The sequence below is a fragment of the Pseudomonas sp. MHK4 genome (genome assembly GCF_054600775.1).
Map to the genome: position 1 here is coordinate 1 of NZ_BAAIAK010000006.1, position 57,671 is coordinate 57,671.

General features: G+C 57.6%; 43 protein-coding genes, 1 tRNA gene and 2 pseudogenes (1 of these 46 running past the window's edge). 30 read left to right on the forward strand and 16 right to left on the reverse strand.

Features of this window, described 5'->3' with window-relative positions; all coding sequences use genetic code 11:
• Positions 1–77: 77 nt before the first annotated feature.
• A complete protein-coding gene (acuI, locus tag ACYP2Q_RS16515; RefSeq protein WP_459731437.1) occupies positions 78–1,061 on the reverse strand; it encodes an acrylyl-CoA reductase (NADPH) in 984 nt (327 codons plus the stop codon).
• Positions 1,062–1,180: 119 nt separating this feature from the next.
• Between acuI and ACYP2Q_RS16520 the strand changes: the two genes are divergently transcribed.
• The 8 genes from ACYP2Q_RS16520 (at position 1,181) to ACYP2Q_RS16555 (ending at position 7,150) form a co-directional block, all read left to right on the forward strand.
• Positions 1,181–2,245 (forward strand): NAD(P)H-dependent flavin oxidoreductase, encoded by a 1,065-nt coding sequence (locus ACYP2Q_RS16520; protein WP_459731438.1) that lies wholly within the window; start codon positions 1,181–1,183, stop codon positions 2,243–2,245.
• Positions 2,246–2,376: 131 nt separating this feature from the next.
• The gene (gene modA, locus ACYP2Q_RS16525; protein WP_459731439.1) at positions 2,377–3,144 is read left to right on the forward strand and encodes a molybdate ABC transporter substrate-binding protein; all 768 of its coding nucleotides are present in this window, start codon (positions 2,377–2,379) and stop codon (positions 3,142–3,144) included.
• Positions 3,145–3,825 carry a molybdate ABC transporter permease subunit gene (modB, locus tag ACYP2Q_RS16530; protein WP_459731440.1) on the forward strand — a complete coding sequence of 227 codons (681 nt, stop codon included), beginning with the start codon at positions 3,145–3,147 and terminating at the stop codon, positions 3,823–3,825. It begins immediately after the preceding gene.
• Between the two features lie 3 nt (positions 3,826–3,828).
• A complete protein-coding gene (modC, locus tag ACYP2Q_RS16535; protein ID WP_459731441.1) occupies positions 3,829–4,908 on the forward strand; it encodes a molybdenum ABC transporter ATP-binding protein in 1,080 nt (359 codons plus the stop codon).
• Positions 4,909–4,983: 75 nt separating this feature from the next.
• Entirely contained in the window at positions 4,984–6,003 is a 1,020-nt protein-coding gene (locus ACYP2Q_RS16540) for a DNA topoisomerase IB (RefSeq protein WP_459731442.1), read from the forward strand.
• 72 nt (positions 6,004–6,075) lie between these two features.
• The gene (locus ACYP2Q_RS16545) at positions 6,076–6,297 is read left to right on the forward strand and encodes a hypothetical protein (RefSeq protein ID WP_459731443.1); all 222 of its coding nucleotides are present in this window, start codon (positions 6,076–6,078) and stop codon (positions 6,295–6,297) included.
• A 136-nt stretch (positions 6,298–6,433) separates the two neighbouring features.
• Entirely contained in the window at positions 6,434–6,664 is a 231-nt protein-coding gene (locus tag ACYP2Q_RS16550) for a hypothetical protein (protein WP_274075992.1), read from the forward strand.
• A gap of 201 nt (positions 6,665–6,865) precedes the next feature.
• Complete coding sequence (locus ACYP2Q_RS16555; protein ID WP_459731445.1) at positions 6,866–7,150, forward strand: hypothetical protein; 285 nt, start codon at positions 6,866–6,868, stop codon at positions 7,148–7,150.
• A 46-nt stretch (positions 7,151–7,196) separates the two neighbouring features.
• On the opposite strand, the pseudogene ACYP2Q_RS16560 reads toward ACYP2Q_RS16555, so the two are convergent.
• Positions 7,197–7,556, reverse strand: a pseudogene (locus tag ACYP2Q_RS16560) (TetR/AcrR family transcriptional regulator); the annotation flags it as partial.
• A 15-nt stretch (positions 7,557–7,571) separates the two neighbouring features.
• On the opposite strand from ACYP2Q_RS16560, the pseudogene ACYP2Q_RS16565 reads away from it, so the two are divergent.
• Both ACYP2Q_RS16565 and ACYP2Q_RS16570 read left to right on the forward strand, forming a co-directional pair.
• Positions 7,572–8,277 (forward strand): annotated as a pseudogene (locus ACYP2Q_RS16565) (Rossmann-fold NAD(P)-binding domain-containing protein); the annotation flags it as partial.
• 92 nt (positions 8,278–8,369) lie between these two features.
• On the forward strand, positions 8,370–8,579 hold the full coding sequence (locus tag ACYP2Q_RS16570; protein ID WP_459731785.1) for a hypothetical protein: 210 nt from the start codon (positions 8,370–8,372) through the stop codon (positions 8,577–8,579).
• Positions 8,580–8,674: 95 nt separating this feature from the next.
• Here the strand turns inward: ACYP2Q_RS16570 and ACYP2Q_RS16575 are convergent, their stop codons facing one another.
• Positions 8,675–9,448 (reverse strand): ParA family protein, encoded by a 774-nt coding sequence (locus tag ACYP2Q_RS16575; protein WP_459731446.1) that lies wholly within the window; start codon positions 9,446–9,448, stop codon positions 8,675–8,677.
• Positions 9,449–9,720: 272 nt separating this feature from the next.
• Here ACYP2Q_RS16575 and ACYP2Q_RS16580 point away from each other — a divergent pair, with 272 nt between their 5' ends.
• Positions 9,721–10,041, forward strand: coding sequence for a YceK/YidQ family lipoprotein (locus ACYP2Q_RS16580; protein WP_459731447.1), 321 nt, complete (start codon positions 9,721–9,723; stop codon positions 10,039–10,041).
• A gap of 11 nt (positions 10,042–10,052) precedes the next feature.
• Here ACYP2Q_RS16580 and ACYP2Q_RS16585 read toward each other — a convergent pair whose 3' ends face one another.
• The gene (locus tag ACYP2Q_RS16585; protein ID WP_459731448.1) at positions 10,053–10,322 is read right to left on the reverse strand and encodes a hypothetical protein; all 270 of its coding nucleotides are present in this window, start codon (positions 10,320–10,322) and stop codon (positions 10,053–10,055) included.
• A gap of 530 nt (positions 10,323–10,852) precedes the next feature.
• Between ACYP2Q_RS16585 and ACYP2Q_RS16590 the strand changes: the two genes are divergently transcribed.
• The 8 genes from ACYP2Q_RS16590 to ACYP2Q_RS16625 all read left to right on the forward strand — a co-directional run bounded on the left by ACYP2Q_RS16590 (position 10,853) and on the right by ACYP2Q_RS16625 (position 32,305).
• Entirely contained in the window at positions 10,853–12,781 is a 1,929-nt protein-coding gene (locus ACYP2Q_RS16590; RefSeq protein WP_459731450.1) for an alkyl/aryl-sulfatase, read from the forward strand.
• 132 nt (positions 12,782–12,913) lie between these two features.
• Complete coding sequence (locus tag ACYP2Q_RS16595; RefSeq protein ID WP_459731451.1) at positions 12,914–13,579, forward strand: DUF3313 domain-containing protein; 666 nt, start codon at positions 12,914–12,916, stop codon at positions 13,577–13,579.
• Positions 13,580–13,741: 162 nt separating this feature from the next.
• On the forward strand, positions 13,742–15,037 hold the full coding sequence (locus ACYP2Q_RS16600) for an OmpP1/FadL family transporter (RefSeq protein WP_459731452.1): 1,296 nt from the start codon (positions 13,742–13,744) through the stop codon (positions 15,035–15,037).
• Between the two features lie 153 nt (positions 15,038–15,190).
• The gene (locus ACYP2Q_RS16605) at positions 15,191–26,503 is read left to right on the forward strand and encodes a VCBS domain-containing protein (RefSeq protein ID WP_459731453.1); all 11,313 of its coding nucleotides are present in this window, start codon (positions 15,191–15,193) and stop codon (positions 26,501–26,503) included.
• Positions 26,504–26,546: 43 nt separating this feature from the next.
• Positions 26,547–28,082, forward strand: a complete 1,536-nt coding sequence (locus ACYP2Q_RS16610; RefSeq protein WP_459731455.1) for a TolC family protein — start codon at positions 26,547–26,549, stop codon at positions 28,080–28,082.
• Complete coding sequence (locus ACYP2Q_RS16615; protein ID WP_459731456.1) at positions 28,063–28,866, forward strand: efflux RND transporter periplasmic adaptor subunit; 804 nt, start codon at positions 28,063–28,065, stop codon at positions 28,864–28,866. The genes ACYP2Q_RS16610 and ACYP2Q_RS16615 overlap by 20 nt, the downstream gene beginning before the upstream one ends.
• Positions 28,863–30,209, forward strand: a complete 1,347-nt coding sequence (locus tag ACYP2Q_RS16620; protein WP_459731457.1) for an efflux RND transporter periplasmic adaptor subunit — start codon at positions 28,863–28,865, stop codon at positions 30,207–30,209. The genes ACYP2Q_RS16615 and ACYP2Q_RS16620 overlap by 4 nt, the downstream gene beginning before the upstream one ends.
• The gene (locus ACYP2Q_RS16625) at positions 30,209–32,305 is read left to right on the forward strand and encodes an HlyD family efflux transporter periplasmic adaptor subunit (protein WP_459731458.1); all 2,097 of its coding nucleotides are present in this window, start codon (positions 30,209–30,211) and stop codon (positions 32,303–32,305) included. Before ACYP2Q_RS16620 ends, ACYP2Q_RS16625 begins: the two co-directional genes overlap by 1 nt.
• Positions 32,306–32,314: 9 nt before the next feature.
• Here the strand turns inward: ACYP2Q_RS16625 and aspT are convergent, their stop codons facing one another.
• Positions 32,315–34,006 carry an aspartate-alanine antiporter gene (gene aspT / locus ACYP2Q_RS16630; RefSeq protein ID WP_459731459.1) on the reverse strand — a complete coding sequence of 564 codons (1,692 nt, stop codon included), beginning with the start codon at positions 34,004–34,006 and terminating at the stop codon, positions 32,315–32,317.
• Between the two features lie 672 nt (positions 34,007–34,678).
• A tRNA-Leu gene (locus ACYP2Q_RS16635) sits at positions 34,679–34,763 on the reverse strand.
• A gap of 246 nt (positions 34,764–35,009) precedes the next feature.
• Here ACYP2Q_RS16635 and tnpA point away from each other — a divergent pair.
• The 4 genes from tnpA to ACYP2Q_RS16655 all read left to right on the forward strand — a co-directional run bounded on the left by tnpA (position 35,010) and on the right by ACYP2Q_RS16655 (position 37,686).
• Entirely contained in the window at positions 35,010–35,342 is a 333-nt protein-coding gene (gene tnpA, locus ACYP2Q_RS16640; protein ID WP_459731460.1) for an IS66-like element accessory protein TnpA, read from the forward strand.
• A complete protein-coding gene (gene tnpB / locus ACYP2Q_RS16645; protein ID WP_459731461.1) occupies positions 35,339–35,674 on the forward strand; it encodes an IS66 family insertion sequence element accessory protein TnpB in 336 nt (111 codons plus the stop codon). The genes tnpA and tnpB overlap by 4 nt, the downstream gene beginning before the upstream one ends.
• Positions 35,675–35,757: 83 nt before the next feature.
• Positions 35,758–37,314, forward strand: coding sequence for an IS66 family transposase (tnpC, locus tag ACYP2Q_RS16650; protein WP_459731786.1), 1,557 nt, complete (start codon positions 35,758–35,760; stop codon positions 37,312–37,314).
• A 24-nt stretch (positions 37,315–37,338) separates the two neighbouring features.
• Positions 37,339–37,686, forward strand: coding sequence for an ASCH domain-containing protein (locus ACYP2Q_RS16655; RefSeq protein ID WP_459731787.1), 348 nt, complete (start codon positions 37,339–37,341; stop codon positions 37,684–37,686).
• A gap of 513 nt (positions 37,687–38,199) precedes the next feature.
• Here ACYP2Q_RS16655 and ACYP2Q_RS16660 read toward each other — a convergent pair.
• The 9 genes from ACYP2Q_RS16660 to ACYP2Q_RS16700 all read right to left on the reverse strand — a co-directional run bounded on the left by ACYP2Q_RS16660 (position 38,200) and on the right by ACYP2Q_RS16700 (position 48,999).
• Positions 38,200–39,213: a GlxA family transcriptional regulator gene (locus ACYP2Q_RS16660; protein ID WP_459731788.1), complete on the reverse strand. Its 1,014-nt coding sequence runs from the start codon at positions 39,211–39,213 to the stop codon at positions 38,200–38,202.
• A gap of 186 nt (positions 39,214–39,399) precedes the next feature.
• Positions 39,400–40,890 (reverse strand): aldehyde dehydrogenase, encoded by a 1,491-nt coding sequence (locus tag ACYP2Q_RS16665; RefSeq protein ID WP_459731462.1) that lies wholly within the window; start codon positions 40,888–40,890, stop codon positions 39,400–39,402.
• A 1-nt stretch (position 40,891) separates the two neighbouring features.
• On the reverse strand, positions 40,892–41,794 hold the full coding sequence (locus ACYP2Q_RS16670; protein ID WP_459731464.1) for a dihydrodipicolinate synthase family protein: 903 nt from the start codon (positions 41,792–41,794) through the stop codon (positions 40,892–40,894).
• Positions 41,795–41,830: 36 nt separating this feature from the next.
• Positions 41,831–43,159 (reverse strand): MFS transporter, encoded by a 1,329-nt coding sequence (locus ACYP2Q_RS16675; protein WP_459731466.1) that lies wholly within the window; start codon positions 43,157–43,159, stop codon positions 41,831–41,833.
• 81 nt (positions 43,160–43,240) lie between these two features.
• Entirely contained in the window at positions 43,241–44,557 is a 1,317-nt protein-coding gene (locus ACYP2Q_RS16680; RefSeq protein ID WP_459731467.1) for an NAD(P)/FAD-dependent oxidoreductase, read from the reverse strand.
• A gap of 180 nt (positions 44,558–44,737) precedes the next feature.
• The gene (locus ACYP2Q_RS16685) at positions 44,738–45,808 is read right to left on the reverse strand and encodes a GlxA family transcriptional regulator (RefSeq protein ID WP_459731468.1); all 1,071 of its coding nucleotides are present in this window, start codon (positions 45,806–45,808) and stop codon (positions 44,738–44,740) included.
• An 89-nt stretch (positions 45,809–45,897) separates the two neighbouring features.
• Positions 45,898–46,923, reverse strand: coding sequence for a glycine betaine/L-proline ABC transporter substrate-binding protein ProX (gene proX / locus ACYP2Q_RS16690; RefSeq protein WP_459731469.1), 1,026 nt, complete (start codon positions 46,921–46,923; stop codon positions 45,898–45,900).
• 41 nt (positions 46,924–46,964) lie between these two features.
• Positions 46,965–47,918 (reverse strand): glycine betaine/L-proline ABC transporter permease ProW, encoded by a 954-nt coding sequence (gene proW / locus ACYP2Q_RS16695; RefSeq protein WP_459731471.1) that lies wholly within the window; start codon positions 47,916–47,918, stop codon positions 46,965–46,967.
• A gap of 46 nt (positions 47,919–47,964) precedes the next feature.
• A complete protein-coding gene (locus ACYP2Q_RS16700) occupies positions 47,965–48,999 on the reverse strand; it encodes a quaternary amine ABC transporter ATP-binding protein (protein WP_459731473.1) in 1,035 nt (344 codons plus the stop codon).
• 365 nt (positions 49,000–49,364) lie between these two features.
• On the opposite strand from ACYP2Q_RS16700, the gene ACYP2Q_RS16705 reads away from it, so the two are divergent.
• From ACYP2Q_RS16705 to ACYP2Q_RS16735, 7 genes are all read left to right on the forward strand, one after another.
• On the forward strand, positions 49,365–50,324 hold the full coding sequence (locus ACYP2Q_RS16705) for a LysR family transcriptional regulator (RefSeq protein ID WP_459731474.1): 960 nt from the start codon (positions 49,365–49,367) through the stop codon (positions 50,322–50,324).
• A gap of 234 nt (positions 50,325–50,558) precedes the next feature.
• A complete protein-coding gene (locus ACYP2Q_RS16710) occupies positions 50,559–51,917 on the forward strand; it encodes an MmgE/PrpD family protein (RefSeq protein ID WP_459731475.1) in 1,359 nt (452 codons plus the stop codon).
• Between the two features lie 285 nt (positions 51,918–52,202).
• Positions 52,203–53,438, forward strand: a complete 1,236-nt coding sequence (locus ACYP2Q_RS16715; RefSeq protein ID WP_459731477.1) for an aromatic ring-hydroxylating oxygenase subunit alpha — start codon at positions 52,203–52,205, stop codon at positions 53,436–53,438.
• A 239-nt stretch (positions 53,439–53,677) separates the two neighbouring features.
• On the forward strand, positions 53,678–54,619 hold the full coding sequence (yddG, locus tag ACYP2Q_RS16720) for an aromatic amino acid DMT transporter YddG (RefSeq protein ID WP_459731479.1): 942 nt from the start codon (positions 53,678–53,680) through the stop codon (positions 54,617–54,619).
• 46 nt (positions 54,620–54,665) lie between these two features.
• The gene (locus ACYP2Q_RS16725; protein ID WP_459731480.1) at positions 54,666–55,391 is read left to right on the forward strand and encodes an AzlC family ABC transporter permease; all 726 of its coding nucleotides are present in this window, start codon (positions 54,666–54,668) and stop codon (positions 55,389–55,391) included.
• Positions 55,392–55,396: 5 nt separating this feature from the next.
• Positions 55,397–55,723, forward strand: a complete 327-nt coding sequence (locus ACYP2Q_RS16730) for an AzlD domain-containing protein (protein WP_459731481.1) — start codon at positions 55,397–55,399, stop codon at positions 55,721–55,723.
• A 274-nt stretch (positions 55,724–55,997) separates the two neighbouring features.
• Positions 55,998–57,149, forward strand: a complete 1,152-nt coding sequence (locus ACYP2Q_RS16735) for an MFS transporter (RefSeq protein WP_459731482.1) — start codon at positions 55,998–56,000, stop codon at positions 57,147–57,149.
• A 261-nt stretch (positions 57,150–57,410) separates the two neighbouring features.
• Here the strand turns inward: ACYP2Q_RS16735 and ACYP2Q_RS16740 are convergent, their stop codons facing one another.
• Positions 57,411–57,671, reverse strand: the end of a protein-coding gene (locus ACYP2Q_RS16740; protein ID WP_459731483.1) for a GntR family transcriptional regulator. It continues 480 nt past the right edge of the window; only the last 261 of its 741 coding nucleotides appear in the window; the start codon falls outside the window, past its right edge — the gene reads right to left on this strand; it ends in the stop codon at positions 57,411–57,413.

Sequence of the window (57,671 nt, forward strand, 5' to 3'; positions counted from 1 at the left end):
CGGACGCCTTCGCCGGCAAGCCGGGCTCCTACAATATTGTGTGTTGGCCATTGAGCCGTGGCCGGCACCGTTTCCGATCAGCGATTTACATCCACCACCACCCGCCCACGCAATTGCCCGGCCAGCAGGCGCGGTGCAGCTTCGATCGCTTCGCTCAAACCGATTTCGTGGCTGATCAGCGGCAACAGATCGAAATCCAGGTCCTTGGCCAAACGCCCCCAGGCTTCCACACGCCGGGCTTTGGGTTGGGTCACACTGTTAATCCCGGCCAAGGTCACGCCGCGCAGGATAAAAGGCGCGACGGAGGCCGGAAAGTCCATGCCCTGGGCCAGGCCGCAGGCAGCCACGGTACCCTCGGACCTGGTACTGGCACAGGCGTTGGCCAGGGTGTGGCTGCCCACGGAATCGATGACCGCCGCCCAACGTTCCTTGGCCAGGGGCTTGCCCGGCTCGGACAAGGTGGCACGGTCGATGATTTCGCTGGCGCCCAGTTGCTTGAGGTATTCGTGCTCCGACAGGCGACCGGTGGAAGCGACCACCCGATAGCCGAGCTTGCTCAGCAACGCGATGGCGAAACTGCCGACACCGCCATTGGCACCGGTAACCAGGACTTCGCCTTGGCCCGGCGTCACTCCATTGCGTTCCAGCGCCATGATGCACAGCATCGCCGTGTAGCCCGCCGTGCCGATGGCCATTGCCTGTGCTTCAGTAAACGCCTCGGGTAGCGCAATCAGCCAATCGCCCTTGAGCCGGGCCTTTTGCGCAAGACCACCCCAATGCCCTTCGCCCACCCCCCAGCCATTGAGCAGGACCTTGTCACCGACCTTGTAGTCCGGATGCCCGCTGGTTTCGACGGTCCCTGCCAGGTCGATCCCCGGCACCATCGGGAATTTTCGCACCACCGGGCTGCTACCGGTGATCGCCAGGCCATCCTTGAAATTCAGCGTGCTGTACGCCACACGCACCGTCACATCGCCCTCGGGCAGCTGGTCTTCATTGATCTGTTGCAGTGTGGCCCGGTAACCGCTGTCGTCTTTGTCGATCAAAATACCTTGGAACATTGCTGCCTCCTGGTGAGATCACCCGTTGTGGTGTGAATTAAATACCACATCGCAAAAAAATACCGTACTCGACTTTAAGCCAATATGATGGACCGCTATCAACGATGGAGTACCCTGAAATGAGCCAGTGGCCAGATACTCGCCTGCTTGACCTGCTCGGGATCGAACTGCCGATCATCCAGGCCCCCATGGCCGGCGCCACCACCGCCGACATGGTCATTGCGGCGAGCAACGCCGGCGGCCTTGGCTCGATGCCTGCCGCCATGCTGAGCGTCGAGCAATTGCGTGAAGAGCTCAAGCGCATTCGCCAACAGTGCCAGCGCCCGATCAACGTCAACTACTTCTGCCATCAACCACCGCCCGTCGACGAGCAACGCGCCCAGGACTGGAAGAACCTGCTGCAACCCTATTATCGCGAACTGGGCGTCGACTTCGATGCGCCGACGCCGGTCTCCAATCGCGCGCCGTTCGATCAGGCCGCCTGCGAAGTGCTCGAAGAGTTGCGCCCCGAAGTCGTGAGTTTCCACTTTGGCCTGCCGGAGAAATCCCTGCTGGATCGGGTGAAAGCCACCGGGGCAAAAGTGCTGTCCTCGGCCACCACGGTCGAAGAAGCCCTCTGGCTCGAACAGCATGGCTGCGACGCCATCATCGCCATGGGTTACGAAGCGGGCGGACACCGGGGCATGTTTCTCACTGATGACCTGAGCAGTCAGGTCGGCACCTTCGCCCTGGTGCCGCAGGTCGTTGATGCGGTGAAAGTACCGGTGATTGCCGCTGGCGGCATAGCCGATGCGCGGGGTGTGGCGGCGGCGTTCATGTTGGGGGCATCGGCGGTGCAAGTGGGCACGGCCTATCTGTTCACCCCGCAGGCCAAGGTCAGTGCCTCCCATCACAAGGCATTGCGCACCGCCAGGGAAAGCGAGACGGCGCTCACCAATATTTTCACCGGTCGCCCGGCGCGCGGGATTCTCAATCGGGTGATGCGCGAGCTCGGACCGATGAGCGCCCAGGCACCGCGCTTCCCGCTCGCGGGCGGCGCGTTGATGCCGTTGCGCGCCAAAGGCGAGGCGGACTTCAGCAATCTCTGGGCCGGCCAGGCGTTTACCCTGGGCGTCGAGTTGAGCAGTGCCGAATTGACCCGGCGCCTGGCCGAGGAAGGCCTGGCGAAATTGCTTCGTCGCTGATGTTCATGGCGAGTGACAACCTCACTCGCCATAACCGCGCTGCAATGCATTCCGTTTGAAGGCATTTCGCTATATATTCAGCTATATAACGAATCACCCCCTCGCAACACTGCCTGTAACGGAGCCGTTTCATGACCCTTCGCGCCTCACGTTTTGCCCCTACGAGCCTCGCGAGCCTGCTCGCCGTGTTCGCCTTCGGCTCTGCCCAGGCGGACGAGGTGCAGGTCGCTGTCGCTGCCAACTTCACCGCGCCGATCCAGGCCATCGCCGCCGATTTCGAGAAGGACACCGGGCACAAGTTGGTCACGGCCTTCGGCGCCACCGGCCAGTTCTACACCCAGATCAAGAATGGCGCGCCGTTCGAAGTGTTCCTCTCGGCAGACGACACCACCGCGCAAAAACTTGAAGCCGAGGGCGACGCCGTCAAGGGCTCGCGCTTCACTTACGCTGTCGGAACGCTGGCGCTGTGGTCGGCCAAGGAAGGCTACGTCGATGACAAGGGCAAAGTGCTGGCCGACAACAAGTACCAGCATCTGTCGATCGCCAACCCGAAAGCCGCACCTTATGGCCTGGCAGCGACCCAGGTATTGGCCAAGCAGGGCCTGACCGACAAGGTCAAGGACAAGATCGTTGAAGGCCAAAACATTACCCAGGCCTACCAGTTCGTGTCCACCGGCAACGCCGAGCTGGGTTTTGTCGCCCTGTCGCAGATCTTCAAGGACGGCAAGATCACCAGCGGTTCGGCGTGGATCGTTCCGGCCAACCTGCACGACCCGATCAAACAGGACGCGGTCATCCTCAACAAGGGCAAGGACAACGCGGCGGCCAAGGCACTGGTTGACTACCTCAAGGGGCCAAAAGCCGCGGCCATCATCAAGTCCTATGGTTACCAGATCTAAATGTCGCTATCGAGTGCCGACTTTTCCGCCATCTGGCTGACCCTGAAACTGGCGTCCCTGACGACCGTCATCCTGTTGCTGGTTGGCACTCCGCTGGCGCTATGGCTTTCGCGCACCCAATCCTGGTTGCGCGGCCCGGTCGGGGCGATCGTCGCCCTGCCCCTGGTGCTGCCACCCACGGTGATTGGTTTCTATCTGTTGCTGGCGCTCGGCCCTCACGGGTTTGTCGGCCAGTTCACCCAATCCCTGGGCCTGGGCACCCTCACTTTCAGTTTTGCAGGCCTGGTGATCGGTTCGGTGCTGTACTCGATGCCGTTCGTGGTCCAGCCACTGCAAAACGCTTTTTCCGCCATTGGCACCCGCCCGCTGGAAGTGGCCGCGACCTTGCGCGCCAGTCCCTGGGACAGTTTTTTCAGCGTCACCCTGCCCCTGGCCCGCCCCGGTTTCATCACCGCCGCCATCCTCGGCTTCGCCCACACGGTCGGTGAATTCGGCGTGGTGCTGATGATCGGCGGCAACATCCCCGACAAGACCCGAGTGGTCTCGGTGCAGATCTACGATCACGTTGAAGCCATGGAATATGCCCAGGCCCATTGGCTGGCCGGGGTCATGCTGGTGTTCTCTTTTGCGGTGTTGCTGGCGCTGTACTCCAGCCGTAAAACCAAAGCAGGCTGGAGCTGATCGATGATTAACACGCGCCTGAAGTTGAACTATTCGGGGTTCGCCCTCGATGTCGATCTGCAGTTGCCCGGCCGCGGGGTAACAGCGCTATTCGGTCACTCCGGTTCCGGCAAGACCACTTGCCTGCGTTGCATCGCCGGGCTGGAACGGGCCGACCAGGGTTTTATCCAGGTCAACGATGAAGTGTGGCAAGACAGCGACAAGGGGATTTTCGTCGCGCCGCACAAGCGCGCGTTGGGTTACGTTTTTCAGGAAGCCAGCCTGTTTCCACATCTGTCGGTGCTGGCCAACCTGCAGTTCGGCCTCAAGCGCATCCCCCGGCAACAGCGCCGGGTCGACATGGCCCACGCGACCGAACTGTTGGGCATCAGTCACCTGCTCGATCGCCATCCGCAGCACCTGTCCGGCGGCGAACGCCAGCGCGTGGGCATGGCGCGCGCCCTGCTCACCAGCCCCACATTGCTGTTGATGGACGAACCGCTGGCAGCGCTGGACGCGCAACGCAAAAGCGAAATCCTGCCTTACCTGCAACGCCTGCACGATGAGCTGGACATCCCGGTGCTCTATGTCAGCCACTCCCAGGATGAGGTTGCACAACTGGCCGACCATATCGTCCTGCTCAGCGACGGCAAGGCGCTGGCCAGCGGCCCCATCGGCCAGACCCTGGCACGCCTCGACTTGCCGCTGGCGCTGGGTGACGACGCCGGCGTGGTGATCCAGGGCCATGTCGCGGCCTATGACGCCCACTACCAGTTGTTGACGTTGCAGCTGCCCGACACTGACCTGAACATTCGCGTGACTCACACGCCGATGGCCGCAGGCCAGGCATTGCGATGCAAGGTCCAGGCGCGGGATGTCAGCCTGAGCCTGCACGGTGACGAGCAAAGCAGCATCCTCAATCGCCTGCCGGTCACGGTGGTCAGTGAAATGCCCGCCGACAACAGCGCCCATGTGCTGGTACGCCTGGATGCGGCGGGCAGCCCGTTGCTGGCGCGCATCACCCGCTATTCCCGGGACCACTTGAACCTGCAACCCGGCCAACGGCTCTGGGCGCAGATCAAGGCCGTGGCGGTGCTGGCGTAACGCGTGGGCACGACTGGCGCGGCGCGGGGTCAATGGCTGTAACGGCCCCTCGATCCCTCGCCCAGGACAATTGCCATGCCCGATGCACTGCCCCGTGACCTGCATTACGTCGATGACACCCAGCCGGGCATCACCCGCCGGAAACTGCGCGGTCAATTCTGCTATTTCGACCCCTCGGGCCAACGCATCGTCGACCCCCAGGAAATCCAGCGCATCAATGCCCTGGCGGTCCCGCCGGCCTACACCGACGTGTGGATCTGCGCCGACCCGCGCGGCCACCTGCAAGCCACCGGCCGCGACGCCCGTGGACGCAAGCAGTACCGCTATCACCCGCGCTGGCGAGAAGTGCGCGACAGCGACAAATACTCGCGCCTGCGGGATTTCGGCCTGGCCCTGCCGAAATTGCGCAAACAGCTGGAAGCCTTGCTGGAGGCACCGGGTTTCAGTCGCGACAAAGTCATGGCCACGGTCATCACCTTGCTCGACGCGACGCTGATCCGTGTCGGCAATGCCCAATACGCCCGGGACAACCGCTCCTACGGCCTGACTACCCTGCGCGACCGGCATGTGGAGGTCAACGGCAGTGCGATCCTGTTCCAGTTTCGCGGCAAGAGTGGCATCGAACATCAAATTACCGTGAAGGACCGACGACTGGCGCGGATCGTCAAGCGCTGCCAGGAGATTCCCGGGCAGAACCTGTTCCAGTACCTCGATGAAAACGGCGAGCGACACACGATCACTTCCGCCGACGTCAACACTTACCTGCAAACCCTGACCGGCGCCGACTTCACCGCCAAGGATTACCGCACCTGGGCCGGCAGCGCACTGGCCCTGTCGGTCTTGCGCGAGCTTGAGTGGCAACCCGAATCACAGGCCAAGCAGCATGTGGTGGCGATGGTCAAGGACGTCGCCCGGCAGTTGGGCAACACCCCGGCAGTCTGCCGCAAATGCTACATCCACCCGGCGGTGCTCGAGGGTTTCCCCCTCGGCGCCCTGGCGCAACTGCCAAGGCCCAGGGTGCGTAAAGGCCTGCGGGCCGAGGAAGTCGCACTGGCGATGTTGCTGGAGAAACTGGCTTCTGAGGCGACGAACTGACCTGCCTATTTTTTGCACGATTGCAAATGGCTTCTATAGTTGATCTGTACACGAATCAGCTGCGGTGAAGCCATGGAAGACATTTTTGTCGTCAAGCGTTGCAACAAGATCATCATCCATGGACGCCGGGCTGGAGAAACCGTGCATCAACCCGCTGACGCCGCCGTCTGGTACCGCATTGCCGATACTCGCACCAATGGCTTCATCGGCGACGGATACGATCTTGAACACGATGCCCAACACGTATGTCGCCAGCTCAACGCCCGATCACAAATGACGGTCCGGCAAGGCTGACGAACATTCGCGAAGCGGTTACGGGTCTATACTGAAAAGGGCTGAAGGATCAGCGCCCCATCGGTAGAAAGCCCGCTAGCGGCGGGCTTTGCTTTTTTACTGCCAATCTTCAGGTTTCTTAACGGAGGTGTTCCCCATGTCCGAAAAAGAGTCCATCACCACCCTGCTCACCCTGCTCGACTCCCGTCAGGTTCGCCTGGCTGCAGCTTGCAAGGAAATCGCCGACTGGGTCGATCATCAAGGCGGACACCCGACTGCGCTCAGGATCCGTGACCGTCTGAACGACATCGAAAAGGATACGCCGTTGATCCGCAACACCCTGTCGGCACTGCGGCCAGTCGACCCGCCGCTGCCACGGTTCAGATGATTGCGATCCGGATACCGCTGCACAGACACGACCTGACGCGGGACACATGACCGGCGACGCTATCGTCACCGCGTGTATGTGTCTCTCCGATTCTTGCCCACCAACCCAGTCCGGCGCTGGGATTTTTTTGCGCCCCAGAGTGGCGAACGTCAGCAAAGCAGGGTTGTCCAATGTTCACCTCGCCACGAAGGAGGCGTTCAGATGGTTACCCACTTCAAAATCAGCGGGCACCTGGCCTGCGGTCACAAAGGCAACAACCTCACCTCCACCCGAGAACTGAATCGGGTCAAATGCAGAAGCTGTCGCAACACCGACGCTTACAAAGAGGCGCGCAAGAGCGAACGCAACGCCGCCCGCCGCGCCACACGCAAGGCAAGAACCCCTCATGTGCTCATAGACTGGCGCCAGGACTGGATCGAGCGCCTTTCCGCCATGGCAGGCCTGCAACGGCTGCCGCGGGGTTTTCATGGGCAGGGATTTGTCTAGAGGCAACAAGATCGGGGCCGATCCCGTCGACCCCAATCCTTACTGGTCAATGGCGCACCATCCCGAGGATTTCTTGCAGTGACATGCGCTTGAAGGACTCCACCAACCTGCGCCCTTCCTCTGGCCCCGACGATACCGCCAGCCGCATGGTCGCTTCGCCCAGGTGCCAGATCAAAAACGCCGAATCCGCCAGTTGCCGGGCGTCGGCGCCCGGGGTTACCCGCTGCATGGCCTGGGCAAGCATTGCGCCGGCGATTCGACTCTCCTGCAGTTCCAGCTCGAGCAGTTGCTTGTCGGCCTGCATGCCGGACCAGATGTCACGCATTGCTGGTGTCGCCACGACGATGTCGTAATACTGGTCGAGCAACGTCGAATAGGCCGCCTGTAATCCTTGCACATCCAAGACCTCCAATCGAAATCTGACGATCGATCGACCTGGGCCGCGGTGCTCGAAGGCGCCCACTCGGCCTACATCTGCTATCAACCCGACCTTGCGGTGCCAGGCGCCGTGGAGACGATCCAGGCATTCACCGACCAGGCCGTTGAACAGGGCGTGCGCAAGTTGGTGCTGTTGTACGGCCGTGGGGAGATCGAGGCGCAACAGGCGGAAAGCGTGGTGCAGAACAGTGGTGTCGACTGGACCTTGCTGAGGGCCAGCTGGTCCTGCCAGAACTTCAGTGAAGCGCACTTTCTCGAACCGATCCTCCAAGGCGAACTGGCCCTGCCCGTCGGCCCGGTCCCGGAGCCTTTTGTCGACGCAGAAGACATCGCTGACGTCGCGGTCGCGGCCCTGACTCAACCCGGACATACAGCTCAGCTCTACGAACTGACCGGGCCACGCGCGCTGACCTTTGCCGAGGCCGTCGCCGAGATTGCCGGCGCGACAAACCGCGACATCGGCTTCATGTCCGTACCGGCCGAAGAATATCGCCAGGCGCTGGAACAGCAACAACTTCCCCCCGCCCTGATCGACCTGGTCATGTACCTGTTCACCACCGTGCTCGATGGTCGCAATACAGCGGTCGCCGACGGCGTGCAACGGGCGCTGGGCCGGCCGGCCGGCGCGAGACTTCGGTGACTACGTCCGGCGCACCGCTGCGACGGGTGCCTGGGCCCGTCCGATGTGAGGCATTGGCGACAATGGCCTTCCTCGGCTAGGGTCACTTGCGTATCGAACCGAGGCGTCTTGATTGGCGGAAATCAGCCCATGGAGGAAGCGATGTCATCCACTCGTAATGCCGAACAAACCTATCGCCAGTGGTCCAGCCCGATCTTGCTTGAACTCAAGGAGAGAGAACATCAGATGTCTCCGTCAGACCGCGAGGCCCTGCAAACCATTTTGCTGGAAAGAAGACTGATCGATGTCGGCAATCCCAACGGCAGCGATCGTCGCAAGGCCGGCCTGAACGGTGATCAGAAACAGGAGTAATGTCGCAACGCAGAGCAATAGAACATAGCTGAAACAAACAAGGGTTTGCATTAGCTTTCGCCAGCAAACCCTTGATCCTCATGCGAGGAACTTACTTAAGCGGCTCGCTCCAGGGCGTCCAGCAAGTTGGCGAATTCCAGCGAAAGTTTATGTCGTGGGGCGAAATGCACGAGGGGGACCGACATTTCGTGAGACTCGCGCATCTTGACCGAGCTACTCAGGTAAACCGGCAGCACAGGCAACCCTTCCGCCATCAGCTCATCAACCAGCATCTGGTGCAAGCCGGTGTGGCCGGTGAACTGGTTGACCACCACCCCTTCCACTGTCAGTGATTCATTGTGATCAAGACGCAGCTCTTCCACCTGGGCGATGACGCGATACAGCGCCTGGCGGGAAAACCTGTCGCAATCGAACGGAATCAGCAATCGGTCGGCAGCCACCAGCGCGCTGAAGGTGTAGAAATTCAGTGACGGCGGTGTGTCAATATAGATGCGCTCATAGTCCTCGGACAGTGTTACCAGCAGCTTGCGCAGCTTGTTGACCTTGAATTTGCTCTCGAGCTTCGGCTGCAGGTCAGACAGCTCGGCACTGGCCGTCACCAGGTCGAGGTTGGCATAAGGCGTGCCGGTGATATTCACGCGATTCTTCCTGCCTTCGAACCCGCTGGACAACGTCTGTTTGAAAAAATCGGCAATGCCCGCAGGAATGTCCTCATTCAGCAGGCCGGTAAGATAGTGAGTCGAGTTAGCCTGGGGATCGAGATCAACCAGCAGCGTCCGGTAGCCTTCGGCAGCACTGACGGCAGCAAGGTTGCAGGCAATGCTGGATTTTCCGACACCGCCTTTCTGATTGAATACGACACGACGCATGGGACTTGTTCATCCATGAAAAGGCCAGAGGCCGACTGTGGGAAAGTGTAAGAAGTCGTGTCAATTCTATGACTGAATTATGACAGTATTACGACAGTGGTTGGCGCAACCCCTGGATTAGAGCCTTGGGCTGGATCGCTGGCTTGTTTTCGACAAGTTAAGCTCTAGCAGCAGCCCGATGGATCTCTTACCCGGATTGACAGAGTCAGCTCAATGGCGGACGGGTTGAACTACAGGTTATGATTCACGCATCAAAGGAATGGAGGTGACGTATGAAGCTATGGATAGCGGGTTGTTTCGCTGTAGCAATATCAGGTTGTGGCACGATCAAAACGCTGAACGACGAGGAAGGCGCTGCCGACAACCTGGCCAAATGGAAGTCAAATTGCTACTCCATCCCCCGCGTCTACAGTGGCGCTGCCTATCAGTTCTGTAATTTGGATGGCCCTCCCAGGTCGGGTTCGCACTGGGCAGCACCGACAATTGCCATGGACCTGGCAATTTCCGGCATCGCAGACACCATTCTCCTCCCCTACACCGGCTATCTGCAGTATCAGCAAGGCGATATCAAGGTTCGCAGAAAGCAATACTGACCAGAAGCCGTTCAGCCCGGGATTGTTTTCGCAGCAATCAACTCATGCTTCGCAGCCTCGGTACGCGTAATCGCTGGTACCGGGTCTGCCCGAAGCTGGGTCTTCAAGTATTGCCGGGTACGCTCAGTGTCAAAGACTTGCTTTGCTATCGCCATTTCCTCAAGCAGTTGCCGATTGACTGAGTAGTAACCGCAGTTCGGACATTTAAACTCATCAAAACTGCCTACCGGAAAGGCTTTCTCGGCACTCTCGCGACATACGACACAAACAGTGATGCTCATACCTGGCTCCTTGTGGCTGACCTATCAACTGTAGCTGAACCATCCCTACCCTCCAGACGCCCATGTTCAAAGACGAGGCGGCAGCGCGTCTGGACAGCATGTGACCGACACTCGGCAGGGAAAGAGGAAAGGGTTACGCAACCAAGTGAATTGCGGACCAGAAACGAACAAGGGTTTGCATCAGCTTTCGCCCGCAACCCTTGATTCAGGATGGTGCCCAAGCCGGAATCGAACCGGCACGCCCTAAGATGTTCAAGCCAGGCTATTCGTACTACCGATTTAGTCCGTAAATTACCCCACTTTTATTCCGCCCTCGATAGCCTGACTTGACCTGTATCACTCGAAATTTTTTAGATTCCTACTATTTTCAATTGAGCCTGCTAATACCACTTCGGGTACAGCGTATTGCCACTAGAAGGAACTGATCGATGAATCACGAGATACAATCGAAGAGGCACACCCCACTTAAAGGCCAATGGCGCCCCCACAAAGTAGCCGGAACTCTTTGCTCACTCGTTGCAGCCATTGCATTGGCCACTAACGCGATCGCAGCCGATGCAGAGAAAGCGAAACCCGCCTCGCAGGCAACCAAGGCGGCTAACAATGCGTTGCTCAAGGAGCTGCCGTTCAACGATAAAACGTCCTTTGAGCTGGCGCATAAAGGGTTTATCGCACCCCTGCCATCGACTGTCATCAAGGGCGCCTCGGGCAATGTGATCTGGGACCCTGCCAAATACGCCTTCATCAAGGAAGGTGAAGAGGCTCCGGACACCACCAACCCCAGTCTCTGGCGCCAGTCCCAGCTGATCAACATTTCCGGCCTGTTCGAGGTTACCGACGGTATCTATCAGGTCCGCAACTACGATCTGTCAAACATGACCATCGTCGAAGGCAAGGATGGGATCACCATCTTCGACCCGCTAATTTCCGCGGAAACCGCCAAGGCGGCACTCGATCTCTACTATCAGCATCGGCCGAAAAAGCCCGTCGTGGCGGTGATTTACACCCACAGTCACGTTGACCACTACGGTGGTGTGCGCGGCGTAATCAATGAAGAAGATGTGAAAGCCGGCAAGGTGAAGGTTTATGCCCCCCTTGGATTCATTGAGCATGCGGTAGCCGAAAACGTCATGGCTGGCACGGCCATGAGTCGTCGTGCCAGCTACATGTACGGCAACCTGCTACCTCCCGCCCCGACCGGCCAGTTGGGTGCAGGCCTGGGCACCACGACCTCAGCGGGCACGGTGACGCTGATCCCACCGACCGACATCATCAAAGAGACCGGCGAAACCCGTGTCATTGATGGCCTGACCTATCAGTTTCTGTACGCGCCTGGCAGTGAAGCGCCCGCGGAAATGCTCTATTACATCAAGGAAAAGAAAGCGCTCAACACCGCCGAAGACTCCACACATACCCTGCACAACACCTACTCGCTGCGCGGCGCAAAGATCCGCGAACCACTGCCATGGTCGAAATACCTTAACGAGGCGCTCAAGTTGTGGGGCGACGATGTCCAGGTGATGTATGCCATGCACCACTGGCCGGTCTGGGGCAACAAGGAGGTGCGTGAGCAGCTGTCTTCGCAGCGCGACATGTACCGCTACATCAACGACGAAACCCTGCGGATGATCAACAAGGGCTACACCATGGTCGAGATCGCCGAGCAGTTCAAACTGCCCAAGGAGATCGCCAACAAATTCTCCAACCGTGGCTACTACGGTTCGGTGAACCACAACGTCAAGGCCACCTACGTGTTGTACCTGGGCTGGTTTACCGGTAACCCGGCGCAGCTGAATGAACTGCCACCGGAAGAAGGTGGCAAGCATTATGTGGAGATGATGGGCGGCGAAGAAGCTGTGCTCAAGAAAGCCAAGGAGTACTTCGACAAGGGCGAGTTCCGCTGGGTCGCCGAAGTCGTCAACCACGTGGTCTTCGCCAACCCGAGCAACCAGGCGGCGAAGAACCTGCAGGCCGATGCCCTGGAGCAACTGGGCTACCAGGCCGAAAGCGGGCCATGGCGCAACTTCTATCTCACCGGCGCCAAGGAACTGCGCGAAGGCGTGATGAAGCTGCCGACACCCGATACTGCCAGCCCGGATACGGTGCGGGCCATGGACCTGGACTTGTTCTTTGACTTCCTGGCCATGCGCTTGAACGGGCCAAAAGCCGAGGGCAAACGTCTATCGCTCAACTTCGATTTCACCGACCTCAAGCAGAAATACTCGGTGGAGATGGAGAATGGCGTGCTCAACCACACCGAAGGTGTTGAAGCAAAAGATGCCGATGCGAAGGTGACCCTGACCCGCGACACGCTGAACAAGATCGTGCTGAAAGAGACGTCATTGAAAGATGCGCTGGCCTCGGGGGATATCAAGATAGACGGGGCGCAAGGCAAGCTGGAAGAGCTGGTGTCCTATATGGATAACTTCGATTTCTGGTTCAACATCGTGACGCCTTAACGGATCAATTTCTAAGGGATTGTACCGTCCATAGAGCAAGTTCTCAGAAGACGGCAGCGCTTGAAAAGCTGCCGTCATTCTGACTTGCCGACGACGCTTCTTATGGCCTTCACAGATCCCTCCGGAGCTTTTATGCAGATGAAATCTTTCGCAGCATGTGTAATGACGCTGGCGCTAGCTGGTTGTGCTAGTCCCTACGTCGATCCTGAGCAGTACTCAGGCTTTTTGAAGGACTACAGCGTTCTGAAAGAGGAGAAATCACCATCCGGTGCGGACGTCATGCGCTGGATTGACCCGAAAGTGGACGTGAGTCGCTTTACCAGCGTTTACGTCGAACGTAGCCAGTTGTACCCCCAACCACAAGCGACCGAGAAAATCCCGCAGAGCAGCCTTAATGGCATTACGCAGTATTACGATCAGGCCTTGAAAAATGCGTTTGCCAGGGAGCTTCCGCTGGCTACTGGCCCGGGGCCGGGAGTATTGGTTGTGCGTCCGGCCATTACAGCCGTCAGCGCCAAGACCAAGGGGCTGCGTCCCTACGAGATTATCCCGATCGCCTTGGTCGCTGCCGGCGTCAGTGCGGCGACCGGCATCCGCGACCAGGACACCAGCCTGGCCACTGAAGCCGCGTTTCTCGATGGTGGCGACAACAAGGTAGTTGCCAAGATGGTTCGCAAAGGCGCAGGTGCCGATCTGGAAAACTCCTCGGAAGTCGTGCAAGCCAAAGACTTCAAGGCGGTGCTCGATATCTGGGCGCAAGACATCGTCAATTCCTACAAACAGCTTAAAACCAAGTAGTGCTTGATTCGGCCAACAGGTTTGTCTTGCGAAACTGCCCACTACCTTTGAGGCGGTCAGATCAAGCAAGTGCAGCACTGTTGGTCGTTTCCCGCCAGGAGCTTTATGAGTTCGGCAATGAATCTTCCCCTCATTGCCTGACGGTTTTGCAGAGGACGCGCAATGCATCAAAACAACCAGACACGCCGGTCTCATTTATCTGCCTTGGCTCTCGGATTGAGTCTGCTCGCTGGCAATGCCTGGGCCGGTGGCATCCTGATCTACGAGGCGGGACAGGAAGGTAACGGCCTGGCCAACGCGGGTGCCGCTGCGCTGGCGACAGACCCCAGCGTACTGATGAGTAACCCGGCGGGTCTTACGGAATTGGCTGGCACCCAGATCAGCGCCAATGCGCAGGTCATTCTTGGCGATCTGGGTTTCTCTCGCGACAATAACAACCAGTTTGACGGCAATGAAGGCGGCAATGCCTTGCAATATCTGCCGGGCGCCAGCTTATTTATCAGCCATCAGATTGATGAACGCTCGGCGATCGGCTTCGGCATGTACGGTAACTTCGGTCTGGCCTTGGATTACGACGATGACTGGGCTGGCCGCTATTTCAACCAGGAGGCCGCAATCATCGGTGTGTCCTTCCAGCCAACATTCGCGCACAAGTTCACCGACGACCTCTCGATCGGCATCGGTCCACGCATCATGTACGCCTATTACCGAAACGAGACCGCGATCAACAACAATCTGCTCGGGCTACGCGATAGCCCTGATGGGCAACTGGAATACAAGGACACCGATGTCGGCACCGGGGTTAGCCTCGGCCTGCTCTATCGGCTGAATGAACGCACCCGGATAGGCCTAGCCTATACCAGCAAGATCGACCTGGAGTTCAAAGACAGCCCCAGCGTGCGCAAGGTCGACAACCCGATCATCAACGCCGCGTTGCGTCGCCTGGATGTCGACTCCCTGGAACTGGACATGTCGGTGCCACAGACAGTACTGCTCAGCATCGCGCACGATCTCGACCCGCAATGGAAGTTGCTGGGCAGTCTCGGCTGGCAGGACTGGAGCGAGTTCGGCGACATTGGTGTAGAGGTCGACGCCAATGCCGCCGACGTCAGCCGTACCGCCGACCGCCAATACAAAGACACCTGGCATGCCTCGCTCGGAGCGCAATACCAGGCGACCTCAAAGCTGCGCTGGAGCATGGGCGTTGGTTACGACAGCTCGGCGGTGGACGACAAGGATCGCACCGTCGACAACCCCATGGGGGAAGCCTGGCGCCTGGCCACCGGGGTCAACTACAAAGTTGATGAGGGGCTGGACCTGCACGCGGCCTACACATTGGTCTGGATGGGTGACATGGACGTCGAACAAACCAAATCACGCTCGGGAGAAACCCTTTCGGGCTCCTATCGCAATTCGGCCCTGCACATCATTGGCGGCGGAGCCACCTGGCGCTTTTGACCCGGGCGCCCTAACCCGGGGCTAGGGCGTGGCACATCGTCCGATCATCGCTGAAAAATCTGGAAATACCGAGGAAAAGTCCTACGCTGAACCTGTCCCCAATAGTGGGGAGGGTGTCAAAGGATGAGTTCACCCTGTCTTGAGGGATTCAGTATGCAAGAGTCGCAGCGTGGTTTTTCCAGCTCTCATTTGCGTCCGCAAAGCCAGGCGCTCGCACTGGAGCCCCGAATTCTGTTCGACGGCGCAGCGGCTTCTGCCGCCGTGGATCAGCATCAGAATGATCCGGCCGGTACCCTGCCTGCCCCGGCCACAGTCGATGTTCCCCATGCGACGCCAAACGAGGGCCATCCGGCCACTGAACAGGCGCCGTCAGCCGCTCGAACGCTACTGGTGCTCGACAGCCGCCTCGAAAACCGTGAGCAGTTGGTCGCCCAGTTGCCTGGTAACGTCACCGCCATCGTGGTCAATCCCGGCGAAGACGGCCTGGCAGCGATCTCTGCGGCGCTGGCGCAACTGGGCAAGGTCGATTCGATCCAGGTCATGTCCCACGGTAGCGCCGGGCAATTCACCCTCGGCAACCGCACCGTCAATGCCGATAACGTCGACCAGCTCGGCCAGACCCTCGATCAATGGCGCAACAACCTGACCCAGGGCGCGGATATCCAGCTCTATGGCTGCGATGTCGGTGCCGGGGCGGCCGGTAAAACCCTGGTCGCCGAACTGGCGCGCTGGACCGGTGCCGACGTGGCCGCTTCCAGCAATGACACCGGCAGCACCCGCGCCGGTGGCGACTGGACCCTGGAAACCCGGGTCGGCGACATCGACAAGAGCATCGCCATCAGCAGCTTCGCCATGGCCGGCTTCGACGGCCTGCTCGCCGACGCGGCGCCTACCACCAACCTGCCCACCGCTGGCAGCGACGTACTGCTGGGCGATAACTTCAGCTTCACCGTGGATTTCAGCAACACCTCCACCCAGGCCGGTTTCGCGCCCTTCATCAACCTGGCGATCCCGACCACCGGCAAGGACGGCGACGATGGGGTGAACTTCATCTCCGCCACTTACCTTGGCCAGAACCTGATCTCCCACCTGGTGACCTTCGATGCCTCCGGCAACGCCACCCATCCCCTGGCAAAGGACGCCAACGGCAACTTCCTGATCATCAACGCCTCGACCTACGGCATGCGCCCTGGCGATCAACTGGTGGTCATTGAACTGCCGTTCGCCAGCGTCACCAACCAGCAACCGGTGATTTCGGTGCAGATCAACGCCAGCCTGAGCAACCTGGCCGACACCAGTTTCTCCGACGGCAGCCCCGACCTGACCCTGCGCGCCAGCGGCGGCTTCCAGTTCGGCAACGATGCCCTGGACAACCCGCTCAACGACCCCAGCCTGATCCAGGCCGGCACCGCTGCGTTTGTGGTGCACCCGACCATCATTACCTTCGATGAAACCCTCAACACTCCCGAGGGCGAAACCGCGACCGGCCCCAACTTTGGCCGCACCCTGACGCTGAGCGCGACGCCGGCCCCGGGCCAGACACTGTCGAACGTGGTGATTACCCAGCCGCTGCCGGACAACGTGCAAGTCACCGCGATTACCCCCGCCGCCGGCGGACGCTTGACCTCGATCACCCTGCACGACGGCAGGGTAGTGACCAACGCGACGGAAATCGCCGCGCTGATTGCCGCCGACAACGTCTACATCAATTCCTTCACTGTGGAATACGCCAGCCTGACCGGCAAGACCGATACCCTGGTGGCGTTCTATGTACCGGAAGTCGATGCCAATGGTGCACCGGTCATCAACCCGGTCACCGGCGACGCGGTCAACATCACCCTCGGCGCCCCGACCGGCAGCGGTCAATGGGTGCCGCTGGACTCCCGGGACGTCACGGCACCAAACACCACCATCGACTTCAGCGGCACAGGGCGCCCCACCGAGTTCATCGCCAAATCCATCACCCTGCTCAAGACCGCGACCCTGCAGACCGACATCGGCCACACCGGCATCACCCCCGGCGATACGTTGCAGTACAACCTCGACCTGGCAATTTCCGACTACTTCGCCTTCGGCAAGGACTTCTTCAACGAAGGCCAGCTGATCGTGCGCGACCAGCTCAGCGACGGCCAGGCCCTGGCTGGCACGCCGACCATGACCGTCACCATCAACGGTGTGGCGCAAACCATCACCCTCGTCACCACCGTGGTCAACAATGCCGACGGCAGCACCTCAATGGCCTTCGATATCGGCCAGTCCCTGCGCAATGCCTTTTTCAATGTGCGCGGCTGGCTCAACGGCGACCTGGCCTTCGATGACCGCATCGAAGGCGCGGTGCTGGCGGTGCTCAGTTATTCGGCCATCGTTGGCCAGACCTACAAGCCGCCATCGGGCAACCCGCAGCCGGACATCAACGAAGGCGACGAATTGGGTAACTCGGCGGTGGTCGACGGCACCCTGCTGCAGGATATTTTCAACCTCACCGGCCAAAGCGAAACAGACACCTCCGCCACCACCAGCGTGATTCCCACCAGCAACGTCGACATCAACCTGGTCGAAGTGAACAACGGCACGCCGCCGGCCACCGGGGAACTGCGCCCCGGCGATGAAGTGACCTTCGAGCTCAGCTATGACCTGGTCACCGGCGACTACGAGCAGTTCAAGCTCACCGCTTACCTGCCGCTGCCGCTGTTCGACGTCACCGGCATTACCTGGACCGTGGGCAGTGACGTCGGCCAATGGCAGATCGGCCCCGGCAATACCAATGCCGGCGGTGTGATCAGTGTGACCAGCGGCGTCGGCAACTCGCTGGTGTTCGACTTCGGCAGCTTTGCCACCCCGGACACCGCGGGCAGCCGCATCGTCATCCGTTTCAGCGTGCGAGTGGGCGATCAGCCGTTCGCCGACCAGCGCTCCCTCGACGTGCTGGCGCAATCGACCCAGCAAACCACCCTCACCGACCGCACGCTGATTTCCTCGGACGTGGTGGCCATTGTGTCGGTGGCCGAGCCTGTGCTGAACATCAAGCACGGCGTGGTCTCCGGTACCAATGGCAGCGTCAGCAACACCACCGGCAGCTGGAACCCGCCGGGCAGCACCGGGGTGCCCTTCAATGGTAGCGTCACTGATCTTGCGGCCGTCGACGGCAATATCGTCAACATCGACGGTGGCGATAGCCTGCGCCTGGTCACTGCGCTGGAAAACACCGGCGGCGGCGGCGCGTACGACGTCATCACCAGCATCACCCTGCCCTCCGGACTGAGCTTTGTCGGCGGTAACTTGGCGGCGGCCAACCTGCAGATTTACCGGGGCGACGGCACCGCCCTGGTGCCAGGCGTCGATTACAGCGTCAGCGGCAACCAGATCACCTTCCTCGACGCGGGCGGCCAGGCCACCCTGCTCGCCGGGCGCAGCGGCACCGCGGCCGATATCAGCGGCGCCAATCTGGTGGTGATCAGCTATGACGTGCTGGTCAGCAGCACCATTGAAGCCAGCCGTACCCTGCAATCGAGCGCGACCCTGAGCAACTACGCCAGCGTCAACGAAGGCAGCGACTTCACCCCCACCGACCTCAGCGACCTGGCCAACCAGCAAGTCGCGGCGCCGGTCATCAGCAAGGTCTTCGCCGACGGCAGCCTGGACAACGGCGATTCCAGTGCCAGCCACACCACCGGCAGCGACCTGGTGATCGGCGAAAGCATGCGCTACGACATCGTCGTGACACTGCCCGAAGGCAGCACGCAGAACCTGCGCATCGATGACCTGATTCCACCGGGCATGCGCCTGGACACCAGCTTCAACGGCGGCCTGGGTTACCAGATCATCACCACCCGCGCCGGCAGCGGCGCCCTGGGTGCCGACTTTGCCGGCAGCGTGGTGATCGGCGCGTTCAACGGCACCGCAGTCGATGGCGCCGATGCGCGCTGGACCTTCAGTGTTTCCAGTGTGTCGGCGGACAACCAGACCGGTAACAACACCTTCGTGATCCGCCTGCAGCTGGTAGCCGACAACGTCATCGGCAACCAGGCCAACCTGTCTCTGCAAAACAACGCGCAGCTCGTCTTCAGCGACCCCGACAGCGACACGCCCAATGGCGCCGTTGCCGTGGACCGCACTGTCGCCATCAGCGGCGGCCAGCCCACCGTGATCATCCGTGAGCCGACGCTGCAGGTCTCCCAGGTATTGACGTCCACTGCCGGCGTCGGCGGCTACGACCAGGGTGACACGGTCAGTTTTACCATCACCATCAGCAACGGTGCCGGTGGCAGCGACTTCAGCGCCTTCGACATCAGTTTCCTCGACAATCTGCCGACCCAGCTCGACAACGTGACCCTGGTCGGCGTGTTCTATCAGAACGGTGCAACCAATAACGGTGGCGTCGACTTCGAACTGGTCGGTGGCCAGTTGCGCACCGTCAACGGTGCCAACATCGACATCGCCAAGGGTGGCAGCATCGTGCTGAGCCTGACCGGGGTGGTGAATGCCTCGGCGGCCGCGCAGTCGAACTTCGCCAACGTCGCCACCGTGCAATGGACCAGCCTCGACGGCCCGCAGGCCGGCGAGCGTACCGGGGTCGATGGTCCGCTCAACGGCGGCACGCTCAATGACTATCGCAACATTTCCACGCTGATCGTCCCCGTGGCCCAGGCCATCGAGATCTCCCGGGTCGGCGGCCTGCCCGACACCGCCGCGCCGGCGCCGACCACGGCCCCGACCGAGCAGGTGACCATCGGCGAAGTGATCCGCTACCGCGTGGTGGTGCTGGTGCCAGAGGGCAACAACCCCAACTACCAGATCCAGATCACCCTGGCCAACGGCCTGGAGTTCATCTCCCCCGATGCGCTGGTCAACGCCTTGCGCATTGCCTTCATTTCCAACGGCGGCCTGGTCAGCGATGCCAACCTGATCGTAGGTGGTACCCTCGACATCAATGGCAACGAGAACAGCCCCGAAGCGCTGCCGATTACCCCCGACCTCTCGGGCCTGGCGCCGCAAGGCATTTTTGACCCGAGCCGTCTGACGGTCGTCACCAATGCCGATGGCAGCCAGGTGGTGACCTTCAACTTCGGCAACGTGGTCAACGGCAACGGCGACGACGCCGACTTGGAAGGCATCTCCATCGAGTTCAACGTGCGGGTGACCAACGTCGCCAGCAATGTCGCGGGTGCCCAACTGGCCGTCTCGGCCCATGAAATCGTCAACGGCGCAGGCCGTGCCAATAGCGACACGGTAATCGAGCGCATCGTCGAACCGAGCTTCAGCGGCCTGGACAAACAGATCGTCGCCTTCGATCCCAACCCCGCTGGCACCAGCGGCAGCGCCACAGTGCAACTGAGTTTCACCCAGAACGGCGGCCTGCCGGCCTTCGATGCGCAAGTCAGCGACAGTTTCGCCGGCGGCAGCAACTACACCCTGGTCAGTGTCACCATCAACGGCACCACCTTTGGCCCGGGCAACCTGCCCGCTGGCGTGACGTTCAGCACCACGGGCGGTGTGAGCGTGAACTTCGATCAACTGGACGTCGGCGCACAGATTCAGGTGCGCTACCAGGTCACCCTGCCCAATGCCGCCATCGTCGCCAGCAGCAATGCGACCCTGACCTGGAGCAGCCTGCCCGAAGACTTCACCAGCTGGGGCGGCAACTTTGTCGGCATCGACGGTACCGTCAATGGCGAGCGTACCGGCAGCACCGCAGGCCCAAACCAGTACATCCTGCGCGACAACGCCGGGCTCGGCGTCATCACCGGGACCCTGTGGAACGACACCGCTTCACCCACCGCCAGCGCCACCCCCGACGGCGCCGGCCTGGCCGGGCAGACCGTGACCCTGACCTGGGCCGGGCTCGACGGCAACCTGGCCACCACGGCCGACAACCTGCAGTTCAGCACCGTCACCGACGCCAACGGCCAATACCACTTTGGCGTGCTGCCCCTGGGCGTATTCCGCATCGACGTGCCGGCCGGCCTGGTCAGCTACCCGCAGCCCCTGGGCGACTTGCGTGTGCGGGTCGACACCGATGCCGGCACCCTCGGCCAGATCACCATCAGCCTGGGCGATGCCGCCACGCAAAGTGCCGACGCCGGTTATGTCGAACAGAACGATGCGCCGGTCAATACCCTTCCCGACACCCGCAACGGCCAGGAAGATGTGGCGCTGGCCATCGCCGGCATCAGCGTCGCGGACATCGACGTCGACCGCGATCCCAACGTCAACGACCGCAACATCACGGTGACGCTGCAAGTGACCAGAGGCACACTGTTGCTCGGCGCCGCAGTACCCGGCGTCACCGTCGGCGGCGCCAATTCCGCGACCCTGACTCTCACCGGCACCCTCGCCAACGTCAACACGGCCCTGGCCGGCCTGTTTTACCTGGGCAACGCCAACTTCAACGGCACCGACACCCTGACCGTCACCAGCAACGACCAGGGCAACTATGGCGATGCCAACGGCGACGGCCTGCCAGGCGGCGCCGGTGATGCCTTGACCGATGTTGATAGCCTGCAAATCATCCTCGCCGCGGTCAACGACGCCCCGGTTGCGGCCAACGACGCCGCCACCGCCCTCGAAGCCGGTGGCACCAACAACTCGGTGATCGGGATCGACCCGCGCGGCAACCTGCTGAGCAACGACACCGACGTCGACATCGCCACCAATGCTGATCAAATTCGGGTGCTATCGGCCGGACCGCAAGGCGGCGCCCAGACATCCATCGCTGACGTGACGGTGATCAATGGCGTTTACGGCCAGTTGCTGGTGAGCAGCAACGGTGCCTACCAGTACGTGGTCGACAACAATAATGCCGCCGTGCAGGCCTTGCGCCTGTCGGGGCAGACCTTGCTCGACCGCTTCGACTACGTGCTCGCCGACCTCGCGGATGCCACTTCGACAGCCACCCTGACGGTGACCATCCAGGGCGCCAACGACACCCCGGTCGGCGTCAATGACGACGGTGTCGCTGTCGAAGCCGGTGGAATAGCCAATGCCTCTGGCGGCAGCCCTGCCACCGGCAACGTACTGACCAACGATACCGACGTGGACAGCGTCGCCAATGGTGAAACCCGTACCGTGACGGGCATCCGTGCGGTGGCGGAGGCAGGAGCGGGAGATTTTAAAACAATCGACCAGCCGATCGATGGGCTATACGGGACCCTGACCATCAATGCCAATGGCTCGTACACTTACGTGATCGCCGACAACAACCTCACGGTGCAGCGCCTGAGCCCGGGCGAGCAACTGGTGGAGTTTTTCAGCTACCGGGTCACGGATGCCGGCGACCTCGACGACGTGGCGCAGTTGCGCATCGTGATCCAGGGCAGCAACGACAACCCCGTGGCCAGCGACGACGCCGCCGAGGCCCAGGCAGCCCCGACCAACGGCATAGCGCCGGAAAGCAACCCGACCGGCAACGTCATTCTGTTCCCGAGCCGGCCGGGCACCATCGACCAGGCCGGCGGCAACGGCATCGACCAGGACGTCGACTCAGTCGACCGACCCAATACCCAGCTGCGGGTCGATGGCGTCATCAACAAAACCGAAGCCACCTACAACCCGGCCGTCGATGCCTTGAGCGGCGTCCTTGCGAACACCACTCAGGCCAATGGCACCCTGGTGGCCGGCCAGTTCGGCAACTTGCGCATCGGTGCCGACGGTTCGTTTTTCTATGATGTCGACAGCACCAACGCCTTGGTCCAGGGGCTGCAGCAGGGACAGACCCTGAGCGATGTCTTCACCTATCGCATCACCGATATCAACGGCCTGACTGACACCGCGCAACTGGTCATCACCGTGCACGGGGTCAACGATCCACCCGTGGGTCAACTGGTGGTGGGCCTGGCCGTCGAAGCCGGTGGCCTCAACAACACGACACCGGGGGTCGACCCTTCCGGAGATGCCCTGGTCAATGCCACCGATCCGGACGGCGACCCGTTGACGGTCACCCTGATTCAGCCTGAATTCGGTGCAGTAGCCGTGGTGAACGTCGGTGGCACTACTGTCGTCGGTTTATACGGGACGCTGACGATTGCCCCGGATGGCAGCTACAGCTATGCAGTGAACAATGACAACGTCGACGTTCAGGCACTGCGTACCAATAGCGACCTGTTGTTCGAGCGCTTCATCTTCACCATCAGCGACAATGTCCCAGGGGCAACGGAAACCGACACGGCGCAAATCATCGTGCTGATCCGCGGCCGCAACGATACGCCGGTCGCCGCCAATGACACCGCCGACGCCATCGAAGCCGGTGGCTTGAACAACAACCGTCCCGGCCAGGACCCGACCGGCAATGTGCTGGACAACGACACCGACGTCGACGGCGGCGAAGTGCCCGGCGACCTGCCGGCCCATGACTACGGTGAAACCAGGGCAGTGTCCAGCGTTCGCACCGGCGACGAGCTCGCCACCGGCACTGCCGGCACCCTGGGCAGCGAACTGCGCGGCACCTATGGCTGGCTGACCCTGAACGCCGACGGCAGCTACAGCTATCGCCTCGACAACAACATGGCCGAGGTCCAGGCCTTGCGCTTCGGCGACACCCTGAACGACCTGTTTAACTATTCGGTGATCGATGCCAGCGGCGCCGAAGACCGGGCCAACCTGAACATTACGATCACCGGGCGCGACGACACGCCCAATACCCGCAACGACTTCAACCTGGCCAGCGAAGCCGGCGGCCTCAACAACGACCGGCCGGGCTTGAACCCCAGCGGCAACGTGCTCAACAACGACAGCGATGTCGACGGCAACGGCGAAACCCTGAGCGTCATCGAGTTCAACCAGGGCAACTCCTTCGGCACCTTCAGCAACGGCCTCAAGGGTCAATTCGGCACACTGCTGCTCAACGCCGACGGCACCTATACCTACGTGGTCGACAACAGCAATCTGCGGGTCCAGGCCCTGCGCACCCCGCTCAATACGCTGACGGAAACCTTCACCTACCGCACCCGCGACCTCTTCGGTGCCACCAACAACGCCACCCTGACCATCGTCATCGTCGGCGCCAATGACAACCCACTGGCCCAGGACGACAGCACGGTGGCCGTCGAGGCTGGCGGGACGTTCAATGGCACGCCTGGCGTCAATCCGTCGGGCAACGTCCTGACCAACGACCGCGACATCGATTCCGGCGACACCAAGACCGTCACCGACGTTCGCGGCGGCACTGAAGCCGCGGGCGGCACCTTCACCGCGTTTGCCGGCAGCCAAAGCCTCAATGGCCTGTACGGCACCCTGACGATCAATGCCGACGGCACCTACAGCTATGTGATCAACAACACGCTGGCGGCGATCCAGGCCCTCAAGGTCGGCGACTCGCTGGTGGAAACCTTCACCTACCGGATGCGCGACACCGCCGGTGCCACCGACATCGCCCAGTTGAGCATCCGCATCGACGGCGCCTGGGATGCGCCCGTGGCGGCCAACGATATAGCGCTGGCGGTAGCCGATAACGGCAAAGGCAACGCCATCAACCCGACCGGCAACGTCCTGCCCAACGACACCGACGTCGACCAAGGCGACAGCCTGATCGTCACCGGCATCCGCGCCGGCACCGAAGCCGCCGGCGGCAGCCTGGCGCTGGTCAACGCGGCGACCGACAGCAGCAACGGCACCCTGGTCAACGGCCTGTTCGGCCAGTTGATCATCGGCGCCGATGGCAGCTACACCTACATCGTTGACTCTAACAACCCCACCGTCCTGGCGCTTGGACCGCTGCAGTTCCTCAATGAGCGCTTCACCTACCAGATCACCGACCGTGGCGGACAAACCGATCTGGCGGAGATTCAGATCATCATCCGCGGGCGCAACTCGGCCCCCGTGGCCAACGGCGATGAAGGCACGGCGGTGGAAGCCGGCGGCCTCAACAACAGCCAGCCCGGCATCGACCCCAGCGGCAATGTCATCAGCAACGATACCGACGTTGAAGACGATGTCCTCACGGTGACCGCGATTCACACCGGCGGCCTCGCCGAGACCGGCACCAGCGGTACCGTCGGCACCACCTTGCGCGGCCTCTACGGCGACCTGCTGCTCAACGCCGATGGCAGCTGGCATTACACGGTGGACAACAACCTCGCGGTGGTGCAGGCATTGCGCCAGAGCGGCCAGACCCTGACCGACGTGTTCAGCTACACCTTGTCCGACTTCTTCGGCGCCACCAGCGTCGCCGAACTGCGCATCACCGTCGACGGCAGCAATGACACGCCCATCGCCCAGGACGACCTGTCCACCGCCATCGAGGCCGGCGGCGTGGCCAACGGCACGCCGGGCAGCAACGCCACGGGCAATGTGCTGGGTAACGACAGCGACGTCGACAGCGTGGCCAATGGCGAGAGCAAACAGGTGCAGTCCGTCACCGGCGAAAACGGCCAATCCGCAAGCGCAGGGCAAATCCTCACCGGTCGCTACGGGCAACTGATCCTCAATGCCGACGGCAGCTACACCTACCTGATTGACAACAGCAATCCTACTGTCCAGGCCTTGCGCACGGCGGGTGAAACCCTCAGCGAAACCTTCACCTACCGCATGCGCGACACCGCCGGCGCCACCTCGGATGCGCGCCTGACCGTGGTCATCCAGGGCGCCAACGACAACCCGGTGGCGCAAAACGACAGCGCCACCGCCAGCGACCAGGTCCCCGCGCCACAGGTCACCGGCAACGTATTGCCCAATGACAGCGACGTGGATGGCAATGACCACCTGCATGTGGTCGGCATCCGCACCGGCGCCGAGGACGACAGCGGTACGGCGGGCGTGATCGGTCAGCCGATCCGTGGCCTCTACGGCACCCTGGTGCTCAATGCCGATGGCAGCTACACCTACACCATCGACCAGAGCAATCCGCAGGTGCTCGCCGCCGCGGGCCTGGGCCAGGTGCTGCGGGATGTATTCACCTACACCATCAGTGACATCAACGGCGCCACCGACCAGGCCGAACTGGTGATCCTTCTGGATGTCGCCACGCCGTTCATTCCGGCACCCCAGGGTAATTTCTTCGACCGTGATACGGGCAACCGCAACGGCAGCCTGCTGCTGCCTGACCCTGTGCCGGCGGTCTTCGTCACCCCGGTGGTCGAACGCGCCGCGCTGGCCCTTGAACTTTCCACCTGGAACGCCGACGGCAGCAATTTGCGCCTGGCGTCCAACGGCGAATTCCTCAGCGAGTCCCTGGGCAATGGCCTGGGCCTGGTGCCGGGCCAGTACGTTGCCGATGCGGTGCGCCAGAGCAGGCTCGATGCCGAAACGGAAATGACCTGGATACTCGGCCGCCACGGCCGCATTGGCCTGAGTGCCGACGGCCTGCTCAGCGATCCGTCGCTGTTCGCCATTGATCCGGCGGAACTGACCCGTGGCCCGGCGCAAACGGAGCAGCATCAGGAGCCGCGTCAGGAGCAACGCCCGGCCCGTGGATTCAGTGCACAGCTGCGCAACGCCGCCCAACGCCTGCGTCCCGACAGCCGGGGTAATTGAAGTGTTCGAACAGAATCGATACGAAGAGCATAAAGGATTGAACATGCCAACAAATGCGACCCGGTTTCTCAGTACCGCCATCGCCTCTGCCCTGCTGCTCAGTGCCTGTTCGTCGCTGGAGCCCAAGCCCGCCACTGACGAAGAGAACCGCCAGCGGATCATCGCCGACCAGACGCGCATGTATTCCGGCCAGGAACCGGTGACCGCACCGATCACCTTCTACGAAGCGGCAGCCCGGGCGTTGAAATACAACCTCGACTACCGCCTCAAGCTGATGGAAAGCGCCCTGGCGTCGGACCTGCGCGACGTCTCCAGCCATGAAATGCTGCCGCGCCTGGTGGCCTCGGCCGGTTATGCCGGACGCAACAATGACTCCGGCGGTACCTCGATCGGCATCGAAGACCGTCAGGTCAGCTTGCGCGCATCCACCTCCGAAGAGCGCTATCGCGAGTTGTATGGCCTTGGCATGAGCTGGAGCCTGCTGGACTTCGGCGTGGCCTACTACCGCACCCAGCAGAAGTCCGACCAGATCCTCATGGCCGAAGAGCGCCGGCGCAAAGTCGCGCAGAACGTCCTGCAGGATGTGCGCAACGCCTATTGGCGCGCCCTGGGCGCCCAGCGCCTGCTGCCGGAAGTGGACAAGCTGCTGATGCGCACTCACACCGCCCTGACCTCGGCCCGGGAAGCCGAGACCCGTGGCCTGTTGCCGCGCCAGGAAATCCTCGCCTATCAGCGTGCCCTGCTGGACTCGATCTACCTGTTGACCGTGCGCCGCCAGGACCTGGAGTTCGCCCAGGCCGAGCTGTCCGCGCTGATGTCGCTGCCACCGGGGGCGAAAATGGTCCTCGCCGACATGCCGGACCCGCCATTGCCGCAAGTGCGCCAGAGCATGGCGCAGCTGGAGCAGCTGTCGCTCGAGCATCGCCCGGAAATCATGGAAGAGTGGTACCGCAAGCGGGTCAACCAGAAAGACCTGGACATCGCCAAGGCGCAGCTGTGGCCCAACGTCAGTGTCGACTTCGGCTACCGCTACGACTCCAACAAGTACCTGTACAACAACGACTGGAACGCCACCGGCCTGCAAGTCTCGATGAACCTGCTGCGCCTGTTGCAACTGCCGTCGCTCAATGCCGCCCAGAAGTCCCAGAGCGAAACCGACGATACCCGCCGCGTGGCGCTGTCCATGGCGATCCTCACCCAGGTGCGGGTCGGCACCCTGCGTTATCAACTGGCGCGCCAGGAAGTCGAGTTCACCGAAGAAAGCCTGCGGGTCGATCGCAGCCTGCTCGACTATGCCACTGCGGCCAAGACCGGCGCGCTGGGTTCCGAGCTTGAAGTGATTCGCTCCGAAGGTCGTTACCTGCTCTCGCGTTATCAGCGCGAAGCGGCGTTCTCCAGTGCCCAGGCGGCATGGGGTCGCTTGTACAACTCGGTCGGCCTGGACGTGCTGCCCACGGAAATCGAAAAACACGACGTCAAGACCCTGGCCCGGGAAATCCAGCGCACCTTGAACGAACAAGAACAGCAACGCCTGCTCATCTCTCAGCAAGGAACGCCGAATGCGCAAAACCGCCCTTGAGTCCCGTTGCGGGGCCCTGTTGTTGGCCTGCCTGATCCTGCCCGTCAACGCCGACGACACACCGTCGGCCCCTTCAATGGCCCCCTCAATGGAAGGTGCCAGTGCCATTCGCGTGCTGTTGGCCGCGGAACTGGAAACCACCCTGTCGAGCCAGATGGCCGGCACCCTCGGCGAGCTGAAGACCGGCTTCGCCGAACATGTCGGCAAAAACGCGGTGCTGGCGCGCTTCAACTGCAACGAGGCCGAAGCCCGCAGCAAGGTGGCCGTGGCCGAACTGGCCATGGCCAAACAGAACCTTGAAGCCAAGAAGCAACTGCGCCAGCTCAACGCCGTGGGCGACATCGAAGTGTCCACGGCCAATACCGAAGTGCAGAAGGCCGAGGGCGCCCGGGCCATGGGCGTGGCACAGAGCGGTTACTGCCAGGTGCTGGCGCCGTTCTCCGGGCGCATCGCCAAGGTCTACGTCAAGCCTTACCAGACCGTTACCGCCGGCACGCCCTTGTTCGACCTGGTCAGCGACGGCGCCCTGAAAGTACGCCTGAACGTACCGTCCAACCTCCTCAAATCCCTCAAGCCCGGCCTGCCGTTGCAAGTCAGCATCCATGAAACCGGGAAAACCTACCCGGCCCATGTCAGCGCCATTAACTCCCGGGTCGATGCCGTCGCCCAGACGGTCGAGCTCGAAGCCCGCCTCGACGAAAAATACCCCGACCTGATGGCCGGCATGAGCGGCACCGCACGGTTCAACGAGGAAACGGCGCAGCAGAAAAGTGCTCAGCCATGACCATGAACGAGCCACTGCCGCACCCTAATCTGCTGCTGCAACTCGATGCCCTGCGTGACAAGGCCATGGCGGCCGAAACCCTGCCCGCCCTGGCCTTCAGCATGGCCAACGACCTGTACCCGCTGCTGCCGTTTCACCAGGCCCTGGTGTTTGCCCAGCGCGATTCGTCACTGGAGCTGCTGAACGTCTCCGGCCTGGCGCGGCCCAGCGAGGATTCGCCTTATCTGGTCTGGCTGCGGCGTGCCAGTCGCTGGCTGGCGGCTCAAGTGCCCGCAGGCGAGCCGGTGTGGCTGAGCCAGGACAAGGTCAGCGCACCCGAGGAAATAGCCGAAGGCTGGAACGAGTGGTGGCCGGCGGGCTTGTGGTGCGTGCCGGTCGAGGACCGTGGCGGGCAACGGCTCGGCCTGCTGATCCTGCTGCTGGAACAGGAGCCGCCGGCGATTTTCTGGCCGCACCTCAAGGGCCTGGTCAACACCTGGGGCTACTGCTGGGCGGCGCTGAGCCGGCGCCGGCGCCTGGGTCGCTGGTGGCCCAATCGCAAGCAACTGCTGTTGGGCCTGATCGTGCTGGGCGCCCTGCTCTTGCTCCCCGTGAGGCAAACTGCCCTGGCGCCGACGGAGATCGTCTCGCGCCAGGCACAGATCATCAGCTCGCCCATCGACGGGGTGATCGAACAGATCCAGGTTCGCCCCAACCAGCCAGTGGATGCAGGCACGCCGCTGTTCGTCCTCGACGAAACAACGTTGCGCAGTCGCGCCGAGGTCCTGGGCAAGGAAGTCATGGTGGCTGACGCCGAGCTGCTCGCCGCCAGCCAGCGGGCCTTCGACAACCCCCAGAGCAAGAACGAACTGACCCTGCTCGAAGGCCGCGCGCAACAACGCCGGGCGGAACTGGCCGCGGTTCAGGCCCAGCTCAAGCGTACCCAGGTACTGTCACCGCGGGCCGGCGTGGCGGTATTCAGTGATCCCAACGACTGGCTGGGCAAGCCGGTAGTGACTGGCGAGCGCATCATGCAGGTGGCCGATCCGAGCCAGCCGGCCATGTTGATCCAGCTGGCGGTGGCGGACGCAATCGCCCTGGAACCCGGTGCCGAAGTGACCCTGTTCCTCACCGCCTACCCGCTGACACCGCTCAAGGGCAAGATCCTCGAAACCAGCTACCAGGCGCGTCCCAGCGATGAAGGTGTGGTCGCCTACCGCCTGCTGGCCAGTATTGAAGGTGCGCCTGCACATGCGCGCCTCGGCCTGCACGGCACCGCCAAGCTCTATGGCGGGCGGGTAATGCTCGGTTATTACTTACTGCGAAGGCCGCTGGCGACGCTGCGGGCGTGGAGTGGCTGGTGATGAACGACCCCGCAGACCTGCCCCTGCCGCCCCTGCGTGAAGACCTGCGCCTGAGCGAAGCGGCCGATGGCAGCGACGGCGAACCGGCCTGGGTCATCCAGGACACGGTGATCAACCGCTTCTACCGCATTGGCTGGCTGGAGTTCGAGTGCCTGCTGCGCTGGGGCCAGTCACCACGGCAGATCAGCGAACAAATTGCCGAAGTCACAGCGCTCAAGCCTGCGGTCGAACAGGTCCTCGACTTCCGCCAGTTTCTCGAACAGCACCAGTTGCTGCGCTCCGGCCCCCAAGCCCTGGAACGTTTGAAAGCCAAGGGCGAACAAGGCAGCTGGCTGAGCTGGCGCTGGTGGTTGCATCACTACCTGTTTTTCCGCATACCACTGCTGCACCCGCAACAACCGCTGCAACGCCTGGCCCGGATGCTCGGCTGGCTGTTCCATCCGCTCACCGGCCTGTTGGTGTTCGGTTTGAGCCTGCTGGGGGTGATTCTGGTCCTGCAGCAGTGGGACGTGTTCACCCATGCGGTGGTCGAGTCATTTTCCACCGAGGGCCTGTTCAGTTTTGCCCTGGCGCTGATCGTCGCGAAAACCCTGCATGAACTGGGACACGCCCTGGTGGCGACGCGGCTGGGGTTGCGCGTCGGGCACATGGGCATCGCCTTCGTAGTGCTGTGGCCGATGCTCTACACCGACACCGGCGAGAGCTGGAAGCTCAGCCGTTCGCGACAACGCCTGGCCATCGCCTCGGCTGGCATCGTCACCGAACTGTCCCTGGCCGGGCTCTCGACCCTGGGTTGGGCCATCTGCGATCCGGGCGCCCTGCGCAACGCCTTGCTCTACCTGGCGACCACCAGCTGGCTGCTGTCGCTGGCCCTTAACGCCAGTCCGTTCATGCGATTCGATGGTTATTTCATCCTCTCCGACCTGCTCGACTTCCCCAACCTGCACGAGCGCTCCTCGGCGCTGGCGCGCGTCACCTTGCGGCGCAACCTGCTGGGGTTGCAGGAGCCCTGGCCGGAAACCTTTCCCACCGGGCAACGGCGGCTGCTGGTGACCTTTGCCATCGTGACCTGGCTGTATCGCCTGGTGCTGTTCCTGGGGATTGCCCTGGCGGTCTACCTGTTCTTCTTCAAACTGTTAGGGATCATTTTGTTCATGGTCGAACTGTCCTGGTTTATCGCCATGCCGGTGGTGCGCGAACTCAATCACTGGTGGCAACATCGCGCGGGCGTACCGCGCCAGCGCAAAGCGCTGTTCTACGGGGTGCTGGCACTGTTGCTCATCGCCCTGGCGATGCCTTGGCGCAGCCAGATCGACGCCGTGGGCGTGGCCCGCGCCGAGCAACAGTTGCGGGTCTACGCGCCGTACCCGGCGCGCCTGCAATCAATCCATCCCGAAGGTGTGGTCGAGGCCGGGGAAACCCTGATGGTGCTCGACGAGCCGGACATCGCCTCACGCCTGCGCAGCAGTGAAGCCAACGCGCGCAGCTACGAAGCCCGATTGTCAGGGCTGCTGGCCGATCCCGGCGGCCTCGCTGAAGATGCGGTGACCCGCCAGCGCCTCAACGTGCAATTCGAGGAAGCCCGGGCCGCCCGTTCGGAAATCGCCCGGCTCAATCTGCAGACACCCTTCGCCGGCGTCTGGCTGGACGTCAATCCGGACTGGAAAGCCGGCCAGTGGATCGGTCGTCAGGAGCCCATGGGCATCCTGATCGATCCGCGTAGCTGGCAGGTGGATGCCTATGTCGCCCAGGATCAGGTGCACCGCCTGGCTACCGGCGATCGCGTGCGTTTCTACCCGGACGGCCAGACTACGCCGCTTGGCGGGCATGTGCTGCAGATCGGCAGTACCCGGGCCAGCCAGCTGTCTCACCGCATGCTGTCTTCGCGCTATGGCGGGCCAGTGCCGACCACGAACGCAGAACACTCGCTGATTCCCAGTGCGGCGCTGTTCCAGGTCTTGATCCAGCTCGACGAACCCTTGCCGGCGCTGCGCGAAACCCGTGGTCACCTGAAAATCGAAGGCGAGCGCCGCAGCCTGCTGGCCGACGGCGCCACCCATGTGATGGCGGTGTTCATGCGCGAGAGTGGCTTCTAGGCCAGCGCTTCAGCCGGCCACCACAAACACGATAATCGGCCCGCACACCGCCAGCAGCACGTTGGAAATCGCGTAGCAGACGGTAAAGCCGATCACCGGGGTGTTGCTGCCGGACTGCTCGATGATCTTGTTCATCGACGCCGCCTCGGTCTGCGCCCCGGCCAGGGCGCCGAACAGGATCATCGGGTGCAGGCGCAGGATGTAACGGCCAAAGTACAGGGCTACCAGCGGCGGCACAATCGTCACCACAGCGCCAGACAACAGCAGTGCCAGGCCCTGCTCGCGCATGGCGGCGAACGCCGCCGGGCCTGCGAGCAAACCGACGACCGCACCGAAGGCGGTCAAGCCGAACTCGGAGAACGCCCATTGCGCGGCCGGCGGCAATGCGCCGATTTCCGGGTGGCGCGAGTTGTACCAGCCAATAAACAGCGCGGCGACCAACACGCCACCGCCGATGCCGAGTTCCACCGGGATCATCCCTACATGCGTGGACAACAACCCCAGCAATGAGCCCAGTACCATCCCCAGCGTATGCACGGCAATATCGCTTTTGTAGTTGCTCTCACGAATCCGCCCCAAGCGCTTGGCCAGTGCCTCGACGCTGGCGGTGCGGCCAGTCAGCTTAAGCACGTCGCCCCGACGCAACACGGTATTGGGCAGCAACGGCAATTCGTAGCCCTGGCGGGTAATGGAGATGATAAAGCAGCCAAGGCGCCGAGTATTTTCCAACCGGGATTTGGCCTGGTGAATGGTCTTGCCGGCAAACTCCGGTGAAGTCAGGACAATATCGACCTCGCGGGTCGGAAACGAAAGGGATTCGGCATGGTCGATCTCCGGCCCCACCCACTGCGACAGCGGGCCGACGACTTCACGCAAGGCGTAGACTCCGACGATGTCGCCGGCCTTGAGGGTCAAACTTTCATCACGCTCGATAATCAGACCATCGCGCACTACCCGTTCGATGGTCAGAGACTCGTACATTTTTTCAAAGTCGGCAATGCTCAGTCCATTTGCGGCACTGCTGCCCACCACCTGGTGCGCGCGCACCACCATGCGTGTGTAGGGTACGGTGATCGAGTCCTCGTCCTTGGCAATGCCCAGTTCCAGCTCCAGTTCCCGCGCCGAAGCTCGCAGATCCACGCCTAGCAGCTTCGGCGCGATGCTGCCGACAAACACGATCAAGCCGATGGTGCCGAACAGGTAGGTGATGGCATAGGCAATCGCCATATGGCTGTTGAGCTGTGCCTTGGCCGCGGCATCGATCGCCAGCTGATTGATAGAACTGGTGGCGGTGCCCATGATCGCCGTGTCGGTGAGCGCACCGGCACCGAGCCCGGCGGTGAAACCGGCATCGAAGTCGAATATCGCGTTCATCAACAAAATCGAGCCCAGCGCGGTTGCGCACAGCACTACGCTCAGCACCACCAGCTTCAACGTGCCGCGGTTGAGACTGCCGAAGAACTCTGGCCCACTCTTGAAGCCGACGGCGTAGATGAACATCACAAAAAATACCGACTTCAAACCAGTCGGTACTTCCAGGCCGATCTGGCCGATCAACAGTCCCATCAAGAGAGCGCCCGCCACCGACCCCAGGTGAAAACTGCCGATATGAATGCGACCGATGAATACGCCCAGTGCGATGGCCAGGAACACCGCAATTTCCGGATTGGTACGCAAGGCATGAAGCAGAAACTCAAGCATGTGCGAACTCCCTTCGATGGCCCTCAAATTTCCTTCGATTCTTGCGCGGGTGCGGTCCACCACTTATGTAAAGGGCAGCCCAGACTTACAGGCTAGACAAGGGCTTGCAGGACGACAAGGAGCGTTATAAGACACCACTGTCGCGTTCAAAACCGACAGTGAATAAGGGTGGAGGATGTTTACCCCCACGTTTACCCCTAGACCATAAATGAAAAAGCCCAATCTTTTCAGATTGGGCTAAGTCATTGACAAATATGGCCGGAGCGGAGTGTTTCCACTCGGCCGCTCGCAAAAGGCAAGCTCCCTACGTCCAAGGCAACTAGGCAGTAAGGCTGGCGTCTTTTTTTGCCAAGGGACTGGGTATTTTGGCAATTGGGCCACAGTCCGCTCGAGAAATCCGGGCGTATCAATTCACCGCAGCATCGCATCTGCAAACGGCCGGCTGTCCGAAAGGAGATAGCCGATGGTGATTGACCGGTGATTGACAACTCTAATTCGCCGGAAATGCCTTACGCCTACATAGCACGTAAGCATTTGATTTATATGGTGCCGAAGCCGGCTGCCGAATTTAAGGTGCCGGATACCAAATCGTAGACAGCAAAAAACACCAGGGTCTCGGTAGACGCTAGTGACAGATAGGGGTGTTTTTTGATGGAGCAAGATGAAGCGAGATGGTGCCCCGAGCCGGAATCGAACCGGCACGCCCTGCGGCGGCAGATTTTAAGTCTGATGTGTCTACCAATTTCACCATCGGGGCATGGGAAATGCAAAAGCAGGCGCTGATTTAACCCCAAAACAAATCCAGAATCAATCACTTAGGAAATGAGGCACCAGTTATGGCCATGAAAATCAATTTTACCAAGTCCGCGCTGGACGACCTGACGTGCCCGAAAGGCAAATGTAACCGTCCGGGCAACACACCTTCCTGATGCCATCGCTTAAGGCGATGGTGTCCACCTAAATTTAAGTGGACACCATTTTTAGCCTTTTTAAGCGGACGCCCATGCCACAAGAACGCCGTTCCTATTCCAAGTCCTTTAAGGCCCAGGTCATCGCCGAGTGTGCGCAGGCTGACACCTCGATTGCCAATGTCGCCTTGACCCACAACCTCAATGCCAACCTCGTCCATAAATGGATTCGGGTGCATGGGCAGAAAAACCTGGCACTGCAAACTGCCTTTATTCCGGTCAAGGCATTGTCTTCGACAGCGGTCCCTCAAGTTCTTCCGGCCACGATTCGAATCGAAGTGCCTCATTCAAAAGGCGTAGTCGTGGTGAGCTGGCCAGCAGAAAATGCAGCGACATGTTCCGCTTTCCTGCGAGACCTGCTGCGATGATCCGCATCGACACCATCTGGCTCGCCATCGAGCCCATGGACATGCGCGCCGGCACTGAAACCGCGCTGGCGCGAGTTGTCGCGGTGTTCGGTGCGGCGAAGCCGCACTGTGCTTATCTGTTCGCCAACCGCCGCGCCAATCGTATGAAAGTGCTGGTGCATGACGGTGTGGGGATTTGGTTGGCTTCCCGGCGCTTGAATCAAGGTCGTTTCTTTTGGCCAGGCGTGCGGCACGGTTCTGGAGTTGAGTTGGATGCAGAGCAACTTCAAGCCTTAGTGCTCGGTTTACCTTGGCAACGCGTCGGTTCCGGAGGAGCCATCACGGTGCTCTAACTCGTCTGCCATGGCGCGCTTGCCAGCGCAATTGGCCCATCCGTCTATCGCCGCCACTAGCCCTCTCTGGCAAAATCGGCGGTATGACTTCGCATTCGAATCTCGATCAATTAAACCCTGAAGAACTGCGCGCCTTGGCGGCGCAGTTGATCCAGCGCGTCGAGACGATGGACAAGCAAATCACTCATCACAAGTCGGTCAACGAGAAACTGGCCCACGAGATCGCACTGCTCAAACGCTTCAAGTTTGCCAAGCGCAGCGAGCAGTTGAGCCCGGATCAAACCAGCCTGCTCGACGATTTGATCGATACGGATATCGCAGCTATCGAAGCCGAACTTGAGGCGCTGCAACCGGCACCTGTCGAAGCCAAAGTGCGCCAGCAACCCAAGCGCGCACCGCTGCCACCGCAGTTTCCTCGCACGCTGATCCATCACGAACCGGACAACAGCCACTGTCCATGCGGCTGCGCCCTCAAGCGCATCGGCGAAGATGCCAGCGAAAAGCTCGACTACACGCCCGGCGTGTTCACCGTCGAGCGCCACATCCGTGGAAAGTGGGCCTGCGAACAGTGCGAAACGCTGATCCAGGCGCCGGTGCCGGCGCACGTCATCGACAAAGGCATCCCAACAGCGGGCCTGCTGGCCCACATCATGGTGGCCAAGTTCGCCGACCATCTGCCGCTGTATCGCCAAGAGAAAATCTTTGGCCGCGCCGGGCTGCCCATCGCCCGTTCGACCTTGGCGCAGTGGGTGGGCAACTGCGGCGTGCAACTTCAACCGCTGGTTGATGCGCTGCGCGAAGCCGTGCTGACGCACGGCGTCGTCCACGCTGACGAAACGCCGGTACAAATGCTGACGCCTGGCGCGAAGAAAACTCATCGCGCTTACGTCTGGGCCTATGCCACCAGTCAGTTCTCCGATCTGGCGGCGGTCGTTTACGACTTCAGCCCGAGCCGTGCTGGCGAACATGCTCGAAATTTCCTCGGCCACTGGAACGGGAAGCTGGTCTGCGATGACTTCGCTGGCTACAAGGCAGGCTTTGAACTGGGCGTTACAGAAATCGGCTGCATGGCCCATGCACGCCGAAAGTTCTTCGACTTGCACGCGACCAACAAGAGCCAGATCGCTGAAAAAGCGCTGCACTACATCGCGGCCTTGTATGAAGTTGAACGAGAAGTCCGCGAGCTGGAACCGGGTGTCCGGCAGCGAATACGGCAGGAAAAAGCAGCGCCGATCATCGACGCACTTCATACCTGGATGATCGCCCAGAGGCAGGTTGTGCCTGAGGGATCGGCCATCGCCAAGGCGTTGGATTACAGCCTCAAGCGCTGGATAGCGCTGACGCGCTATCTCGATGACGGTGCTGTGCCCATCGATAACAACTGGTGCGAGAATCAAATCCGGCCGTGGGCTCTTGGGCGCTCGAACTGGCTGTTCGCTGGCTCGTTACGTAGCGGTAAACGTGCGGCGGCGATCATGAGTTTGATCCAGTCTGCGCGGCTCAATGGGCATGATCCGTATGCATACCTGAAGGAGGTTCTTACACGCCTGCCGACGCAGCGGGCGAGTGAGATCGCCGAGCTTCTGCCGCATAAGTGGAATCCTATCGAGGCGACTATTTTCCAAGCGTCTAATTTTTAGGAGAGAACCATAAAGGCTTTATCAATTGTACGGCCCAGTGGCGGCCGAATCGCTTCTGGCGAGAAAATCCTCGAAGTCCGTCGTTGGCATCCAGACTTAGATCCTTCCGAGGATCTCCTGATTGTGGAAAACGAGCGATTTCTCCATAACGATGGGGACGAAGACGATGACGGTATTGCCGTCGCAATTGTGCGCGTGAAAGCCGTGCGCCCCTTCATCCTCGCTGACATGCAAGCGGCCTGTGCAAGCTATTTTGAGGATGGCTGGCTTGCATGGGAGTTGAGTGACGTAAGGCCAGTCACACACCCTGTGACCATCCGTGCGGCACGGGGTATCTACGAGGTAGATTTCCAACTCCCAGACAGACGCTGAACATTGAGCAAGATGTGTTGGGCAGACGCTTACAGGCAAATCCGACATCCTGGTGTAGGACACGGAAAACAAAGGCCTGGCGATCCGGGTCACCAAAGCAGGCGGTAAAACCTTTTTTGTGGTGCACAAAATCAAGGGGCGAGACCACAGGATTAAGCTGGGCGCTTACGACAAACGCACTAAAAAAAATCCGATGATTCGCGACGAAGCCCTGTCGGTGTACACGAACCTGGTAGCGATGCTGGAGGAAAAATCCACGAAGACTTGCAGGACGATGCCTCTTGTTCAAGCAACAGGAGCACCAGATATCAGGCTGTAGATCCATCGTTAAAATCTGTTACTTCAGCTCTTCGTAAAGCCTGTGTTTGTTGTCCTTCACCTCACCTCCGTGGAGCCAACCAGGTTGCCCAAACTGTCTGTTTGAAAGCTCGCAACATCTAACGCCTACCAGCGTATCAGTCACTCACAACTGGAGCACAGTCATAGCGCGAATATGAAAAAGGACATCGCCATTCAAAACTCCATTCTGGTCTCTCGGGAAGGCGCGTATCCAAAATAAGCTGTGTAACATTTGCTGAAATGGCTCGGTGAAACAAATCCACAAGCCACCGCGACCTGAACAATCGTGAGCCTGGAATGTTGCAGCAACCGGCGTGCTTCAGTTATCCGAAGTTCGAGGTAGTAACGCAGTGGGGTCGTACCAAGCTGTGCCCTGAATAGCCGTTCGATCTGACGTCTCGACAGGTTGACCCAGCCGCACATCTGCTCAAGATCCAAGGGCTCTTCGAGATTCGCCTCCATCAATTTGACGATCTCTCTCAATGGCGCTGCCATCTTGATATGTAGCGTGGGATTCACGCGTCGGTATCGTGAGGCATCGAATTCCAGAATGTCGGAAATGCCATCCACAAGTCCTCCTCCATGAGTCTGGCCAATCCAATCCAAGACCATATGGAATGCGCCACTGGGGCTTGCCGCTGTGTATCGATCGCGATCAACCATGAAGCTCTCACTCGTGACCTGGCTATGCTGAGCAGCCTCTGCAAGCGCTGGCCGATGTTCCGGGTGAATGGCACAGCGGTAGGCATCCAGTAATCCAGCTTGCCCCAAGAACCAAGCACCATTCCAAAGACCCGCTAACGCGACTCCTCTTTCGGCCGCTTTTTTGAGCAAGGCGCGCAGCGGAGCATTGTCGCGTAGCGGAGTTCGAAGCCCGCCACAAACGACCAACAGCTTCAGCTCGCTTAGTGGATAAGACGCAAGATCTTGATCGGGACGGATGATGATGCCCAGGTCGCTCATCACCTCCTGACCATCGAGAGTAAACGAGCAAGTGCTGTACAGCTCAGGCTTCAATAAATTCGCTGTTACGAGAGCATCCAACGCATTGGTAAACGATGGAAGAGAAAAATGATCAAGGAGGATAAAACCTACACCCGAGCGAGAAACCTTTGTCGGTTTCTCGTCTTTGAGATAGCGGAGATTTTTCCCTTTGATTGTTCCGCAAAAACTTCGCTGCTCTATCACTTCAAGCCACCTTTTCTTAGAAGCCAAAACGATAAAATCGAGCCGCAAAAAAATGGGCCGCCACCGTAAATCCCACTACTTAAAACGAACACATTTTTTGGCCAGGATGGCCCCGTCTATAGCGCTATGAAGATCGCCCCGACCATTGCGGTTGGGGCGATCGCTAGATCAGACCAATCAGCTCAATCAGGACGCATCGATCCAGATGGTCTTCAGCTCGGTGTACTGATCATGAGCCCAGATGGACTTGTCTCGACCACCGAAGCCAGACTCTTTGTAGCCGCCAAAAGGCGTGGATGCATCGCCCTCACCGAAGCAGTTCACGGTCACGATGCCGGCACGAATACCACGCGAAAGCTTCAACGCGTTGCGCAGATTCCCGGTATATGCGGACGCTGCCAACCCATAAGCAGTGTCGTTGGCCAAGTCGATCGCTTCATCCACGGACTTGAACGTCGTCACGCTTAAAACCGGGCCAAAGATTTCTTCCTGGAACAACCGGCTCTCACGCCCTACCCCATCAACGATGGTCGGTTCCACGAAGATATTCTGCGAGGTACTCCCACCTACCAGAACATCCAGCTTTTCGTCCTTGGCGTGCTCGATGTAGGAGCGCACTTTTTCAAAGTGAGCCTTGCTGATCATGGAGCCGAGACGATTTTCAGGGTCGAGTGGATCACCCATTTGCCAGTCACCCAGATGAACCTGGATCCGCTTCAACAATTCGTCCTTGATATCGCTATGAACGATCAACCGAGAGGATGCAGAGCAGTTCTCACCCATGTTCCAGAAAGCACCATTCACCACATGCTGGGCGACGAGATCAATGTCTTCGACATCGTCCATCACTACTGCAGGGTTTTTGCCTCCGCACTCAAGAACGATGCGTTTGAGGTTCGACTCACTGGAGTATTTGAGAAACAACCGCCCAGTGTCCGTAGAGCCTGTGAAGCTGACCATTGCCACATCCGAATGCCGGCCCAAAGGCTCGCCAGCATCTTTGCCGCCACCAGGGATCACGTTGAAAACGCCAGCAGGTATACCCGCCTGGAAAGCCAGCTCTGCAACGCGGAGCGTGCTCAGGGTGGTTTCTTTAGCAGGCTTCACCACAATCGAGCAGCCTGCAGCCAAAGACGGGCCGATCTTCCAGGCAAGCATCAGAAGCGGGAAATTCCAAGGCAGAACAAGACCGACAACACCAATGGGCTCACGCACGACCATCGTGACCGCTCCCGAACCTACCGGTGCTGTCGCATCGTAGATTTTGTCGATCAGTTCAGCATGCCAGCGCAGGGTATGAATCGTCTCGGGAATGTCGATGTTCTGACATTCACGGATAGGCTTGCCGCTATCCAGGCTTTCGAGCAGCGCCAATTCGTGCGAGTTATCTTCGAGCAATTGAGCGAAACGCAGCAGTACTGATTTGCGCGCGGAAGGCGAAAGAGAATGCCAACGAGCATCCTCAAAAGCCTCTTTGGCGGCCGCAACAGCCACGTCCACATCTTCAGACTCACAGGCAGCAATTTCAGCTAACACATCACCTGTGGCCGGATTGGTCGTGGTGAATGTTTTGCCTGATTGAGCATTGCAAAACTTGCCGTTGATAAAGGCTTGATTACGAAACTCCAGCTTACCTGCCAGGTCGCGATATGCCTCTTTGCTCAGTAGGTCTGCCATTTCATGCCTCCCCTACGATCTGGGCTACGTTCTGTTTGAGGGTGCGAATAACTTCTTTCAGCTCTTGCTTCTCGGATTCCTCCAAAGGCTGCAGCGGAGCCCGCACACCACCAGTACGCAATCCGTTCAGCTCACTGCCGTACTTGATGGATTGTACAAACTTGCCACCTTCCAGGAAGTCCATCAGCGGGAGCATTGCCGACATGATGCGGCGACCTTTGGCGAAGTCTTTTTCAATGACGCAAGCTTCATAGAGCGCCACGTGTTCGCGGGGAATGAAATTCGAACCCGCGCAGACCCAGCTGCGAGCACCCCAAGCGAAGAATTCCAAAGCTTGATCATCCCAACCACAAGAAATCTGGATAGATGGATGCGAATGGGCCAGGCGATGAAGGCGATTCATCTCGCCGGAGCTTTCTTTGATGGCGAGGATATTTTTGCACTGAGCAACAGCTTCGAAGAACTCATCTTCCATGGCGACGCCCATCCGGGCTGGGTAGTTATAAAGCATGATAGGAAGACCAGCAGCTTTATCTACAGCCAAGACATGGGTAGCGATTTCTTTCTGGGTAGGCAAAGCATAGGGCGGAGACCCCACCAAGAGGGCATCAGCCTCAAGCTCCTTCGCTTTTTCAGCAAAGTAGACGGAGTCCTCGGTGCGAATTCCGCCAGTACCTACAACCAAAGGCAGACGACCTTTGAGGACATCTTTTGCACACTGTGCAATCTCTACACGTTCGGCTGCCGTGTGAGCGTAATACTCGCCAGTCGAGCCACCGATGATAATACCGTGAACCTTGGATTCGACCAGGTATTCGATGACCTCGCCAAAGGCAGAAAAATCAATTTGGCCATCCGAAGACAACGGAGTAATGGCAGGGGTGAAAATGCCGTCGAAGTTCATAATGTTTCCTCCAGTGGTTTCCAAAATATAAAACTGTTAAGTCAGTGATGCAGCTTGTTGCAAATTCAAGGATCGAGTTTCAGGCGCAAGAACCCAGGACAACACTAGTCCGACCAAGGTAACTGCGGCAGCCACATACATCGTTTCGGCAATACCCAGCTTGCTCAGTGAAATCGGTACTAGATAAGTCCCCGCTGCTGCTCCGATTCGGGAGAGCGAAGTCCCTACTCCGACAGCAAATGCGCGAATTTCCGTTGGGAATAGCTCGTTTGGATAAACCAATGTGAGCACTTGAGCGCCGCCAATGAATAGGGCGTAAACAATGAAAAAGAACAACACCATGATACTTGGGCCGGCATGACCGATAGCCAATCCCAGCAACGCAAGCCCGGAACAAAGAAAGCTATAGATCAGAAGATTTCGGCGCCCAATCACATTAATTATTCTGGTCGAGATCACGCACCCAACTACAAAAAACAGCGTAATCGCAACCGAACCTAACGATGCCCAGTCTCCCTGGAGATTCAACGCCGCCAATACCTTGGGAGCGAATGCGTAAACGGCAAACAACGGAACTACAGAACACGTCCAGAAAATCACAACAAAGAGCATTCGCTTGCCGTATCCCGAGTGGACAAGATTGAAGATCGTGATCTTGTCTCCAGTTGGCTGCTCCGGAAGGTTCGCCAGGGAAAAATCGTTGCCGTAAACCTTTTTGATGATGGTCTCAGCTTCTGCAGTTCGTCCTTTGTTTAACAGCCAGCGTGGCGACTCCGGCGTGCCAATACGAACGATGAAAAGCATAGCTCCTATGATCGAGGCGCTGGCCAACACAAGGCGCCAGGCATCGGAACCCCAGAATTTGAACATGATCTCGCCGACGATATAGGCCATTGCGGCGCCGGCGAACCAAAGAATCGTCAGCATCGCCAATCTTGGGCCACGATACTTTTTGGGGAGAAACTCTACGAGTAGCGAAGTCGCTACGGGGTACTCGATACCCACCGCGACTCCAAGCAACAGCCTTAAAAAGAAAAGTACGACAGCCGACTCAACCCAATATTGAGCTAACGACGCGACGATGAAAATCGTTGGCCCTACGAACAGGAGACGCTTACGCCCCATTACATCGGTAAGCCACCCACCCAAGAAACCACCAAAAAAAATCCCAATCAACGCGGAAGCGGCAATCATCCCCTCCCAAAAATCATCAAGGGCAAGCGACTTCGACATGTGTATCAATGCGACGCCGATGATACTGAGGACATACCCGTCTACAAAGGAACCACCTGCCGAACGAATCGTCAGCAGACGATGAAAGCTGTTAAGAGGGACATCCTCAATTGAAACACCAACGTTCTTCATCTCTTATCCTTATAATCAATACATCGAAAAGCTAATTGCATTAACAAGTATTGCTTAGCTGAACCGAGGGCTCAGATTTACTTAGCTTTCGCGGCCGGCGCGATACTGTCCCCATTTGAGGTTCATGTTGACTCCCAGCGACAAAAACGGCTCCGGCGGATTACTGTTAGGCCCAGGGGCTTTCAGCAAATACTCAATCAGTCCGCCGCGTTCGCCCGCTAACCAATCAGCCAAGAGTTTCCCGGTGACCGTACCGCGTGTAACACCAAGTCCATTGCAGCCCAGAGCACCATAAACATTCGGTGCTAACTCGCCAAAGAAGCCATTATGGTTTCTTGACATAGCTAGTGCCCCGCCCCACGTGTACTCGAAATTCACATTCGGTAGCATAGGAAATCGTTTATCGAAAGAGGCTTTATGGCGACGCACAAATCGTTCGTTATACTTTTCGTTGCTGCGCCCATCTGGGTTAAAGCTAAAGCTGTTTCGAATCAATATCCGGTTATCAGGTGTACGCCTTACCGTAGTTCCGAATGGATCTGCTGGGATAGCTCCCCAAAAAGGTTTCCCGCCTAAAAGAACCTGCTCTTCTTCCGTGAGCGGTCGAGTGATGCTGCCATAGGTGTAGATAGGCAACATACGGCCTTGCAAAAAACCAAAACGCATGCCGAAAGAATTGTTAGCCAAAATAAGCTTATCGGCGGTAATACTTCCATTGGCATGTATCAAGGTCGTCTTGGCGCCATATTCCACTTCAAGAATAGGAGTTCGCTCATACAGCGTAACGTTGGAAGGCAAGCTGTCTGCCAGTCCCTTCACCAACGCGGATGGTTGAAGCAAAATTGCACCTGGGGTGTACAGCGCCTTGCGATAAAAATGAGTTCCGAGGTGATTTGGCAAGTCTTTTTCGTTAATCATTTCATAGGGTTGATCAAGCTTATCAAGTCCTCGTCTGTAAGCTTCGAGCACTGCAATACCACGGTCTTCCACAGCTGCTTGATACTTACCGCACGCCTTCATCTGACAATCAATGCTGTATTTGTCCACCAGATCTCGTAAAATCGACTGACCTGCCAGATTGAGCTTTAAAGCAGTTCTGGCGAGAGCAATATCACCGATATAGTCATCGGCTCCGATGTCATGGGGCAGATCAATTGCAAAACCAGCGTTTCGTCCCGATGGCCCTAAGCCGACCTCTTGCGCTTCAACGAGCACCACCTCGTCATTAGGAAAATTCAGTGCGAGTTGACGCGCGGCTGCCAGTCCAGTGAACCCGGCACCGATAATTACCCACCTAGCTGAGCGATGCCCCTGGTGCGCAGGTTTCGGCTGACGAGGGTAGCTCAAATGGAACCAACCACAGCTCTTATCATCGGCGGGTAACGAGGTAACTTTCATAGTGTTAAACCGTTTATTGTTAAATTGCCTACCGTACCCAACACGAAGAAAACGCGTGGAATGGCGCTAAAAAAAACCTAAACGACGACAATACTGTGCCGTCCTCATAACACCCGAACCGGTGTCATGACGTTTAATATCGACAACCATAGCGACTACTTCGAGTGCTATAGACGTCCGTTAAAAATTTGCTGCTATGGCATAACGCTCTGCGCTTCCATAGTCATTGGAATAGTAATTATCCCGAAACGTCATTGGAGGCAGGCCAAACAAATCTTTGAAGCGCTTGTAGAAATGGGGATAACTTACGAAACCTGTTGCAAGCGCTACATCTGTCAATGACCGATTACTTTGAACAATCAGTTGCCTGGCGCGGGTCAATCTTAATTCAAGATAATATCTGTTAGGAGCGGCATTCAGGTACCGGGCGAACCTTCTTTCAAGTTGTCGACGCGAAACACCCACATGACTTGCGATATCCTCAATCTCCATCGGTTCTTCAATATGGTTTTCCATGAGGGTGAGCGCCATATTGAGCGGCCGAGGAATAGATCTAGGCAAAATCGCCGCACATGGGTCTGCTTCGCCTTGCTGAACCTGCTTTGGCTGATGCACGCGTTTGATTTCATTAACCAGATCAGCGTCACTACGACAGCCAAGCTCCTGCATGATAGACAGGGTCATATCTAGCGCGGAAGACGCGCCAGAGCAGGTAGCGCGACGACGCTCACATATAAAATCCGCATCAGATATTTTCACCTGAGGAAAATACTCATTCATCAAGGCGCAACTATCGGTGTGACAAGCAGAACCCTGATCATCGAGCAGACCTGCATCTGCTAAATAAAACGCAGCATTCCAGACACCGCCAACAACTCCTTTGCCTGCAGCAGCTTTTTTCAATACTCGCCGAAGCAATGGATTGGAGGACAACCTTACTCTTTGGCCACCCACAACAATCACCGCGTCGTGGTTGATTTTTTCAACCAGCAATTTTTCCGATGAAAGCGGTACACCGATATCACTCTCGACCAATCCGCCTTGGAGCGAATAAGTAGAAACCTTGTAAATCGTATTGCAGTTAATCAAGTTACCTGTGGCCAGAGCATCCATCGCCGTAGATAGCGAGGTCAACGAAAAATGATCAAGTAGAATGAATGCCACCCGCACCAATTTTTCATGACCAATTGAATCTGTAGATTGTCGAAAACCTATATTCTGGAATTTCAACGTGCTTTGGAATGTGTCCATCATTGCCACCTGGTAACTTTTTACGTAAAGCAAACACACTTGCTTAGAGCGGCCGAAATAAGCTCCAGCCGCATTCTTTGATTCAACTACTACTTCTTGGCTGCAGCTCTTGCGTCAGCCAACCAACCGTCGTATTCCGCCTGGTGAGCTTTGATCCACTCAGCCGCATGTCGTTTGATGTCAGCAAGGGACTTTTCACCCTTCTGCATGCGAAGATTTTGTGCACTTTCATCGTCAGTCGAAATTTTAACTTCAGACAGGAACTTACGAGCAACGGGATTTTTTTCTGCAAACTCTTTATTCATCACAGCGTTAACGGTATCAACCGGGAAACCGAGATTTTTCCCTTGATAAAAAGTATCTTTGCTTTCTTTTCCATCTGGCAGCGATGTAAACGGAACAGGAAGCCAAACAACATCACGCCCTTCCACAAGCACACTTGCGATCCACTGAGGCACCCATGTGAAATACAGAACAGGCTTACCTTGCTGGAATCTCGCAATTGTATCCGCCATTAACGCGAAGTAAGAACCGCGGTTATCAACCACGGTCGGTGCCAAACCGTAAGCTTTCATGTGATGTTCAACCATGACTTCACAGCCCCAACCAGGGTTACAACCGGTTAAATCCGCCTTGCCGTCACCATTGCTGTCGAAGAGTTTCGCAATTTCCGGCTTCTTCAAATCCGACAGATCTTTGATGTTATAAGCATCGGCAGTTTTCTTATCGATCATATAACCTTGCAGGACACCTTTCATTACCTGCCCAACTTTGACCATCGAGTCGTCACCACCGCCTTTTTCATAAAAGGCTGCGTGCAGATTTTCCCACTCATGCACCGTGAAATCTGCATCTCCATACGACAAGGCTAGGAACATTGCTGGATAATCAACCTCCTTCGGCTGCTTCACGTCATAGCCAAGTTCCTTAAGCCCGGCGATTGCAATCTCGCCACGAAAACGTTCTTCAGCGATAGAAGGAAAAATAGGAGTGATAGAAACATCATCCCCCGGCTTATTTGCATCAGCAGCAAAGCTAGCCGAGGAAATAATCGCGCCAAACGCTGAAGCAACTAGACCCGCAATTACTGTTTTTTTAATGCTTGCAAGTTTCATATTTCACCACGCTTAAAATTTTAATAGGTGAGCAGGAAAGCTTAATTAGTCACGGGACGTGTAATGTTCTTTTTTTTCTTCAGTTTCATAACAAGACCCAAAGGCCCGGTTTCATACCAGCGCTGGCCCGATGTCAGATCACTGCTTCGTTCACCCATGGCTTGAGTGAGTCGATCGAGAAAAACCGCCAGGAGTACCAAACCGGCCCCACCCACGCTCGCGAGGCCCATATCCAAACGGCCGATACCGCTCAATACCATCAATCCAAGTCCACCTACCGAAATCATCGACGCAACAACCACCATCGATAGGGAGAGCATCAGTGTCTGGTTCAGGCCAGCCATCATCGTAGGAGCAGCAAGGGGCAATTGAACCTTCATGAGCATCTGGGTGGCCGTGCAACCAAAAGCGCGAGCAGCCTCAACCTTGTCTGCCGGAACCTGCCGTATTCCCAAATTGGTCAACCGCACCAACGGAGCAACCGAGAAGATGATCGTGACAATCACCCCAGGCACATTGCCAATCCCGAACAGCATCACTACCGGCACCAGATAAACAAAGGCGGGTAGCGTTTGCATAGCATCCAGCACTGGGCGGACGATCATTTCCGTTCGATCACTTCGCGCGCACAGGATGCCGAGGGGTATACCGATAACGGCACAGAACAAGAGCGATGTAAGTACCAACGCTAGCGTTACCATGGAATCGTTCCATACGCCTATTAACCCAAGCCCCGTCAAAGTTGCTACACTAAAAATACCAATCCGCTTACCACCGATCTGCCAACTAATTAAACCAGCAACAATAATGAAAACTACAGGTGGCACAGAGAGCAATCCCCACTGTACGCCATCCAGCACCTGATCTACCGGCCATCGAATTGACCTGAATACTTCCCTAAAGTTATGCACCAAATACTTCAGCGCTGTTTCAACCCATGCCCCCAATGGGATAGTAAAGCTTTGGAAGGGGTCTAAAAAATTGAAGTCCGACATGATTCTTCCTCGCCATCAGAACTACTTAGCATTCTGATTATTGAATTTAACTGTTATGCAGGCAGCTCAGAAGATGGCCTTGCGAAATTGAGCCTTTGTAGAGCCCAATCTCGTCTACAACCGGAATAGGAGTTGCCGAGGCAGCGACGATATGGAGAATTTCTCTTAAAGAAGACTCTGCTTTAATGGGAGTTTGACGTCCAGGCTCATATGCGACGCTTGAGTCCTGCTGGGCTATGTCCCCCGCCCTTAGAATCCGACTGGCATCGAATCCATTGAAGAAATCTCGAACGTATTTGTTTACCGGATTACAGAGAAGCTCACGAGGCGTGCCAATTTGCACAACCCGTCCTCCTTCCATGATCGCGATTCGGTGACCGATCCGAACAGCCTCTTCAATATCGTGGGAAATGAAGATGATTGTCCTGTCCTGCTCGGCCTGGAGCTTGATCAATTCGCCCTGCATTTCGCTGCGAATCATCGGGTCTAGGGCGGAGAACGCTTCATCCATGAGCAAAATTGCGGGATCGTTAGCCAACGCTCTGGCCAGGCCGACGCGCTGCTGCATGCCGCCGGACAATTGATGAGGATAGCTGTACTCCTGACCTGCGAGCCCTACTTGCTGTAAAGCGACCATTGCACGGCTATACCGCTCTTTTTCTTTGACACCACTGATTTCCAAGCCAAAACTGACGTTGTCAATCACACTCATATGAGGCATGAGGGCAAAGGATTGGAAGACCATTCCCATGTCTTTCCTTCTGACTTGGAGTAAATCTTTGTCAGCTAATCCAGTTATTTCTTTGCCGTTAAGAAATATGGATCCAGAAGTTGGCTCTATCAAACGATTGAACAATCTAACCATCGTTGATTTGCCAGAACCCGACAAACCCATAATAACGAAGATCTCGCCTCGACGAACAGCGAAGCTTGCATCAAAAACACCAATTGCCTGGCCTGTTTTCTGGAAGACTTCTGCTTTTGACGCACCTTCAGCGAGCATCTTCATCGCGAGATCTGGCTGGCTGCCAAAAACCTTAAAGACGTTCTTAACGCAAATGATCTCGTCGGAGCTATTCATACCTTGCCTCCTTTCTTTTGAGCACAACTCGCTTTAAGCGATGAGCACACGAATGGAAATAGTCTTAAACGGCAGCGGTAATGATTATGTGTCGTCACGACGGGCTTCCTTTTATTATTTTTGGGGCCCTAGGAAAAAGGGATGTTTCAAATTTATTAGCATACCCCCCCTAAATCCAACTACATTTACAGGGACATTTTGATAACGTCGGGTTATAGGTTGAAAGGCTTGGCTTGGACGCCTGAAGGCACCGCTTACGAGCGACAACCGATATCCCGACAGCGACGTCAACGTAGCTCTACCTTCTCGGTTCCGTTACCCTCCCCCGCTTCGCTGGGGAGCTGTATCGTAAGGAGACCGTACCAATGTCCAAGCATGTTGACCCTGACACGATCCTGCTCAAGATGCCGTCCTTAAGGGCTGTGAAGGCATTTGTGGCTGCTGCTAAGTACGACAGTTTTACGCGAGCAGCTGAGGCTCTCTGCGTCTCTCAGGCAGCCATCAGTCGACAGATTCGGGAGCTGGAAGACTACCTGGGAGCACAGCTGTTTACTCGTGTCGGCCGAGCCGTCGAACTCACACCTGCGGGAGCTCTTTTCTTCGATGCCGCCCAACTGTCCTTCGTAAACATTGCGCAAGCAGCCGAGAGGATTCGTAGCAGCCAGTCAGGAAAAAAGGTGCTTACCGTCTGCTGCTCCCCGGCTTTCTCTGCACTTTGGCTCTCCAGCCACCTTCCTGAGTTTTTTGCCCAAAGCCAAGGTATCGAGCTCAACCTGATCACCACACAGAATTTTTTGACGATGGAGCCCGGTGTTCAACCTGACATTTTCATCACGAAGATTTCAAAAATCAGGGAAGGCTACAGAAGCTATCCGCTGTGCCAGGATGTCATCTACCCCGTGTGCTCACCGGAGTACCTGAATCGGCATCCAGAGATCTCAACAATCGAGGGAGTGAGAGACTCTGCTCTGTTGAATCTGAGCCCTTATGGCCGTTCCCAGGTAGCAGAGCATGTTGATTGGGGTGTCTGGCTAGCTTTCCAGGCCATTGATATTGACGACCGACCCGCCAACAGCCCTCAGATCTTCAATGCCAACGATTACAACCTACTCATCAGCATGGTGTTGACTCATCAAGGCATCGCTCTAGGCTGGAATCATTTAGTCACACGGCTAGTGGAGCAAGGCTTGCTTGTGCGTCCGATAGAACAGGAAATTCAGCTACGCAACAGCTGGCATTACCTGAACTGTAGGGAAAACGCTGAAAACGAAGACGAAGTCCGCAGATTTCGCGAATGGATCCTGTCGAAATTCCCGCGCAGATAGCTATAGCCGCGCTAAAGCTGCTGACCACCGTTTCTCACATTTACCAATGACTCTCGCGATGGCTTACACACGCCAGAGGGGAGCGTTAGCTCCTGCCCAGTGTCCGGGATTTCTTCAATTTAGTTATCAATTCCTCTACGAAAAAGTTGCTAGAGCCATTCATTCCTGTAGTTCATTGTTGAGCGGCGCCGGTCAAAAAATTGACCGGATCGAATCGCAGGAAGGAATTTTTGAATGTCACTTTTCGAATTTTGCCGCGACTTTGATTTCCGAAATGCCCCAGTCAAAACACAGGAAATTCTAAAAAATAGCCTGCTTGATATTGTAGGAGTCATGGCAGGCGCAGTGTCCAACGACACGAGTAAGGCAATTCGACGCTATGCCCGATTCCACTATCCCGCTGGGACATACACAAGTCGGCTCATTTTTGATGGGCAGCGGGTTAACCTTCTCGGTGCTGCGTGGGCAGGAGGATTTTCTGCTGATAGCCTGGACGCCCACGAAGGGCACTTTCTATCAAAGGGGCATGCAGGTGCAACAGTCGTCCCCGCGCTGCTGGCCTTAGCGGATGCTCTCCACCATCAAGGCAAGGACATGAGCGGTCATGAGTTTTTGACCTCCTTATGCATTGGCTACGAGACAGCACTTCGTGCCGGTACCGCATTGATGGCAACCTCTCCTACATATCATGCTTCGGGTGGTTTTTCCGCCATTGGTGTTGTCTGTGCCGGCTCCAGGATGTTGGGCTTCGATGAGCAGACCTTCCAACACGCCTTGGGAATCGCCGAGTACTTCAGTGCGCGCTGCCCGATGATGCGCGTTGTTCAAACCCCTACGATGCTTCGAGATGCCCATGGTGCCGGTGCTTTCGTAGGCTTGAATGCGCTCTTGATGGCAAAAGAAGGAATGACTGGAGCACCTGCTGAGACAGTGGAGGATGCAACCGTCGCCGAATATTGGGTCGACATCGGAAAGCGATGGGAAATTGATAGCCAATACTTCAAGCCTTGGCCTGTCTGCCGATGGGCTCAGCCAGCGCTGACTGCCATGCTGCAGCTACAAAGCGACTATCCCGAACTCAACTCAGATTCGATAGAAACTATCCGTGTTGAAACCTTTTACGAGTCGATGTGCCTGCAAGGCCACACACCGTCGAATGCGGATGAAGCCCAATACGCACTGGCATTTCCGCTTGCGGCACTTATCGTGCGAGGCAAGGTGGGGCCAGACGAGGTTACTGGCACAGCTATTTTCTCCCCTGACATATTGTCGATGAGTTCACGTATCGAAATCGTAGAAGCCTCCGATATCTCGGAACGGTTCCCTGACGAAATCCTTTCACGCCTGACCATCACCATGAAAAATGGCACGATTATCGTCAGTCCAGTCACTGCTGCCAAAGGTGACCCAGAGACGCCACTGACGGCTAGAGAACTGAATGAAAAATATGACCTGTTCGCCATTGGACTGGGACAGCAGCGAAGCCTCGCCGTGAAGCAAGCGATCATCAATCTGGATCAATCAGCCTCTGCTGTGGCTGCTTTAACCCCTATTTTTCAGTCCCTTGTACAAAACAGTACTGAGGGCGATTAACTGAAAGTGGCTTGAATGTCCCTGAAAAGCTCTCGCTGAAGCGCAGATAACGATAACGTCAAATCATTAATTGCCCCCATGAAATGTCGTTTGCGGAGCTCATCAAGGGCGATATAGGCTGCGCTCATCGTCAACGGCATCTTGGCCCTGTTTTTCCCTGCTCTGGCAAATGAGTAGGGAAGCACGGCGATCAACGCTTGAGTTGATACGAGGAGCTGTTAGTAAAGAACAATATAAGTCACGTTTAAAGGTGACCGCTCAAGATGTATATCCTGGGAGGATAATATGAATAACAAAGAAACCGTTTTTGACCTAGTTTCCCAACGTAAACCTTGGCATTCACTCCCAGGGGAGCTTTATCGCGACGAAGGTGTATACCGCCAAGATCTGGAGCAAATTTGGCATAAAGACTGGATCTTTGCCGGTCACACCTTCGAACTTGAAAAACCAGGCCAGTACTTCACCCTGCAAATTGGTGATTACCCTGTCGCGGTTGTACGAGGCAAAGATGGGCAGGTGCGCGCCTTCCATAATGCTTGTCGCCACCGTGGTGCGAAAATATGTGAGGCCGAGCATGGCAAAGTAGCCAAGATGGTTTGCCCGTATCACAAATGGACTTACGAACTTGACGGCAACCTTTTGTTCGCAGGGAACATGGGGCAAGATTTCGATAAATCAGAATACAATCTTAAAACTGTGCATTGCGAAGTCGTACATACCTTCATTTACGTTTGCGTGGCGACCAAGGCTCCAGACTTCTCACCTTTCCGTGATGCGGTAGCGCCCTTCATCGCTCCGCACAATCTCGATGACTGCAAGGTAGCTTTCGAATCAACCATCATCGAGAAAGGAAACTGGAAGCTGGTCTTCGAGAACAACCGGGAATGCTACCACTGCGATGGGTCGCATCCAGAGCTATTGCAATCCTTTGTCGACAACCTTTCCGTAGGCGGTATCGGTGGCGACGATGATCCAGAGCTTTCCGCGTACTGGAACAAATGTGAAAGAGCAGGCTTACCTAGCCGTCTGGTGATGGACATCAACGGCCAATTCCGCATGACGCGTATTCCTCTCTCCAAAGGTGCGGTCAGCTACACCATGGATGGCAAGCCAGCGGTCACCACCCGCCTCGACAAGACATCCGAAGACGATATCGGCGCTCTGCTCTACTTCAATTATCCTTCGACCTGGAATCATTTCCTGGGTGACCACGCCCTGAGCTTCCGAGTTTTGCCCATTAGTGCTACTGAGACGATGGTGACCACCAAATGGCTCGTACACAAAGCTGCGGTAGAAGGTACTGATTACGACTTGGATCGACTCACGAAGGTGTGGATTGCGACAAACGATCAAGATAGGACGCTGGTCGAAGGCACTCAACGCGGGGTCACCTCACCCTCCTATGAGCCGGGCCCATACTCTGAAACAGCCGAGACCGGTGTATGCCAGTTTGATGATTGGTATTGCGCCACTATGAAAGATCGCCTCCAAGGGCCTATTCCATTGAAGTCTGTTGGCTAACATCCACTCGTTCGCAAAGGAGCCTTCCAGCGCATTCATGCCTGGAAGGCTTTTTTGATTCCCTTCCGGACACCGTCAGCACGCAAACGCGCCCCCGCCCAGGAAGGTTAATTTTCATTGCTGGCAACCGGTCTCAGGAGTTCACGAATCCATTTCTTCAATGGTCAAAATCCAGGTCTCCTCTAATGGAGTAGGAACCACGTCTCAGGCTAGCCAGCGCTATTAGGCAAGAGGTATCAATGCAAATCAGAGGCGAGCGCGCGGCAACGGCGTGTGGGTTGATGGCGATTTTGCTGTGGAGTACAGCACTTGGGTTAATCAGGAGCGTGAGCGAACATTTTGGCTCGTTGGCAGGCGGCGCGATGATTTATTCATTGGGGGCGATTTTCCTCATCATTTTGCTGGGGCGACCGAACCTACGCTCTTCGTCGCGCTTTTATCTGATCGTAGGAAGCGCGCTGTTCGTGGCTTATGAGGTCTGCCTTACGCTTTTCTTGGGATACGCAACCAACCGCCACCAGGCCATTCAGCTCGGCGTTGTGAACAACCTCTGGCCTTGTATGACTGTACTATTAGCCATGCTGATGAACGGACAAAAGGCGCGCTGGATTATTGCACCAGGTACAGCATTGGCGATCTTCGGAATTCTGTGGGTGGTGAGTACCGAAGGACTATCCTTTTCAAGCATTGTGGCCAATGCTGAATCCAACCCTTTGAGTTACGGCTTGGCATTGGGCGGTGCGGTCATATTCGCGTTGTACTGTAACGTCACGCGACGCTATGCCGGTGGACAAAATCTCATTGTGCTTTTCTTCATTCTCGTGGCCAGCGCTCTGTGGATGAAATACGTTTTCAGCCATGAGGCAATTCCTGCGTTCACCTTGATCAGCAGCTTGGTGCTCGTCGCCGCCAGTGCATCAATGGCGGGTGGTTATGCCCTGTGGAACATCGGTATTTTGCGTGGAAATCTCACGTTCCTGGCCACCGCGTCTTACTTTTCTCCAGTGCTCTCATCAGCATTCGCAGCAATGTGGCTGAGCGTGCAGTTGACTACTCAGTTCTGGCAGGGAGCAGTGATGGTTACTGTTGGCTCGCTCATCTGTTGGCAGGCGACTCGACAGCGTGCCTCTTCACAGAGAGACTTACTCTGCGCTAAAGATTCGAAAATTGCGCATTTATGAATGCCGCCACCACTCGTTCATGCAGCTGGTTACCACTGGAGAAGACATGCAGTACCGAACCAAAATGGAAGCTTTTCTCGGCGGCGTACGAACACTCACCCCGTTGATTCCTGGCGTTATACCGTTTGGCCTAGTGACTGGTGTGATGGCAATCGACATGGGAATGTCGCCTGGCACAACCATGGGAATGACGTTGCTGTTCTACTCCGGTTCAGCCCAGATGGCCGCGTTACAGTTACTACGCAATGACGTCTTTTCACTATCGATCGTACTTACAGCCCTGGTCATTAATTTACGTTTTTTGATGTACAGCGCGTCTCTAGCTCCCTATCTGCACCATCTACCACGCCGCTGGACGTGGTCACTGTCATACATGCTTTCTGATCAGTCATACGCTCTCAGCATAATGAAAATCGGCTCGATGAGTGGATTCGGGCATTATTTCTATGCAGGTACAGCGGTAAGCATGTGGTTGAGCTGGCAGCTCTCGGTGCTTGCAGGAGTAATTCTGGGAAGCAGTGTTCCTAGTAGCTGGTCTCTAGATTTTGCGATACCGCTCTCATTTTTGGCGATCTTGATTCCTGCGATACGCGATAGTGCTGCTCTTTGCGCCGCGCTAGCCGGAGGGTTAATGGCCGTTTTAGTAGCGAGCCTGCCCTACAACCTTGGGTTGGTGGTGGCCTCCATCTGCGGGATCGTAACAGGACTGCTTGTCGAACACGTTCGAAAAGCCGTAATAAGCCGGAAGGCGTTGATGAAGGCTGAAGAGTGATGCAAATGAGCGACTTTTCGATGTGGATGGTTTTTGTCGCTGTTGGCGTAGGAACCTTCCTGATCCGCCTTTCTTTCATCGAGTTATACGGAAAACTCCGGATCCCAACACTGCTGAGCCAAGCGCTTGTTTATGTGCCTGCGAGCGTGTTGGCGGCGCTTGTGTTGCCTGCCATCGTCTTTTCCAATGGGACGAACACCCTAGCTTTGACTGATGCTCGACTACCTGCAGCTGTTGTTGCTGTTTTGGTTGCCTGGTTCAGCAAAAATACAATTCTCACCCTCATAGCGGGGATGGGCTCACTCTGGATTCTTCAGTATTTGGGTTGGTGAATTCTCGACCTCAGAAGAAGCGTGCTGTGATTTTTTGGCTCTCCTGATCCTAGACAAGGATCTGCAGCTGAACGCTGTCAAATTGTGCTAGTCGATGTCGCTCTAGTACAACCGCTGTAGCGAGTCTGCCCATATTGTTTACCTCCTAGAGAGTCGAATGCTGAGTGTTAAAGCTCAGAATATCCGGACGGCGTACTCATTGGGCTCCAGCCATTGATGCATGATCCGGCCGCCTTCGTATGGCTAGCATTACGCAGATAAGGAAGACCAAGAAATGAGTGCCTCCACCCCATCATTAGCCGTTAGCAACAATTATGGTGAACGGGTTTCCACTCGCATCGTCTTCCTGATCACCGGACTCGTCATGTCTGCCTGGGCACCTCTGGTTCCACTCGCGAAGGAACGAACCGGCCTGGATGATGGTGGCTTGGGCTTACTGCTTCTCGGATTGGGGCTCGGATCTATCGCAGCAATGCCGTTCGCTGGACATCTCACAGCGCGCTATGGCTGTCGCCCAGTGATTGTCTGGTCAACTGTCGCACTATGCGCTGTGCTTACCCTCTTGAGCAGCATCGCCTGGTTACCAGCTCTTGTGCTGGCAGTACTCCTTTTCGGAGCCAGCATGGGCATGCTTGATTGCGCGATAAACATTCAATCCATCATCGTCGAAAAGAACAGCGGCGAGGCCCTTCAATCTGGCTTCCATGGCATGTACAGCGTGGGAGGCATCCTAGGCGCGGGAGCATTAACCGTACTGCTGAGTATCGGTCTCGATCCAATATTTTCCGTGCTATGCGTCGTCGCCATCGTTATGGGGGCACTCTACAAAGCGATACCCAAATTACTGACATACGGAACAGAACAGGACGGGCCAATTTTTGCGATGCCTAAAGGTATCGTCTTCCTGCTGGGGACTTTGTGCTTCATTGTATTTTTAACTGAAGGGGCAATGCTGGACTGGAGCGCGGTCTTCCTCGTGTCGAGCCGAGAAATGGAGCCCAATTTGGCGGGTTTGGGTTATGCCAGTTTCGCCGCAACGATGACGGTCGGTCGCCTTACAGGCGATGCGATCGTGCGCAAACTCGGCGGTGTGCGCGTAGTGGCCTTCGGAGGAGTTATTGCCGCCACTGGCATGATGGTGTCGCTTGGTTTCGATGGATGGCCAGCATCATTGATAGGCTATGCCTTACTTGGAATCGGTTGTTCGAACATTGTCCCAGTTCTTTTTACCGCAGTTGGGCGCCAAAACCGTATGCCTCAAAGGGTGGCCATACCGGCAGTTATTTCCATGGGCTACGCAGGCATCCTCATAGGGCCAGCAGTTATTGGTTTCGTCGCCCATCTGAGTTCACTTTCTATTGCCTTGAGTGGCTTGGTATTTCTTCTGCTTTTTGTGAGCGCTACAGCGCGACTTCTACGTTCTTAGCCGGAATTACTCGGGCATTTATGCTCGTATGGAGGTCTAACAGATAGCCGGAATCTCCTGTTGAGGAGTTGGTTACTGAGGTCGATAAGCTGCAAATGAAAGGGCCCTCAAAAGGCCTTTTTGCACCCAAACCAATGTCACTTGGTCAGCCAGGACTCACCGACAGCGGAGTCGCATCAAATATTGATCATGAAAGCCGCTACGTGGTAAACCGCCCCCCATAAAATTGAAGCGTCAAAATTTGCGTTCAAAATCTACCTATCACGTGGCTAGATTCCTTTCTCTTCTCATCTGCGAAACCAAGGTAAATCTATCCTGAGGATGGGTGGTTTCCGACACCACCATCACCGCCCCTTCCTCGTCACGATACTGGCGAAGAATGTTCAAACCAGGCGAACCGGCTTCAGCATTAAGGTTCTTGGAAATCTCGGGCGACAACAGAACCGCACGCACTTGCTGATCCACCACTTCGATGTGCCGACCAAAGTGTTGCTCAATCAAGGCGGCAATCAACTCATCAGG

What these genes read in the sequence shown, in the direction of transcription:
- acuI (WP_459731437.1), bottom strand. Translation starts at nt 1,061, where the DNA reads ATGTTCCAAGGTATTTTGATCGACAAAGACGACAGCGGTTACCGGGCC.
- ACYP2Q_RS16520 (WP_459731438.1), top strand. Translation starts at nt 1,181, where the DNA reads ATGAGCCAGTGGCCAGATACTCGCCTGCTTGACCTGCTCGGGATCGAA.
- modA (WP_459731439.1), top strand. Translation starts at nt 2,377, where the DNA reads ATGACCCTTCGCGCCTCACGTTTTGCCCCTACGAGCCTCGCGAGCCTG.
- modB (WP_459731440.1), top strand. Translation starts at nt 3,145, where the DNA reads ATGTCGCTATCGAGTGCCGACTTTTCCGCCATCTGGCTGACCCTGAAA.
- modC (WP_459731441.1), top strand. Translation starts at nt 3,829, where the DNA reads ATGATTAACACGCGCCTGAAGTTGAACTATTCGGGGTTCGCCCTCGAT.
- ACYP2Q_RS16540 (WP_459731442.1), top strand. Translation starts at nt 4,984, where the DNA reads ATGCCCGATGCACTGCCCCGTGACCTGCATTACGTCGATGACACCCAG.
- ACYP2Q_RS16545 (WP_459731443.1), top strand. Translation starts at nt 6,076, where the DNA reads ATGGAAGACATTTTTGTCGTCAAGCGTTGCAACAAGATCATCATCCAT.
- ACYP2Q_RS16550 (WP_274075992.1), top strand. Translation starts at nt 6,434, where the DNA reads ATGTCCGAAAAAGAGTCCATCACCACCCTGCTCACCCTGCTCGACTCC.
- ACYP2Q_RS16555 (WP_459731445.1), top strand. Translation starts at nt 6,866, where the DNA reads ATGGTTACCCACTTCAAAATCAGCGGGCACCTGGCCTGCGGTCACAAA.
- ACYP2Q_RS16570 (WP_459731785.1), top strand. Translation starts at nt 8,370, where the DNA reads ATGTCATCCACTCGTAATGCCGAACAAACCTATCGCCAGTGGTCCAGC.
- ACYP2Q_RS16575 (WP_459731446.1), bottom strand. Translation starts at nt 9,448, where the DNA reads ATGCGTCGTGTCGTATTCAATCAGAAAGGCGGTGTCGGAAAATCCAGC.
- ACYP2Q_RS16580 (WP_459731447.1), top strand. Translation starts at nt 9,721, where the DNA reads ATGAAGCTATGGATAGCGGGTTGTTTCGCTGTAGCAATATCAGGTTGT.
- ACYP2Q_RS16585 (WP_459731448.1), bottom strand. Translation starts at nt 10,322, where the DNA reads ATGAGCATCACTGTTTGTGTCGTATGTCGCGAGAGTGCCGAGAAAGCC.
- ACYP2Q_RS16595 (WP_459731451.1), top strand. Translation starts at nt 12,914, where the DNA reads ATGCAGATGAAATCTTTCGCAGCATGTGTAATGACGCTGGCGCTAGCT.
- ACYP2Q_RS16600 (WP_459731452.1), top strand. Translation starts at nt 13,742, where the DNA reads ATGCATCAAAACAACCAGACACGCCGGTCTCATTTATCTGCCTTGGCT.
- ACYP2Q_RS16605 (WP_459731453.1), top strand. Translation starts at nt 15,191, where the DNA reads ATGCAAGAGTCGCAGCGTGGTTTTTCCAGCTCTCATTTGCGTCCGCAA.
- ACYP2Q_RS16610 (WP_459731455.1), top strand. Translation starts at nt 26,547, where the DNA reads ATGCCAACAAATGCGACCCGGTTTCTCAGTACCGCCATCGCCTCTGCC.
- ACYP2Q_RS16615 (WP_459731456.1), top strand. Translation starts at nt 28,063, where the DNA reads ATGCGCAAAACCGCCCTTGAGTCCCGTTGCGGGGCCCTGTTGTTGGCC.
- ACYP2Q_RS16620 (WP_459731457.1), top strand. Translation starts at nt 28,863, where the DNA reads ATGACCATGAACGAGCCACTGCCGCACCCTAATCTGCTGCTGCAACTC.
- ACYP2Q_RS16625 (WP_459731458.1), top strand. Translation starts at nt 30,209, where the DNA reads ATGAACGACCCCGCAGACCTGCCCCTGCCGCCCCTGCGTGAAGACCTG.
- aspT (WP_459731459.1), bottom strand. Translation starts at nt 34,006, where the DNA reads ATGCTTGAGTTTCTGCTTCATGCCTTGCGTACCAATCCGGAAATTGCG.
- tnpA (WP_459731460.1), top strand. Translation starts at nt 35,010, where the DNA reads ATGCCACAAGAACGCCGTTCCTATTCCAAGTCCTTTAAGGCCCAGGTC.
- tnpB (WP_459731461.1), top strand. Translation starts at nt 35,339, where the DNA reads ATGATCCGCATCGACACCATCTGGCTCGCCATCGAGCCCATGGACATG.
- tnpC (WP_459731786.1), top strand. Translation starts at nt 35,758, where the DNA reads ATGACTTCGCATTCGAATCTCGATCAATTAAACCCTGAAGAACTGCGC.
- ACYP2Q_RS16665 (WP_459731462.1), bottom strand. Translation starts at nt 40,890, where the DNA reads ATGGCAGACCTACTGAGCAAAGAGGCATATCGCGACCTGGCAGGTAAG.
- ACYP2Q_RS16670 (WP_459731464.1), bottom strand. Translation starts at nt 41,794, where the DNA reads ATGAACTTCGACGGCATTTTCACCCCTGCCATTACTCCGTTGTCTTCG.
- ACYP2Q_RS16675 (WP_459731466.1), bottom strand. Translation starts at nt 43,159, where the DNA reads ATGAAGAACGTTGGTGTTTCAATTGAGGATGTCCCTCTTAACAGCTTT.
- ACYP2Q_RS16680 (WP_459731467.1), bottom strand. Translation starts at nt 44,557, where the DNA reads ATGAAAGTTACCTCGTTACCCGCCGATGATAAGAGCTGTGGTTGGTTC.
- ACYP2Q_RS16685 (WP_459731468.1), bottom strand. Translation starts at nt 45,808, where the DNA reads ATGGACACATTCCAAAGCACGTTGAAATTCCAGAATATAGGTTTTCGA.
- proX (WP_459731469.1), bottom strand. Translation starts at nt 46,923, where the DNA reads ATGAAACTTGCAAGCATTAAAAAAACAGTAATTGCGGGTCTAGTTGCT.
- proW (WP_459731471.1), bottom strand. Translation starts at nt 47,918, where the DNA reads ATGTCGGACTTCAATTTTTTAGACCCCTTCCAAAGCTTTACTATCCCA.
- ACYP2Q_RS16700 (WP_459731473.1), bottom strand. Translation starts at nt 48,999, where the DNA reads ATGAATAGCTCCGACGAGATCATTTGCGTTAAGAACGTCTTTAAGGTT.
- ACYP2Q_RS16705 (WP_459731474.1), top strand. Translation starts at nt 49,365, where the DNA reads ATGTCCAAGCATGTTGACCCTGACACGATCCTGCTCAAGATGCCGTCC.
- ACYP2Q_RS16710 (WP_459731475.1), top strand. Translation starts at nt 50,559, where the DNA reads ATGTCACTTTTCGAATTTTGCCGCGACTTTGATTTCCGAAATGCCCCA.
- ACYP2Q_RS16715 (WP_459731477.1), top strand. Translation starts at nt 52,203, where the DNA reads ATGAATAACAAAGAAACCGTTTTTGACCTAGTTTCCCAACGTAAACCT.
- yddG (WP_459731479.1), top strand. Translation starts at nt 53,678, where the DNA reads ATGCAAATCAGAGGCGAGCGCGCGGCAACGGCGTGTGGGTTGATGGCG.
- ACYP2Q_RS16725 (WP_459731480.1), top strand. Translation starts at nt 54,666, where the DNA reads ATGCAGTACCGAACCAAAATGGAAGCTTTTCTCGGCGGCGTACGAACA.
- ACYP2Q_RS16730 (WP_459731481.1), top strand. Translation starts at nt 55,397, where the DNA reads ATGAGCGACTTTTCGATGTGGATGGTTTTTGTCGCTGTTGGCGTAGGA.
- ACYP2Q_RS16735 (WP_459731482.1), top strand. Translation starts at nt 55,998, where the DNA reads ATGAGTGCCTCCACCCCATCATTAGCCGTTAGCAACAATTATGGTGAA.